Raw genomic sequence first — 55,902 nt, 5'->3', positions numbered from 1 at the left:
TGTGGTTGATCATTTCCACCATGGCGTGGTCTATCGGGTCCGTCGCCATCTCGCGGACGAAGCTGCCGTCGATTTTCAGGAAATCCACCGGCAAGTGTTTCAGGTAGGCGAAGGAGGACATGCCGGTGCCGAAGTCGTCCAGCGAGAACAGACAGCCGATCCGGCGCAGTTCGTGGATCAGCCGCTGCGCGGCCTCCAGGTTGGCGATGGCGTTGGTCTCGGTGATTTCGAAGCAGATCAGCTCCGGCGGCACGCCGCTGCGCTGGAACTGCTGCTGCACGAAGGCGAGGAAGCCGTCGTCGCACAAGGTGGAACCGGACAGATTGATCGCGCAGTGCCGGATGTCCTGATTACCGGCGCGGCGCAGCAGCGCCAGCTCCTGGAACACCTTCTCCACCACGATGCGGTCGATTTCCGTCATCAGTCCGTAGCGCTCCGCGATCGGCACGAACAAGCCCGGAGGCACCTGGCTGCCGTCGTCGGCGTTGAGGCGCAGCAAGACCTCGACATAGCGGCCGCGTTCAGGGTGGGCGGCCAGAGGGACGATGTCCTGGGCGTACAGGGTGAAGCTGTCGTCGCGCAGCGCCTGGCGCAGCCGCTGCACCCAGTCCATCTCGTGGAAGCGCGCCGACACTTCTGAATTGTGCGGGATGTGCAATTGGATGCGATTGCGGCCTTTTTCCTTGGCCATATAGCAGGCGATGTCGGCGGAACGCATCACCTCGGCCAGCGAGGTGTCGGCGTCGGACACGCAGACCAGGCCGATGCTGGCGCTGATGGAGAAGTGGTTGCCCTCCCATTGGAAGCTGCATTCCATGATGGCCTGGCGCAGATTGTTGGCCTTGGCGATGGCGGATTCGACCGAGCTGTTGCCGAGCAGCACGCCGAATTCGTCGCCGCCCAGCCGCGCCAGCGTGTCCGAGGCGCGCAGGCGCCGCGCCACCGAGCGGCTGATCTGGCACAGCAGTTCGTCGCCGGCGGCGTGGCCGTAGGTGTCGTTGATCAGCTTGAACTGGTCCAGGTCGATGAACATCAGCGCCAGCGACGTCTCGGCCTGGCCCAGCTGCTTGATCGCCTTGATGGCGCGGGTTTCGAACTCCCGGCGGTTGACCAGGCCGGTCAGCGCGTCGTGGCTGGCCTGCCAGGACAGCTCGTTGATGTATTGCTGTTCCGCGGTGTTGTCGTGCAGCACCAGCACGATGCCGTACTGCTCGCCGTGGCGGTCGCGTATCGGCGCGGCCACCAGGCTGACCTGCAGCGGAATCGCGTTGTGGCGCAGCATGTTCAGCTTGGGATAGGTGCGGCGGCTGTCGTCCTGGCGGCACAGTTCGGCGAAGCTCAGCGCGCAGTCGGTTTCCTGGCCCTGTTTGATCAGGCTGAGCAGTTCGTCGAAGTGCAGGCCCAGGCTTTCCGTTTCCAGATGGCTCAGCAGGTGCTTGGCGCTGTGGTTCAGATAAATCACCGCGCCCTGCATGTTCAGGGTGATCACCGCGTCGCCTATCGATTGCAGCGTGATCTCGGCGCGCTGCTGTTCCGCCTGCAAGGCGGCCTTGTAATTGTCCGAGGCCTGGATCAGCCGGCGGATCTGCAAAATGGTCAGCAGCACCAGCAGCATCCCGGCGATCAGGTTGGCGCTCCACACCGCCTGGCTCACCTCGCGGGAGGCGTTGCCCAGCACGCGGGAAAAGCCCTGGGCCGGCGCCTTCACCGCCTCGTTGATCTCGGCGATCTGCGAGGTGAGGGCGGTCTTCTCGGCCTGGCTCAGCGAGCCGTCGGCGTACCCCTGGCGCAACTGCTCGCCTATGGTCTGAATTTCCTGCAGGTAGTAATCGCCGATTTTCCAGTAGCGAATGGCCTCGGCCAGATAGCTGACGCGGTGGAACCACAGATAGGCGCGGATGATGTTTTCAATGTCGTCGGGGTGGTTGCCACCGTCCAGAAAGCCTTGGCGCGCGGTGTCCAGGTCCGGCGGCTTGCGGTCCAGCGCCAGCCGGGCCCGGTGGTCGCCCAGCTGGATGGAGATCGCCAGCCGGTAGCGTTGGAAATCGTGGTCGGAGCCGGTCTGGGCGTAGCGGGTCAGGTGGTAGATGGAGTCCTTCTGCGCTTTCGACCACAAGCCTTCGCCCGCCACGTAAGCGCGGGCGGTGGACACCACGTAGAGGCTGAACGCGCTTAGCGCCACCTGCATGACGACAATGAGCAGGAAGGGCAGCACGACAAAGAGCAACTGTCGGTTGGCGGTATTCGACCTCATGGCGGTTCCGGCTGATGAATATGGTAACTATGCGGCTAATGGTCCCCATCAAGCGCCGTCGACGACATCGCCGGCCTGTGCGTCGGGCCGGCGTCGCGGTTGATTCCGGAGCCTGCCTGTCGCGGCGCGCCCGCCGACGGGCGGAAGTTCACCGGTCTATGTGCTGGTGTATGGCGTTTTTATCATCCCATTCGAAATTATTCAATGTTTTTGACAACTATATCGAATGTTTATTTTAGATGGGAAGGTTTGATAATAAATGAATAGCCTAATTTCCCTGGACTTGCCGTTGGCGTGACGGCGCCGCGGGGAGGGCTGCGCGCGTTTGCGGGCGGCCGCGTCGCGTCTTGTCGACGCGCAGCGGGCATGGAAGCGCCGCTTTGAACAGGCTCTTACATCGAGGCGGCGTCGCGCGAGGCCTGATCGTAGAGGCCGGCCAGCATGCGCAGCAGTTGGGCGTTGTCGCCGATGTCGGCCTGCTGGCCGCCGTTGTCGATCAGCGCGTTGATCAGGCATTGCTCGCGCACGTCGCGGTAGCGCTGGCACAGTTCGACGCCGGCGGGGGTGGTGGCGAACAAGGCCTCCTTGCCCACCTTTTCGCTGCCGACATAGCCCATCTTCACCAGCTTCTTCAAGGCGTAGGACACCACGTGGGTGTCTTCGATGTTCAGCACGAAACAGATGTCCGCCAGTTTCTTGCTGCGGCCGCGGTGGTTGACGTGATGCAGCAGCGACACCTCCATCGCGGTCATGTCGGTTTCTCCCGCGGCCGCCATGCAGCGGATCATCCAACGGTTGAAAGCGTTGTTGGCCACGATCAGGCCGAATTCGAACTCGGACAATTCGGCGCAACGCTCGGAAACCAGGTGCGAGGAGGAGACGATGTTGCGTTGAGAGCTCATGGGAGGGCCTGGAGACGGGGTGGCTGGCCGGCCAGTATAGCAAAACGTCATTTGCGCTGGACATCGCCAACAAATGCAAATAATTTATATATGTTTTATCTGCAAAATAATAACCGAGCGCCGCGAGGCGGACGGCTGCAAAGGGAGGATGGCTTGGCATCGAACTCAACGCGCTATTACCTGCTGGGCGAGCGCGCCGCCGTGCTGGAGAGCGTCAGGCCGGCCGATCTGGCGTGCCAGCGCCGCATCTGGTGGCTGGCGCAGACGCTGACGGGCGCGGCCGGGCTGATCGACGTGGTGCCCGGCATGAACAACCTCACCTTGATCTTCGATCCGGACGCCGACGACGGCGAGGCTTGGCTGGAGCGCCTGCGCCGCGGCTGGACGCAGGCGGAGGAGGCCGAGCCGCGTGTGCGGCGGGTGGAGGTGCCGGTGCGCTACGGCGGCCGCCACGGGCCGGACCTGGCCGCGGTGGCGGCGCACGCCGGCCTGAGCGAAGAGGCCGTCGTCGCCGCGCATGCCTCGGTCGACTACGTGGTGTATTTCCTCGGTTTTCAGCCCGGCTTCGCCTATCTGGGCGGCCTGCCGGAACGTCTGGCCACGCCGCGGCGCGCCGAGCCCAGGCTGGCGGTGCCGGCCGGCTCGGTGGGCATAGGCGGCGCTCAGACCGGCATTTATCCGGCGGTCAGCCCCGGCGGCTGGCAGATCATCGGCCGCACCGAACTGACGTTGTTCGATCCGCGCCGCGAGCAACCGTCCTTGCTGCTGCCTGGCGACAGCGTGCGCTTCGCGCCGCGGGAGAGCGGCGATGATTGAAATCACGCAGCCGGGCATTCAGAGCACGGTGCAGGACCTGGGCCGGCATGGCTTGCGCCACCTCGGCGTGGCGCAGTGCGGCGCGCTGGACGCGCCGGCGCTGATCATGGCCAACCGTTTGTTGGGCAATGCCGCGGACGCGGCCGGCATCGAAGTGGCTCTGGGGCCGTTTGGCGCGCGCTTTCTGCGCGATGGCTGGTTCGCGCTGATGGGCGCGGATTTCGGCGCGGAGCTGGACGGCGAGCCGGTGTGGAGCGGCTGGCGGTATCCGGCGCGCGCGGGCCAGCAATTGCTGCTGCGCGGCTGCCGCCACGGCATGCGCGCCTATCTCGCCCTGGCCGGCGGCATCGACGCGCCCCTGGTGCTGGGCGCGCGCGCCACCGATCTGCAAGCGGGCCTGGGCGGCTGGATGGGGCGGGCGCTGGAGGCCGGCGACCGCTTGCCGCTGGGGCCGGCGGCGCCGCTGTCCGGCCGGCTGGGCCGGCGCAATCTCGGCTGGTCGCCGCTGGTGCGCGCGCTGCCGGGGCCGGAGTGGCCGCAGTTCGCCCGGGCGGCGCGGCAGGCGTTCAGCGAGGGCGAGTGGACGGTGTCCGCGCAGAGCAACCGCATGGGCTACCGCTTGCAGGGCGAGGCGCTGACGCGCGAGGCCGCCGGCGATTTGCCTTCCCACGGGGTCTTGCCCGGCGTGGTGCAGGCGCCGCCGGGCGGCCAGCCCATCGTATTGCTGGCGGACGCGCAGGCGACCGGCGGTTATCCGCGCATCGCCTGCGTGATCGAGGCGGATTTGTGGAAGCTGGCTCAGGCGCGGCCGGGCGCCAAGCTGCGTTTCAAGATGGTGGACGCGCAACAGACAGCGGCGGCGCGCTTAAGCCTGCGCCGGCACTTGCAGGGACAGGATTGGAGCCAGACATGCAGATCGATTTGAACGCCGACATCGGCGAGGGCTGCGGCGACGACGCCGCGATCATGGATCAGGTCAGCTCGGTCAACATCGCCTGCGGCTGGCACGCGGGCGACGCCGAAACCATGTGGCGGGCGCTGCGGGACGCGATGCGGCGCGGAGTGGCGCCGGGCGCCCACCCCAGCTTTCCCGACCGCGAGCATTTCGGCCGCCGGTCGATGCCGCGCGCGCCGGAGCTGGTGTATCAGGACACTCTGTATCAGGTGGGCGCGCTGGCGGGCATGGCGCGCGCCGCCGGGACGCGGCTGCGCCATGTCAAGCCGCACGGCGCGCTGTACAACCAGGCGGCGCGCGATCCGGCGCTGGCCGACGCCGTTGCCCGCGCGGTGAGGGATTTCGATCCCGAACTGCGGCTGGTCGGCCTGGCCGGCGGCGAATCCGGCCGCGCCGCGCGGCGTCACGGTCTGCAAGCGATAGAAGAAGTGTTCGCCGATCGCGCCTATCTGGCCGACGGCAGCCTGGCGCCGCGCGGAACGCCGGGCGCGGTGATCGAAGACGCGGAGCAGGCTTTGCGCCAGACGCTGGATCTGGTGTTGCGCGGGCGCGTGGCTTGCCTGGACGGCGGCGAGCTGGAGATTCGCGCCGACAGCGTTTGCCTGCACGGAGACGGCGCGCACGCGCTGCAATTCGCGCGGCTGCTGCGCCGGCGCCTGGAACAGGAGGGCGTGAGCATCGTCGCCTTGTGAGTTTTACCCGGAAACGAGAGCCGCCCGCAGGCGGCCATTTCCATCATACAAAGGAGAAACTGCATGGATCTTGCATCCTATCTGCCCCTGGTGGGCATTCCCGTCGTGGTGGCGGGCTTCGCCTTGCGCTTCAATCCGCTGCTGGTGGTCACCGCCGCCGGCCTGGCGACCGGTTTGGCGGTCGGCATGGATGTGGGCGCGCTGCTGGAAACCTTCGGCGAGAAATTCCTCAATAGTCGCCAATTGGCCACCTTCATCCTGATTCTGCCGGTGATAGGCCTGCTGGAGCGCTACGGCCTGAAAGAACGCGCCCAGCAATGGATAGCCGGCATCCGGAGCGCCACCACCGCGCGCATTCTGATGCTGTACTTCGTGGTGCGCGAGCTGACCGCGGCGCTGGGCCTGATCAATCTGGGCGGCCATGCTCAAACCGTGCGCCCCTTGCTGGCGCCGATGGCCGAGGGCGCCGCCGCCAACCAGCTGGGTGAGTTGCCGCCGGTCTTGCGCGACCGCATTCGCGCCCATGCCGCCGCCTGCGACAATATCGCGGTGTTTTTCGGCGAGGACATCTTCATCGCCTTCGGCGCGGTGTTGTTGATGGACGCCTTCCTCAAGGAAAACGGCATCGCCAATATCGAACCGCTGCACATCGGCCTGTGGGCGATTCCCACCGCCGTCTGCGCGCTGATCATCCACATGGCGCGGCTGGCGCGGCTTGACGCCCGGCTGCAACGCGATGTCGCCGCCTGGCGCGCGCAACAGGAGGCTGCGGCATGAAGACGTGGTTCAGCATTCATGATGTTTATTATCTGATCGGCATCGTGGTGATGTTGCTGGTGGGCATGACGCTGCGCGACCGCGGCAACCCCAAGCGCTACACCACCGCGCTGTTCTGGTTTCTGTTCGGCGCCACCTTCTTGTTCGGCGACTTGATGACGGCGGCCCTGGGCAAGGCGATGGCTTATCGTCTGGTGGGGCTGATCGTGATCGCGCTCGCCCTGCTGGCCGGCGCCGGCCTGCTGGCTCCGGGCAGCTATGCCCAAAGCGGCGAGCAGCAGCGGCGGGACGCCGCCAGCCGCCTGGGCAACAAGATCTTCCTGCCCGCCTTGCTGATTCCGTTGTTGACCGTGGCCTGCACCTTGTCGCTGAAAGGCGTCGAGATCGGCGGCGGCGCCGTGCTGGATCAGAAGCATCTGACTCTGGCCGCCCTGGCGGTGGCCTGCGTCTGCGCGGTGCTGCTGGGCTGGAAGCTGACCGGCGGCACTCCGCTGCAGGCGGTGCGCGAATCGCGCCGCCTGGTGGACGCCATCGGCTGGGCCGCCATTCTGCCGCAGATGCTGGCGATGCTGGGCGGGGTGTTCGTCGCCGCCAAGACCGGACAGGCGGTGCAGGAAGCGGTCAGCCTGTTCGTCGACCCGGGCAATCGTTTTCTGCTGGTGGCGATCTACTGTATCGGCATGGCCTTGTTCACCATGATCATGGGCAACGCCTTCGCCGCTTTTCCGGTGATGACCGCCGGCATCGCGCTGCCTTTCCTGATCGTCGGCCAGCACGCCGACGCGGCGCCGCTGGTGGCGATAGGCATGTATTCCGGTTACTGCGGCACCTTGATGACGCCGATGGCGGCCAATTTCAACATCGTGCCGGCGGCCTTGCTGGAGCTAAAGGACCGATATCTGGTGATCAAGACCCAGATTCCCACCGCGCTGGCCTTGCTGGGCGTGAACATCCTGTTGATGTATTTCATCGTGTTCCGTTGAGGAGACAGCATGAATCCGCAACAAGCCTCCGCGCTGGCGGCGTTGCCGCTGGCCGGCCTGGTTCGGGAATACCCGAACCTGCTGAGCCATTTGTTGAACGGGCCGGACGACGCGCGCGCGCCGCGCGACTTGCATCCGGTGTTTTACGGCTGCTACGACTGGCACTCCGCCGTGCACGGCTTCTGGTTGCTGGCGCGGCTGGCTCGCCGTTTCCCGGCCTTGCCGCAGCAGCGCCAGATCGCCGATTTGTTCGCCAGCCATTTCTCGCCGCCGGCCCTCCAGGAAGAGGCGGATTATTTCGCCGCGCCGGGGCGCGCCAGCTTTGAGCGGCCCTATGGCTGGGCCTGGCTGCTGGCTTTGGCGCAAGAGCTGGAGGCCTGGGATCTGCCGCAAGCCGGGCACTGGCGCGCGGCGATGCGGCCCTTGCTGGACTTGATCCGCCAGCGCTGGCTGTCGTTTCTGCCTGCGCAGGATTATCCGATCCGCAGCGGCGGGCACGCCAATACCTCTTTCGCTCTGCTGTTGAGCCTGGACTACGCCCGCGCCGCCGGCGACGCCGAGCTGGCGCGGGCGCTGGAGACGGCGGCCCGGCGTTATTTCCTGAGCGATGCGGATTATCCGGCGCGGCTGGAGCCGAGCGGCGACGATTTCCTGTCGCCCTGCCTATGCCAGGCCTTGTTGCTAAGCCGGCTGTTGCCGGCGCGGGCGTTCAGGGATTGGCTGCGCGCCTTCTTGCCGGATTTGCCGCGGAGCGGCCTCTTGCTGAGTCCGGCCCGGGTCAGCGACGGCGCGGACCCCAAGATCGGCCACCTGATCGGGTTGAATCTGAGCCGCGCCTGGTGTTTGCGCCAGTTGACGACGGCCTTGCCGCCGGACGACGCTTGGCGGCCTCTGCTGGAGCAGGGCGCGCGGGCGCATCTGGACGCCGGCCTGCCGTATGTGGTCAGCGGTCATTACACCGGCGAGCATTGGCTGGGGACTTTCGCCTTGCTGGCCTTGGACGAGGGAGAGCGTGAATGAGCAAGATCGTGTTGTTGACGGGCTTCGAGCCGTTTGGCGGCGAGAGCGTGAATCCGTCGTGGGAGGCCGCGAGCCGGCTGGACGGCGAGTCTCTGGCGGGCGCGGTGGTGGCCGCGCGGCGGCTGCCCTGCGTGTTCGGCGAGGCCTTGCACGTTTTGCGCGGCGAGATGGCGGCGTTGCGGCCGGCGCTGATCGTGGCGGTGGGGCAGGCGGGAGGACGCCCCGAGCTGTCGCTGGAGCGGGTGGCGATCAATGTCGACGACGCTCGCATCGCGGACAACGCCGGCCGGCGGCCGATAGACCGTCCGGTGGTGCCGGGCGGGCCGGCCGCTTATTTCTCCACCTTGCCTATCAAGGCGCAGGCGGCGGCGCTGCGCGAAGCCGGCATTCCGGCGGCGGTGTCGCAAAGCGCCGGCACCTTTGTCTGCAATCATGTGTTCTACGGCCTGATGCACGCCTTGGCCGGCGCGCCGGCGCGCGGCGGCTTCATCCACATTCCCTATTTGCCGGAGCAGGCCGCCGCGCATCCCGGCGCGCCCAGCATGAGCCTGGAGACGATAGTCGCCGGTCTGCGGCTGGCGCTGGAGACGGCCCTGACGGCGACGACGGACATTGTCGAGACCGGCGGGGCCACGCATTAAACAGCGTTCAGCTCTTGAGCCAGCGCAGCCATTGCCAGCTGGCGATGCCGGCCAGCGTGGCCAGCAAAGAGCCGCAGACGTGGACGGCGACGGCGGTCAGCGCCGGCAGCAGCCGTTGCTGCTGCAGCAAGGCGACGACTTCGGCGGAAAAGGTGGAGAAGGTGGTCAGGCCGCCGCAGAAGCCGGTGATCACCAGCAGCCGCCACAGCGGCGACACGCCAGGCGCGCTGGCGAAGAAGGCGACGGCCAGGCCGATGATGTAGCCGCCGATCAGATTGGCGGCCAGGGTTCCCGGCGGCAGGCTGGGCCACAGGCTGTTCAGTTTGACGCCCAGCGCCCAGCGAAGCAGCGCGCCCAGCGCGGCGCCGACGGAGATGGCGAGTAGGGTTTTCCACATGGAGCGGGTCTTGCGCGTAAGCAAAACCGTATTGTGCCGGCCATGCGCCGCCAAGTATAGGCCGGCTTTCTAGAGGATTTCGGCGATGCTGCGCGCCGCGCGCTTGGCGTCCAGGAAAATCAGGCCCAGCTTGGCTTCGCGCCGCGCGATCACGGTCAGCACCGCGTCCGGGCTGGCGTGGCTCATCAGGATGTAGCCGTGCTCGCCCTTGACCATCACTTGTTCCAGGCCGCCGCGCGCCAGCTCGCGGGCGGTGCGTTCGCCCAGCGACAGCATCGCCGCCGCCATCGCACCAACGCGGTCTTCGTCCACTTCCTGCGGCAGCAGGGCCGCCATGGTCAGGCCGTCGGCGGAAATGATGGCGGATGCTTCAATGTCGGCGGACGCGCCGTTGAGGTCGCTCAGAATGGATTTGAGCATCTGTTCACGCATGGGGTTCTCCAGGTTTGTTCAATGCGCCGGCCGCCGCGCGGCCGGGGTTCAGGCGTAGCGGCGCACCAGCAGTTCCACCAGGCCGACGAAGGCTTCGCTTTGCAGCCGCGGCTCGCCGCCTATGATCAGCGCGAAGGCCTGCTGCGCCACGTGCAAGGGGTAAAAAGCCAGTTGGCTGCGGCCGGCCGGGTCCACCGCGGCCCAGGCGGCGCTGCCCAGGTTGAGGTGGTTTTTCAGCAGCAAATGGTGTCGGCGGCTCAAGGACATCAAGTCGCCGGCCAGCGCGGCGATTTCCTCGGCGGTTTCGTGGCGGAAGCCGGCGGTGGCGTAATACAGGCCGTTGTCGTCGGCCAGCAGCGCCTGGCCGCTGCCGGACAGCGCCGCCAGCAGCTCCGGCAACTGGCTTTCCAGGTTGCCGGCGGCGGCCGGCCGCGGCTCGGCGGTGCCGTGGACGAACTCCAGCCGCTGCAAGCGGTAAAGGGTGGCCAGCGCCTGTTCCAGCTCGTCGTCGCACCACTCGCTGAGCAAGGGCTCGCTGAGCGGCACCGCATGGCCCAGCCGCAGGATGTTGAGCAGCAGGCGGCGGGTCAGGTCGGCTTCCGCTCCGGCGACGGCGTAAAAGGCGCCGGCCGGGGTGGCCATCGGATAGAGCGGCCCGCTCAGGCGCAGTTCATCGTTCATTGCGGCTCTCCCAGGCCCGGGTCTATCGAGTACAGCAGCGCCAGCAGCAGCTGCTTGATGTCTTCGCGGCGACGGCAGTCCACTTCGAACACCGGCGCGCTGAGCCCGCGCGCGGCCAGCGCCTCGGCGTAGACGGCGGTGGCGGACAGCGGCGCGAGGTCGGTCTTGCTGACGCCCAGCGCCAGCGGCGCGCGGCGCAGCAGCGGTTCGAAGGCGCGCAGGAAGAAGCCCAGGTCCTGCAGCGGGTTGGCGCGGCTGTGGTCCAGCAGCAGGATCAGGCCGATGCTGCCGCGGCTGACGATGTCCCACATGAAGTCGAAGCGCTCCTGGCCGGGGGTGCCGTAGAGGTGGACCTTGGTGTCGGCGTCCAGGCGCAGCATGCCGTAGTCCAGCGCCACCGTGGTGTGGTCTTTGCGATGCAAGGTCATGTCGCTGGCCTTGGCGTCGGTGCGGATAGGCGCGATGTCGCTGATGGCGGCGATGGCGGTGGTTTTGCCTGCGCCCACCGGGCCGGCGAAGAGGATTTTGTTATCGGGGCTGCGCATGATGGAAGGTGGTGAGGCTCACAAGCGGCTCACTCTTTGCAAGAGTCGGGACAGGAAGCCGGCGCGCTCGGGCGCGACGGTTCCGGGCTGTGTCGGGTCGGGGCGCACCGGCGCGCTGGAGATCACTTTCAGCGCCGGCGCCTCGCTGTTCCAGTCCAGCAGGCCGAGGGCGTGGGCGGCGGCCAGGAAGGTGCAGGCGTGTTCGGGGTCGACGCGCAGCAGCCGGACGATGATGCGCAGCGTGGCCGGCGTCTTGGTCAGCAGCGCGCTCAGGCGCGTGGCGTCCGGCAGCGCCGCCAGCCGGGTCAGGTTGGGCCATTGTCGCAGCCGCAGCGGGGTGTCCGCGCCGATGCCGGCCGGCAGCCGGCCCTGGCTGCTCCAGATCGCCAACTGCCACAGCAGCGCCGGCAACGGCTGGTTGAGGCCGCCGGCGCTGGCGTCGGCGGCTTGCGCTTGCAGCGCGGGCGCGTCTTGCCGGCACAGCTCGCGCAATTGTTCCGCCGGCTGCAGGCATTGCGCCAGCGCGCGGTCCGGCCGCAGCCACAGCAAGGGCCGGCCGTCGGCCAGCAACAGCGCCGGCCGCGCTTGGCGGGCCAGCCGCGTCGTCGCGCCGAGCAGGCCGCGGCGCGGGTCGAAGCGGGCGATGGAGATAGACGGGGCGGCCGGCGGCGGAGCCGGCGCGGCGGTCGGTTCGGGCCGGGGTGCGGGGGCCGTCGCCGGAGTCGGTTCCGCGACGGGAACGGACCGCAGCGCCGCTTGCAGTTGGAGGAACAAGGATTCCACCCGCAGCGGTTTGGCCAGCGTGACGGCGGGCGGGCGCTCCGGCGGCGTCGCGGCGACGATCAAGGCCGGCAAGGTCGGATGACGGATGCGGAAATCCTCCCAGGCTTGCCAGCCGACGGGACTGTCCACATCGACGATGGCCAGGTCCGGCGCGTGTTCGCCGGACGGGGACTCCAGCAAGCGGTAGCGCATGCTGTGGTGCAGGCGGAAGGCCATGCGTAGCAGGGCCAGCTTGCGATTGTCCATGCCGACGGCGAGCACGGCGATGTCGGAGGCGGGAGAGACGGGGCGCGGCATGGGCGTGCTCAGGCGGCCAGCATGCGCCGACGGGCGGAGCCCGCGTCGATGTCGAAACCGGCCAGTTGCGCGCTGACCTCCAGCGGCAGCCGCGCGACATGGCCGCGCAGCTGCTGCAATAGCCATTGGAAGCGCGCCCGGTCGTCCTGGCGGCGGTAAAGCTGCAGCAAAGGCGGATAGTTGGCGGCGTCTTCCGGCCGGCTCAACACCGCTTGCTCCAGGGTGTGGATCGCCATGTCGACCTGGCCTTCGTTGAGGTAGGCGTCGGCCTCGCCGCGCGCGTCGACGATTTCGGCCGCCTCCGCCGCGGCTTGCCGCGTCACCAGCGGCCGGCGCAGAGGCGCGGCGGCCGGCGGGACGCCGCTGAAACCGAAGCTGCGGCCGATGCGTTCCAGCTCCGGCCGCTCCGGGCGCCGCGCCAGCAGGTCCAGCACCGGGTGGGCGCCGAGCAGCCAGCCGGCGTGGGTCAATTGCTCCTTGAGGCCGGCGCCGTGTTCGCCCAGCGCCAGATGGAAGCGCCACAGCGTCCGCGCATAGCGCGGCAGTTGCCGTTGCCGGTAATGCACGTGCAGCAGGTCCAGCAGATGCGTCAGCGAGTGGGGCCGCAAAGCCAGCGTCCGCTCCAGCGCCGTCGTCGCCGCCGCGTATTCTTGCCAGCGCAGCCAGACCCTGGCCTGGCGTTCGGCCGGCAGCAGCGCGGCGATGGCGTCCTTCTCCCTTTCATTCAGCGGAAACAGCGGGGCGCAGCCATGCAGCAAGGCTTGCGGCCGCGCGGCGGCGATGGAGGGCGACGATGGGGAGGGGAGGATGGCTTCTGTCGTCTCCGCCGCGTCATCGCCGGGCGCCGCCACGGCGAGGCCCGGCGCGTCGTCGCCCAGGCGCAGGCCGACCGCCTCCGGGTCCCAGCCCAGTCTTTGCTCGGCCAGCACGCGCAGGGCCAGGTGGTTGCGTTCGGCGCGCAGCCCGGCCTCCACCGCCTGTTCCAAGGCCTCCCGCCCGATCAGCGCCAGGTCGTGCTGTCGTTCCAGCATCGCGGCGTAGTCGTCCAGCGCGCCGGTTTGCAGGTAGAGGCCGGCCAGCCTTTGCAGCTGCTTGGCGGAGTGCGGCGCCAGCCGGTCCACGTAATGGCGCAGCGCTTGCGCCGCCTGTTCCAGATAGCCGAACTCGATGAAGATGTCGACCTCGGCGAGCGAATCCAGCTCGTCCACCTGATAAGGCTGCTCGGCGTCGCCGGCGTCGCTTGGGTCCGGCTCGCTCAAGGAAATGCCCTCGTCCCGCGCTTGCGCGGCGCGGTCGCGGCGCGCTTGCCAGCGCAGCGCGGCCAGCAAGGTCAGCAGGCCCATGGCCAGCGCCAGGCCGACGACCAGATCGACATGGTTCTGCGGCAGCCAGTCAGTCATGGCGCGGCACCTCGCGCGGCGGCGGCGTGAAATCGGCGGGGCCGATCAGGTCGGTGCCGCACTCCAGGGTTTCGAACCAGTCCAGGAAGCGTTTCACCATGGCCTTGCCCTGGAAGGAGCCGCCGTGTTGCGGCACGATCCATTCGATGTCCAGCCGGCGAACCATGTCCACCCACAGCCGGCAGGCCTTGTTGTTGGACATATAGCGGCGATGGAAGGCGAGCATGTGGCTGTCGTGCAGGTGGGCGTCGAAATCGCTGACCGGCAGGCCGGCCGCGTGGCCGTCCATCAAGGAGGCGCCGATGTCGCCGGAGAACAGGATTTTGCTGATCGGGTCGTAGATCTGGAAAAAGCCGACGGTGTGCAGGTAATGGGCCGGAACGATTTGCAGGTCCGCGCCGCCCAGCCGCAGCCACATGCCGCGCGGCGGAATCGCCACCAGCCGCCCGGCGGTGGCGCCGCGCATGCAGAAGTGGGGCAGGAAACGAGTCCATTCTTCGGCGATGATCACCTGGGCGTCGGTGATCAGCAGCCAGCCGCCCACCGAGGCGATGATGTCCGGGTCCTGGTGCGAGGCGAAGATGTAGCGGGTGTGCGAGGGCAGGAAATAGTCGGCCAGCTCCGCGATCAAATGCTTGTAGGTCAGATTGCCGCCGGGGTCCAGCAGAATGCCTTCGCCCTGGTCGATGATGGCGAACTGGTTGGATTGTATGCCTTCGCCTTGCACCAGTTCGGTGAAGGCGACGCATTTGTGATTGCCGTCGTCGTAAAGCACCAATGCCATGAGCCGCCCCGTCTGGCCGGCGGCGCCATGGGCGCGGCGCGGCCGTCTTATGCCGTAAGAATGTGACGATCTTATGCAATCGGTATTCCGGCGGTGTTGACTTGGGTCAAGCTTGCCAGGCGCGGCTGTTTTTACGCGGCGGTGACAATGCGGCGATAAAGATGTATTATTTTTACATCTTTAAGGCCGCCGGCGATCAACCGGCATTTTTTACCCACAATAAAATGTATAAAACACACATCTTTAGGAGCCCGCCATGTTGAGCCTCGAAGTCCGCGCCCTGGTCAAAGCCACTGTTCCGGTGTTGCAGCAACACGGTCTGGCGTTGACCAGCCATTTCTATCGCCGCATGTTCAGTCACAACCCCGAGTTGAAAAATGTCTTCAACCAGGGGCATCAGCACTCCGGTCAGCAACAGCAGGCGCTGGCGATGGCGGTGCTGGCCTACGCCCAGCACATCGACGATCCGTCGCCGCTGGCGCCGGTGCTGACCCGGGTGGCGCACAAGCACGTCAGCCTGGGCATTCGCGCCGAGCACTATCCCATCGTCGGCAAGCACTTGCTGGCGTCCATCCAGGAGGTGTTGGGCGAGGCGGCGACGCCGGAGCTGATCGATGCCTGGGCCGCCGCCTACGGCCAGCTGGCGGACATCTTGATCGCCGAGGAGCGCGAACTGTACCGCGCCGCCGCCAACGCCGACGGCGGCTGGGCCGGCTGGCGGCCGTTCCGCATCGCGCGCAAGGTGGTGGAGAGCGAGGAAATCACCTCCTTCTATCTGGTGCCGGCCGACAGCGGCGCGGTGCCGGGATTCCGGCCAGGCCAATACGTGTCGGTCAAATGCTTCGTCGAGGAATGGGGCCTGGCCCAGCCGCGCCAGTACAGCCTGTCGGACGCGCCCAACGGCGAACATTTGCGGATTTCGGTCAAGCGCGAGGCCGGCGGCGAAGGCAAGCCGGCCGGCCGGGTATCCAATCTGCTGCACGCGGAAAAGCGGGAGGGCGACATTCTGGAGCTGAGCGCGCCGCAGGGCGATTTCTTCCTGCACGAAGAGCGCAGCGGCCCGGTGGTGCTGATCAGCGCCGGCGTCGGCCAGACGCCCATGCTGTCCATGCTGCGCCATTTGCTGAAAACCGGCAGCCGCCGCGAAATCCGCTATCTGCACGCGGCGCGCCACGGCGGCGCGCATGCGATGCGCGACGGCTTGCGGCAATTGCAGGATCGTCACGCGCAGCTGCGTGCCCATGTCTGCTATGAGGCGCCGCGCGCGGAGGATGCGCTGGGCCGCGACTACCAGCAGCAGGGCCGTCTGCAGCTGAGCCAGTTGCGCGAGATGACGCTGCTGCCGGACGCCGACTACTATCTGTGCGGCCCGGTGGGCTTCATGCTGGCGCAGCGCGCCAGCCTGCTGGACCTGGGCGTGGCGGCGGAGCGGGTGCATTTCGAAGTGTTCGGCTCCAACGCCGTCGGCGCTTAAGCCGCGTCGCCGCCCGCGCCCCATTGAGTCGGCGGCGCAGGCGGCGTATGCTGCCGCGGTTTCCCTCTAGGTCCCGGACCATGCAACTGACCCGTTTCACCGATCTCGGCCTGCGCGTGCTGATGTATCTGACCTGGCAGGACGAAGGCCAATTGGCCACCATCCCGGAAATCGCCGCCCGTTTCGAGGTGTCGCGCAACCATCTGGTCAAAGTCGTCCATTTCATGGCGCAGCAGGGCTGGCTGCAGACCAGCCGCGGCAAGGGCGGCGGTCTGGCGCTAGCGCGGGCGCCTGAGCAGTATCGCGTCGGCGAAGTGGTGCGCGCGTTGGAAGGTTTGTCGCAGCTGATAGATTGCGCGGACCCGCCGTGCGCGCTGCGGCCGGGCTGCAGGCTCAAGGGCGCGCTGGACGAGGCGCTGGCTGCGTTTTTCAAGACGCTGGATCAATACACGCTGCGCGACATGATGGCCGCGCCCACCGGCGAAGCCATCGTCCGGCTGCATAAGCAGCCTTTGCGCGCCACGCAATGACATTGTAATTTTTATTAAAATTCACCCGTATTATCATTTGTAATATTTTTTGCATCTTATTGTCGTGAACGCGGCGGGTACTTACACTGCCCGCCATGCGTTATCCCATCTTCCTCCCCGTTATTTTGTTGTTGGCCGGCTGCGACGCGGCCGAATTTTCCAAAATCAGCCAATCCGCGGAAGTCAAAACCCTGGCCAAGGCCGGCGCCGCCGTGGTGCGCCAGCTGGAGCAGGCGACGCGGCCCGCGGCCGACGCCGGCGCGCCGGGCCAGGTTCAGGCGGCGCAGTTGGTCAGCGGCGTCAAGCAAGTGGGACACCGCGACTTTTCCAACGCCAAGAAGGTGCTGCCGCGGGTGTTCGCCGGCATGGAGCAGGACTTCTATTGCGGTTGCGATTACCGCGGCAAGGCGGTGGACTGGGCGTCCTGCGGCTATGTGCCGCGCAAATCGGAAACCCGCGCCAGCCGCATCGAGTGGGAGCACGTGGTGCCGGCCTGGAACCTGGGCCACCAGCGCCAGTGCTGGCAGCAAGGTGGCCGCAAGAACTGCGCGTCCAGCGATCCGGTGTTCCGCATGGCCGAAGGCGATCTGAACAATCTGGTGCCGGCGGTGGGCGAGGTCAACGGCGACCGCGCCAACTTCGCCTACGGCGCGTGGAGCCGCAAGCCGACGACCATGTACGGCCAATGCCAATCGGTGACGGATTTCGGCAATAAGCGCTTCCAGCCGCGCGAGGAAGTGCGCGGCGCGGCGGCGCGCATCACCTTGTACATGCACGCGCGCTACCAATTGCGCATGAGCCGGCAGGACCGGCAACTGATGTGCGCCTGGGCGCGCCAGTACCCGGTCAACGCCTGGGAGCGCCGCCGCGACGCGCGCATCGTCCAATTGCAGGGCGAGGGCAATTTCCTGGTGGCGGAGCCGCAGCGGCTGGCCGAGCTGTGCGGCGCTTGAGCGCGCCGGCGGGACGGCCTTATTTGACAGCGCCGTCCATGCCGCGCATGAAATAGCGCTGGCAAAACAGGAAGACCAGCAGCACCGGCGCGATGGTCAGCACCGCGCCGGCGGCCACCATCCGCGTGGAGGTGGCGAAGGCGCCCTTCAGATATTGCACCCCGACGGACAGCGGGTAGAGGTCCGGGTTCTTCAGCACCACGCTGGGCCAGACATAGCCGTTCCACGACCATACCAGGGTGAAAATGGCCAGGGTGGCCAGATAGGGCCGGCTCAGCGGCAGGCAGATGCGCCAGAACAGCTGCCAGTCGTCGGCGCCGTCCATGCGCGCGGCGGCGACGATTTCCTCGGGAATCTCCTCGAAGGCGTGCTTCATCAGGAAGATGCCGAAAGCGCCGGCCAGCGTCGGCAGCGCCACCCCGACGCGGCTGTCGTCCAGACCCAGCCAGGACAGGGTCACGTAGTTGCTGAGCACATTGGTTTCGCTGGGCAGCAGCAGGGTGGCGATGATGGCGTAAAACACCCACTGCCGGCCGCGAAAGCGCAACTGCGCCAGCGCGAAGCCGGCGCAGCTGGAAACCAGCAAGGTGCCGGCGGTGGTCAGGCCGGAAATCAAGACCGAATTCCATAAAAACCGCCCCATCGGGATCTGGTTCCAGACCTCGCGAAAGTGGGCCAGCGACAAGGGGTCCGGCAGGCGGGGCGGGAAGTCGAACACCTGCTCGCCGTCGCCCAGCGCAATCATCAGCGTCCACCAAAACGGATAGCAGGCGGCGCAGGCCAGCGCCAGCAACAGCAGGTAGTCCGGCAGGCGCCGCAGCGCGCGCGAACGGGTTCGCCGGGCGGGGCGGGCAAGCAGGCTTGGGGCGGCGGTCATGGCGGGCGTCCTGGAAGCTAGCGGTGGGCGGGGCGCAGCAGGCGGAAGTTGAGGCCGGCCAGCAACAAGCACACAAGGGTCAACAACAGGCCGGCGGCGGCGCCGCGGCCGAAGTCCAGCTGATCGAAGCCCTGATGGAACATGTAATACAACACGGTGTAGGTGGAGTTCAGCGGGCCGCCGCGGGTCATCACCAGCACTTCCTCGAAGGCTTTCAAGGCGTCCAGCGTGGAAATCAGGCTGCAGAACAGGATGGTGGGCTTCAGCATCGGCAGGGTGATGCGCCAGAAGCGCTGCCAGGCGTTGGCGCCGTCCAGCAGCGCCGCCTCCTGCATCTCCGCCGGAATCGCCTGCAGGCCGGCCAGGTAGAGCACCATGTAGTAGCCGACGCCGCGCCAGAAGGTGACGAACATCACCGAAAACAGCGCGATGTCCTCGTCGCTGAGAAAGCCGATCTCCTGATGAGCGGCCAATAGCCGCAGCCAGCGCAGCGCGCTGTTGAACACGCCGTAGTCGGCGTACATCCAGTTCCAGATGATGCCGACCACGGCGACGGTGGTGATCACCGGCAGGTAAAGGGCGGCGCGGAACAGCTTGACGCCGCGCAGCGGCCGGTTGGCGAGCAGGGCCAGCGCGATGGCGACCAGCTGGATCGCCGGCACCACCAGCAGATAGAGCAGGGAATTGCGCAGTGCGCGCCAGAACACCTCGTCCTGCAGCAGATAATCGAAATTCTCCAGGCCCACCCACTGCGGCGGCGACAGCAGGTCGTAGCGGGTGAAGGCCAGATAGGCGCCGAACAACAGCGGCCAGAAGGTGAACGCCGCCATCAGCAGCAGGGCCGGGGCCAGAAACAGCCAGGCGTTGCGGGCGCTGGATTTCATCGCCGCGCGCTTATTTCAGCTGCCGGTTCCAGAACGCGACTGCTTCGTCCAGCGCCAGCTGAGCGTCCTTGCGGCCAGTGACCGCGGCCTCCACGCTGTCCACCAGCTTCTTCTTCAGGTCCGCCAGCCGCGGCACGCCGCCGAGGCTGAAGGTGCGGATGTCCGGCGCCGCCTTGGCTCCCTGGGCGCGGGCGACGTCCACCAGGCTGCCGCCGGCCTGAGTGAAGTAAGGGTCGCGCAGCGCGGCGCGGGTGGACGGGAAGGTGGCGCCGGTCACCTTGGAGAAAGCCAGTTGCTGCGCGTCGCTGGTCAGAAAGCGGGCGAACTTGATCGCTTCGGCTTGAGTGGCCGCGGGCAGGCCCTTGGACACCGCCCAGCCGAACTGATAGCCGCCCTGGACCACGCCGGTGGGCCCCAAGGGCGCCGGCTGCACCCGGCTGACCGCGAACACGGCGCGCGCGTCGGTCTGGGTGCGGCGCACTGCGGTGGGCGCGGTTTCCATCATCGCCAGCCGGCCGCTGTTGTAGAGCTTGACGCTGGCCTGGTAGTTGTCGTCGGCGAACAGGTTTTCCTTGGCCAGCGCGCCGGCCTTGTAGGCGTCGGCGTATTGGCGTAGCAAGGCCACGTGCGCCGGGCCGTTGAAGACCGCCTTGCCGTTTTGCAGCAAGGGCAGGCCGCGCCCCAGCATGATGCCGTCGATTTGTCCCAGCTGCGGCAGCAGGCCGGGCACGCCGGTCTTGGCGCGGATGGCCTTGGCCGCGGCCAGCTGTTGTTCCAGGCTGTCCAGTTTGCGCGCCGGATCCAGTCCGGCCTTGCGGAACAGCTCGCCGTTTAGCACCAGCACATTGACGTTGTTGTACCAGGGGTAGGCGTAGAGCTTGCCGCCCACGCTGAGATCGGCCAGCGCATTGGGCAGATAGCCGGCCTTGTCGGCCGGCAAGGAGGCGTCCAGCGGCAGGAGGGCGCCTTTTTGCGCGTATTTGTACAGCCGCGGCACATCGTGGTTGATCAGCGCCGGCGGCCGGCCGGCGGCGATGGCGGCGTTGAGCTTGGTTTCGAAGCCCTCGTTGAATACATCCACCCAGCGCAGCTCGACATTGGGGTTTTGCGCCTCGTACTGCTTCTTCGCGGCGGCGAAGTAGGCGTCGAACTGCGGCTTGAGCGAATCGGTCCAGTATTCGACCACGATTTTGTCGGCGCGGGCCGGGCCGGCCAGGGCCAGCAAGCCGGCGAGCAGCAGCGGGGAGAGACGCATGGAGAATCCTTTGCGGTGAGGGGGAGAGTCAGGCGGCCAGCAGGAGCAGCGCGCCGGCGCAGGCGTCGCCGCGCGGCGCGCTGAGACGGGCGGCGAATTCCGGCGGCAGCCAATCGCGCAGCGCCTGGCCAAGGCCGCCGCACAGGGCGGTCGGCAAGCTCTCGTCCGGGTCCAGCGCCTTGGCGATGGACCAGGCGTCGCGGCCGGCCTGGCGCAGCAGCTCGGCGGCCAGCGAGTCGCGACGGCCGTTGGCCACCACCAGCGGCGCCAGCTGCGCGAACAGCGTCGGCGTGGCGCGGCCGTTCCAGGCCATCATCGCCTGCCAGTCGCCGCCGACATGCTTCAGCACCGCCCGCGTCAGCGGCGTGGCGGCCAGGCGGCCGTCCAGCGCCATCTGCGCGTATTGGGCGGCGCGCTGGCCCAGCCAGGCGCCGCTGGCTTCGTCGCCGCTGGGATAGCCCCAGCCGCCGGCTTCGCGATGGCTGCCGTCCGGGTACAGCGCTTCGCCTATGCTGCCGGTGCCCAGCGCCACGATCACGCCGGGGAGGCCGCCGTGGGCGCCCAGCAAGGTGGTGTAGCCGTCGGTGGCCAGGCGCAGGCGGGCGTAGCCGGGGTCGGCGGCGCGGAAGGCTTCGGCCCAATCGGCGTTGTGCACGCCGGACAGGCCGAGCCCGATCGCGCATCGCGCCGGCGGGACTGGCGGCAGGCCGGCTTGGGCGAAGGCGCTGGCGACGACTTGGTTCACGGCGCTCCAGGCCTGCGGCACGCCGCGAGACAAGGCGGAGGGGCCGCCTTCGGCGCGGGCGAGCGGGCGACCGTCGGCGTCGCTCAGGCAGACGCGGGTGCCGCTGCCGCCGCCGTCGACGCCCAGGCGGTATTCAAAAGCTTCAGTCACGATGCTGTCCTGGATCCAGTGCGGGTTTTCACGCAAAGCTCAGCAATATCATCGGCTTGCATGGATGTTTCGCGATGCCACATTAGAATTTTCAGAAATTCAATCATTACGATGGCATTTCGTCAAGTTGATTTATTTAATTGTGGCGATAATGCCGTCCGCTTGTCGCCGTCGCCGCAACAGGCCCGGCCGGCGCGCTTGTCCGCCCGGGGCCGGCTCGCCATACTGCCGGCATGAAATCCATTCCTGCAGGCCAGGACCCGCGCACGGTGGCGGGGACCAATCTGGAGCACGCCCGCGCGCACAACCGCCGCGCGGTGATCGAGACCATACGCCTGAACGGGCAGCTGACCCGCGCCGAAATCGCCCGCCTGACCGCGCTGACGCCGCAGACGGTGTCCAATATCGCGGCTGAGTTGCTGGACGGCGGCATGCTGTTGGCAGGCGAGCCGATGCGCGAGGGCGCGCGCGGCCAGCCGGCGATACCGCTGAGCATCAATCCCGACGGCGCCTACTCGCTGGGCATCCAGCTGGACACCCAGTCCTTGATCGCGGTGGCGGTGGACCTGGCCGGCCAATGCCGCGCGCGAGTGGAGGCGCCGGTGCGGCGACCGGATCCGCAATTGGCCCTGCCCCTGATCGAAGAGGTGGTGGGCCGGCTGCGCGCCGAATCCGGCATAGACTGGAACCGGGTGCTGGGCCTGGGCCTGGTGATGCCGGGTCCGTTCGGGGTCGAGGGCATGAGCTCGGTGGGGCCCACCACCTTGCCGGGTTGGGAGGAGGTGGACGCTGCGGCCCAGCTGGAGCGCAGGCTGGACCTGCCGGTCCTGCTGGAAAAGGACGCCACCGCGGCCGCCGTCGGCGAGCGGCTGTACGGCCGCGCCGCCGCGCTGCGCAACTTCGTCTATCTGTTCATCGGCGCCGGCCTGGGCGCTGGGCTGTTCCTGGACGGGCGGCTGTACGCCGGCGTCCGCCACAACGCGGGCGAAATCGGCCACATGATCGTGATGCCGGACGGACGGCCCTGCGATTGCGGCAACCATGGCTGTCTGGAGCGCTATGTGTCGCTGCGCGCGCTGTACGAAACGCTGGGCCTGGCCGACGACGCCGAGCTGGCGGCCCGCAGCCTGCAGCGGCCGACGCCCGAGATCTGCTACGGCATCGAGCGCTGGCTGGCCACCGCCGCGCCGCCGCTGCGCCAGGCGATCAATATCCTGGAGAGCCTGCTGGACATCGAGGCGGTAGTGATAGGCGGCTTTCTGCCGCCGGCCTTGCTGGAGCAGCTGGAGCAGCGGCTGCATCCGCTGCCGGTGTCTATCCGGCAAAGCTGCGGCCCGCGGGTGCTGCTGGGCGGCGCCGGCCGCGATACGGTGGCGCTGGGCGCGGCGGCGTTGCCCATCTTCGACGAGTTCAATCCGCAGTACGAAGTGCTGCTCAAGGCCTGATGCGGCGACTTTTTATGTCAATGGCTTGACCTGGCCGTCGCGGCGCGTAAATATTGCCCGTCATTAAGGCAAAACGATTTACTTATTAGCGGGAGCCGCGCGATGAAGATTCTGCTGAACCACATCGGTTTTGAACCGCAAGCGCCCAAGCTGGCCTTGCTGCAAGCGCCGGCCGCGGCCGCGCCGGCGGCGCTGGTCTTGCTGGATGGCGGCGGGCGGCTCGCGGCCGAAATTCCTTTGCGGCCGCAGGGCATGGCGGAGGGGTGGCCGGAATGGCATTACTGGCAGGCCGATTTCAGCGACTGGACGCGGCCGGGTCGATACCGACTGTGGCTGCGGGACAGCGCGCCGCCGGTGATCAGTCACGAGTTCGAGGTGGGGCCGGATTGCCTGGGCGGCCAGATGTTGTCCGATCTGCTGCATTACTTCAAGTCGCAGCGTTGCACCGGTCTTTACGACCAGGCCGACCGCGCGGCGCCGGAGTGGGGCGAAGAGACGCGGCGGGACGTGCGCGGAGGCTGGTTCGACGCTTCCGGCGACTGCTCGAAATACCTGTCCCATCTGTCTTACGCCAACTTCATGAATCCCCAGCAGACGCCATTGCTGGCCTGGGGCCTGATGGCGGGGCGAGCCGCCTTGCCGCCGCAGCCGCGCTGGTTCGACGAGCGCATGGTGGACGAGGCCTTGCACGGCGCCGATTTTCTATTGCGGATGCAGCACCCGTCCGGCTTCTTCTACATGACGCTGTTCGATGGCTGGAGCAAGGCGCCGGAACAGCGAGAACTGTGCGCCTACTCCACCCAGCGCGGGCTCAAGTCTTCCGGTTTTCAAGCCGGTTTTCGCCAAGGCGGCGGTCTGGCGATCGCCGCGCTGGCGCGCGCGGCGGAGTTGCCGCGCGACGGCGAATTCGGCCGCGGCGAGTATCTGGCCGCCGCGCGGCGCGGCTTCGCCCATCTGCAGCAGTACAACGCGCGTTACCTGGACGACGGTTGCGAAAATTTCATCGACGATTATTGCGCGCTGCTGGCCGCCTGCGAGCTGTACGCCGCCAGCGGCGAGCCGGTGTTCGCCGACGCCGCCGACCGGCGCGCGCGGCGGATGCTGGCGCAGCAGGACGAGGCCGGCCGCTTCTGGATGGACGCGGAGCGCCGGCGCAGCTTCTTTCACGGCGTCGACGCCGGCTTGCCTTATCTGGCCTTGCTGCGTTTCGCCGCGGTATTGCCGGCTTCGCCGCTGGCGGACGCTGCGCGACGGGCGGTCCGGCGCGGGCTGGATGCGGAGATGGCGCTGACGGCGGCGGCGGGCAACCCTTTCGCCTATCCGCGGCAGTGGGTGGCCCGCGACGGTGAGGAGGGCGCGGCGCGCTTTTTCATGCCGCAAGCCAATGAGAGCGCTTATTGGTGGCAGGGGGAGAACGCGCGGCTGGGGGGCTTGGCCGCGGCGGGCTGCGCTTTGGCGGAGCATGAGGAGGGCGCGGCGCGTGAAGCGCTGCTGAAGTACGCGCAGGGCGCGCTGGACTGGATTTTGGGGCGCAACCCCTTCGATGTCTGCATGCTGCAGGGCTGGGGGCGCAACAATCCGCGTTACGAGCCCGGCTATTACAACGCCTGCGGCGGAGTCTGCAACGGGATCACCGCCGCGCCGGGGGCGGACGACGGCGTTGCCTTTCTGAGCCCGGAACAGACCGATATCAGCCAGTCCTGGCGCTGGACCGAGCAGTGGCTGCCGCATGGCGCCTGGCTGTTCCTGGCTCTGGCCTTGCGCGGACGGGCGAGCCGTGCTTGAAATGCGAAACGCCATCGGCGAGCCGATGGCGTTCTGTTTCAGCGGCCCCCGCTGCCGGGGGCGTCTGAGATTTACTGCTGTTGGGTGCTGCGCGGACCGCGGTTGCCCTGATAGCCGCCTTCGCGACGCTGGCCCTGGTAACCGCCTTCGCGACGATTGCCGTAGCTGCCGCGGCCGCCGCTGCCCGGACGACGATCGCCGTAGCCGCCTTTGCCGTTGTTGTTGCGGCGCGGGCCTTTCGGCGGGCGACGGGTCGGTTCCATGCCTTCGATCACGCCTTCGGTGATCTGACGCTTCAGATACTGCTCGATGCGGCGCACTTTGTGGAATTCCTTGGACTCCGCCAGGGTGATGGCGGTGCCGTCGCGACCGGCGCGGCCGGTGCGGCCGATGCGGTGCACGTAGTCTTCAGCCTGCTTCGGCAGGTCGAAGTTCACCACGTGGGTGATGGTCGGCACGTCGATGCCGCGGGCGGCCACGTCGGTGGCCACCAGGATTTTGATGCGGCCGCGACGCAGGTCGTTCAGCGTGCGGTTGCGCCAGCTTTGCGGCATGTCGCCGTGCAGGCAGGCGGCGGAGTAGCCCTGGTCGGACAGCTTGTCGGCCAGTTCTTCGGAGTAAGCCTTGGTGGCGGAGAAAATCACGCACTGGTCAAAGCCGGACTCTTTCAGGATGTGATCCAGCAGACGATGCTTGTGGTTCAGGTCGTCCGCGTACAGCAGGTGCTCTTCGATGGTGCCGCCCGAAGTTTCGGTGCGGGCGATCTCGATGCGCTGCGGATCGCGGGTCATCTTCTCGGCCATGCGGCCCACGGTGCCGTCCAGCGTGGCGGAGAACAGCACGGTCTGACGGGTTTCCGGAGTGGCTTTGACGATGGTTTCGATGTCTTCGATGAAACCCATGTCCAGCATGCGGTCGGCTTCATCCAGCACCAGCATTTCCAGGCGGGAGAAGTCGATGCGGCCGGAGCGCATGTGGTCCATCAGACGGCCCGGGGTGGCCACGATCAGGTCTACCGGACGCGACAGCGCGCGGGTTTGGTAGCCGAAGGAGGAGCCGCCCACCAGACAGACGGTTTTCATCCAGCGCAGATCCTTGCCGTATTCCAGCGCGTTCTTTTCAACTTGCTGAGCCAGTTCGCGGGTCGGGCACAATACCAGTACGCGCGGGCCTTGGCCTTTGCCGGTGGAGCGCTCGGACAGCTTGGTCAGCGCCGGCAGCAGGAAGGCGGCGGTCTTGCCGCTACCGGTTTGGGCGGAAACCAGCAGGTCGCGGCCTGCGATGGCGGCGGGCACGGCTTGGGCCTGTACTTCGGTAGGGGAGGAATAGCCGGCGGCTTCCAGAGCGCGCAGGATGGTCGGGGCGATGCCCAGATCGGAAAAATGCATGATGTCCTTTCAAGCCGGATACTGCCGGCGTCACTTGTAGCCAGGTTGGTGGCGGTCGGTTATACGGCGCCTTTAAGCCGTAAATCATCGGCACTAACCTGACAAGCGGCGAACAGCGGTCCAGTCTGATGCGACATTATAAGCGTGGACGAAGCCTGGAAATGGTCAGGGACGATGAAGCAATCTCACTCGGGCTGAGGCGTGGTTTGGAATGCCCGGTGGAAACACAAGAGGCCGGACTATACGGTAAATCAGACGGGTTTACAACTGTTTTTTCAAAACATGCCGGCTAAGTATTTGATTGTTTGCCGCTTGCGGCGGCGATTTTCCAAAACAACTGTCGCGGACCCATGGCGTAGCCCATGGACTCGGCTTTCGTCGCGCGGCGTCGGCTTGTGGAGATTTGCGCGCTTCTAACTACACTTCAACGATGACGGGCCATGCGTGAAACCTTCGTTGAGGGCAGGCAATGAGTGGAAAAAACAGATTCGCAAGCACGGACCGGGCTCATTCCTGGTTGATGTCCTGCTCCCCTGGCGCGGCCTATGCCGTTTGCGTCGGTTTGGCCCTGGCCTTGGCGCTGGGCCTGGCGCTGGCGCTGACCGCGTGGCGGATGCAGTCGCTGGCCGGGGAAAAGGCCGAGCTGGTCGCCGGACAACTGACCTGGCAATTGTCGCCGGCTTTCGCCGCGCTGACGCGGCTGGACACGCTGCCACCGCCGGAGCCGGATTGCCGAGCCCAGACCCAGGCTTTGGCGGAATTGGTTCAGCGCACGTCGCTGGTGCGCTTCGCCCAGGCGCGCGGCGCCGGCGGCGCGCTGTGCGCGTCGCGTCGCGGCGTGCCGGCGGAGGCGGGCGGGCTGGAAAGCGGAGCGAGCCTGTTGCCCGCCGGCAACGGCCAGCTGCTGCCGGGCTTGCGGCTGGCGCACTCCGCCGGGGTGCTGGAGTTGGACGCCGGGCCGCTGGTGGCGCAACTGGCGCTGGCCGAGCGCGAAGGCGTGAAAGTGAGCCTGCTAGCTGGCGGGCGGGCGCTGGCCGCCAACGGCGAAGTCAGGGATCAAGGCGCGGACGCGGCCGGCGAGGTGGCCTGGGTGCCGTCCGCGCCGGCGCGCATCGGCGTGCTGGCGGCGCCGCAGTGGGCGGCGGCGCCCTTGCTGGCGCTGAAGACCCAATGGCTGGCCTTGTTATTGGCGGCGGCCTTGGGCTGCGGCGTCGCCTGGGGCGCGCGTCGCGGTTCCGGCGGGCGCAAGGCGACGGGTTGGGAGATCTCCGAGGGAATTCGGCAAAAAGAGTTTTTCGCTCACTACCAGCCCATCGTCACCGCGGCCAGCGGCGAATGCGTCGGGGTGGAGGTGCTGGCGCGCTGGCGGCACCCGGTGCAAGGCAATGTGCGCTCAGAACTGTTCATCCAGACCGCGATCGAGGCCGGCTTGATCGTGTCGCTGACGCGCTACATGCTGCGGCGGGTGGCCGAGGAGCTGAAGCAGATCGTGCTGCCTCCCGGCTTCATGGTCGGGGTCAATATCTCCACCGAGCATCTGGCTTTGCCCGAGCTGCTGGAGGATTGCCGTCCGCTGGTCAATCTATTGCGCGAAAAGCAGGCGCAACTGGTGCTGGAGGTATCGGAGCGGGCGCCGCTGCAGGAGGCGTCCGGCGCGCAGAAAGTGATCAACGGCTTGCGGCAGATGGGGGTGAGGCTGGCGCTGGACGACTTCGGCGCGGGCTATGCCGACAAGACCTATCTGAGCCGCTGGGGCTTCGACTATCTGAAGGTTGAGAAGGGCTATGTGTCGGCCTTGGGCCAGGACAGCCTGAAGGGCAATATTCTGGACGGCCTGCTCTTGTCCTCCAACGAGATGGGGGTGCAGGTGATCGTGAAAGGGGTGGAGACCCAGGGTCAGCAAAGCTATCTGAATGTGAAGGGCTTCGAGTATTTGCAGGGTTTTTATTTCGGCAAGCCGATGACCTTGAATCATTTCCGGCAGTGGCTGTATTCCGGCATCGCCGAAAGCCGGGTCCGCCCCTCCGGCAAGAGGGAGGGCGGCGTCTGAAGCCGGATCGCAGCTTGGGGCCGCGGGGGCGCTTTGTTACAATGCGCCCTTTTTTGTTTCAGGAAAGGGGTAGGGAATGGTGTATGCCGTGCAGCGTTATGCGGCCTCCCGTCCTTGGGCCAAGCGCGTCAGCCAGCTGTATGTCCAGGCTTTGCAGCCGTCCGCGGCGCGCAAGGAAATGAAGGAAGTGATCAAGCGCGAACTGGAGCGCGCCGCCCAGGTGTTCGCCGTGGAGCAGCGGACCATCGTCGCCGAATTGGCCTTGGCCGAGTCCTGGGGCTGTTTCGCCCGCCATGGCCGCGTGATTTCCCATCTGGACGACGGTCTGGCGCAGGCTCTGGCCCACACCCGGCTGCCCTCGCAGTTGCCGGACACGCTGAGTTTGCCGGCCGACGCCTTCTTTCTGCACGTGCCGGGCGGCGGCGGGGCCTTCGTCTCGCATCAGCCGGAGCGCAGGGCCTTGCTGCTGACGCTGGTGGAAGAGGGGTTTTCGCGCGACGCCGCGCAATGGCTGCATGAGTCCGACGGGGTGGAGGCCTTGCTGGTCACGTATCCGGGCGAGCTGGCGCCGCAGATCGAGGCGGTGGCGGAGCGTTGGCAGGCCTTGCTGGCCTCGGTGCTCAACGGCCTGGCGATGATGACCCAACCCAAGCTGGAACGAGAGCTGGCCTGGCAGCAGGGCGCGCCGCAACCTTGGGTGGAGCAGGCTTGCGCGCCGACTTGCGCCAAGACCCGTCAGCGTGGCCGCAGCCAATTGCTGAAGGCGGGCTTCAGCGAGGTGAACTTCTGCCGCATCTCCGAACTGGACGCCGCGCGGGCTTACGCGACCCAGGGGTACTGGCGGCGGCAGGCGTTTGGCGAAGCCAAGGCGAATTCGCGCCTGGTGTGGGTGGCGCCCAAATAAGCGGGAAGGGCCGCTCAGCGTCTGTTCAAGGTCTTGCGAGCCAGGGCGAGACAAGGCGAAAACTGCTGAGAAAGCGGAATGCGCGCGTTGCACCCCGCAAGGCGCAGCGGACTTTGAGCGGATTCTCAGTATTCCTGCAGCAGTTCGCGGATGGTGTCTCTGAGCTTGTTGGTGGAAAAGGGCTTGTCGCAGCAGGCCGAGACGCCGGCCGCTTCCACCTCGGCCAGCCGGTCGTGGTCGGTCTCGCTGGTGATCATCAGGATGGGAGTGCGCCCCTGGGCGCTGTTCTGGCGGATGTGGCGCGCCAGTTCGCAGCCGTCCATGCCGGGCATGTGGTAATCGACGATGATCAGCTGAAAGCTTTCGCTCTCCAGCAGCGGCAGCGCGTCGGCGCCGCTGGCGGCCTCGGTGAAGTGTTCGAAGCCCAGGCGTTCCAGCACGGCGCGAACGTGGCGGCGCGAGGTCTGGCTGTCGTCCACGATCAACACCTGGACGTTGGCCAGATCGGTGTCCACCTCCATGGCCAGGCTCTCGGTGTTGATGAAGTCCAGCGCGTTGGCCAGCGCTTCGTCCAGCTGGCCGCTGGTGAAGGGTTTGGGCAGGATGCCCAGGCTGCCGGCCTGGCGAATGGGCTCCAGCCGCTCCGGATTGGTTTCGCTGGAGACCAGAATGAAGGGCATGCCGCTGAGGTCGGCGCTTTCGCGCATCTGCTGCAGCAATTGCTGGCCGGTCATGTCGGGCAGATAGTAAGCGCTGATCACCAGGTCGGGGCGCGACTCGCGCGCGCGGCTGAGCAGCGCTTCGCCATTGGGGTGGGTCTCCACCTTGGAGATGCCCATCTCGCCCAGCGCCTTGCTGATGATCTGCGCCTGAACGTGAGACGGTTCCGCCAGCGAGACGATTAAATGTTGTACTTCCAGCATGCCTCTTCCCCCGCCTGTCTTCTCTATTTTCTCAAAGCCGTCCGCCGCCGTCGGCCCATGCATGAGTGTCGGCGATTCCGGACGCGTCTTCAATGGTTCTTATGTTGGTTTGGCACGAATTGCGCGGTGCGGCAAGCAAAATCTGTCGCTTCGGTCGGAGGCGGCAAATCTTGCCGCTCATTGTTGCCGTTTGGCCATCAGTGGTCGGTGGTTTGGCGGATTGCCTAGAAAAATCAATGCGCTGGCGTGTTTGATCGGCTTGGCACGCTTCCTGCTTTAACGTCGCCTCAAGGAGGCTGACATGCTAGACAAAATCGCCAAACATTTCGACTTTCAGCAGCGAGCGCTGAATTTGCGGGCTTATCGCACCGAGGTGCTGGCCAGCAATATCGCCAATGACGAAACCCCCAATTACAAAGCGGTGGATTTCGACTTCGGCAAGGCCTTGCAGGCGCAAACCGATGCGCAGGGTCGTTTGGCGATGAATCTGACCGATGCCCGCCATCTCGCCGGCGCAGGCGGCGCGGGCAACGGCGCCGCGCTGCAGTACCGCGCGGCGGTGCAGCCCAGCGTGGACGGCAACACCGTGGACATGGACGTGGAGCGCGCGGCTTTCGCCGAGAACGCGGTCCGCTTCCAGTCGACGCTGACTTTTTTGAACAAGCGGATCAGCGGCCTGAGTTCGGCGATCCAGGGCCAGGGAGGCAATAGCTGATGTCTTTGTCCAATGTGTTTTCCATTTCCGGGTCGGCGATGTCGGCGCAGTCGATGCGTCTCAGCCTGGTGGCGAGCAATATCGCCAACGCGGAAAGCTCGACCAGCTCCACCGGCGAGCCCTACAAAGGGCGCCACGCGGTGTTCACCGCGATTCCGGTGACCGCGGCGCAGCCGCAGGTGGCGGGCGTGCGCGTGACCGCGGTGGTGGAGGATCAGACCCCGCCGCGGCTCAAGTACGATCCGGGCAATCCGCTGGCCGACCAGCGCGGCTACGTGACGCTGCCGAACGTGAATCCGGTGGAGGAGATGGCCGACATGATCGCCGCCTCCCGCGCCTATCAGAACAATGTCGAAATCATGAATACGGCCAAGACGCTGCAGCAGAAAGTGCTGCAGCTGGGCCAGTGAGGCGAGAGGAGTAACGGCGATGGCTAGCGCAAATCCTTATGACGTACTGAATAGTCAGACTCAGACCAATCCGAACAGCAGCGTCAACGGCAGCAAGAGCAATTCCGGCGTGGTGGGCTCCAGCGCCAGCGACATTCAGAGCACTTTTCTGAAACTGTTCGTGGCTCAGATGCGTTCCCAAGACCCGATGAACCCGATGGACAACAGCCAGATGACGGCCCAGATGGCGCAGATCAGCCAGGTGGGCGGCATTCAGCAGCTGAACCAGTCCATGCAGGCGCTGATCGGCGCGCAGGCGGCCTCCCAGTCGCTGATGGCGTCCAGCATGATAGGCAAGAAGGTGCTGGTGGCCGGCAGCGATTTGCCCAAGCCGCCTGATGGCGGCACCTCCCCGGCCGGCGTGTTGCTGAACGGTCCGGCGCAGACTGTGAAAGTCAGCGTCAAGGACGCCAACGGCAATGTGGTCCGCACCATGACCATCGACAAGCCGGTGGCCGGCGTCAACACCTTTAGCTGGGACGGCAAGAACGACAAGGGCGAAGTGGTGCCGGCCGGCAAATACAGCTTCAGCGCCGACGTGACCCAGGCCAGCGCCAACGGCAGCACCACGGCCGTGGCCTACAACACGCAGACGGTGACCGCGGTGGCCTGGGACCAGGGCGTCCCCGAGCTGGTGCTGCCGGACGGCAGCCGCGCCCAACTGGGCGACGTGGCGCAGATGACCGCCTAATCCCACCGACCTCATTCGACTTCAAGGACTGACATCATGGGCTTTCAACAAGGCTTGAGCGGCTTGAACGCCGCCTCCACCCAGCTGGACACCATCGGCAACAACGTGGCCAACGCCAATACCGTCGGCTTCAAGAGCTCGCGCACCGAGTTCGCCGACATGTACGGCAACACCTTGTACGGCATCGCCACCACCACGCCGGGCATCGGCGTCAAGGTGGCTGCGGTGACGCAGAACATGAGCAACGGCAACGTGACCACCACGGGCCGCAGCCTGGACCTGGCGATCAACAACGGCGGCTTCTTCACCGTGGCCCAGCCGGACGGCACCTTGTCCTACACCCGCAACGGCCAGTTCCAGATCAACAACCAGGGCTACGTGGTCAACAACGGCAACTTCCTGCAGGGCTGGCAGGCCGACGCCGCCGGCAACATCTCCCAGGGGCAGGTCAGCAAAATACAGCTGAACTCCAACCTGGTGTCGCCGCAAGCCACCACCAAGGCCACTCTCGGCGTCAATTTGGACTCGCGCAGCACGGTGCCGACCGTCGCGCCGCTGGATCCGACCAATTCGTCTTCCTACAACTGGTCGAACACCAATACGGTTTACGACTCGCTGGGCAACCCGCACCAGGTGACCATGTACTATGTCGCCGGCGCGCCCACCGCCGCCGGCCGGACCTGGACCGCGACCGCCTATGTGGACGGCAATCCGGCCAATAACACGCCGCCCAACAGCAATAATTTTTCGCTGACCTTCAATACCTCCGGCGTGCTGACCACGCCCGGACCGTTCAACATCAACTTCACCCCCAGCCCGCTCAACGGCTCGGCGGTGCCGCAGACCGTGGCCTTCAGCTTCACCGGCTCCACCCAGGTGGGGCAGAACTTCGGCGTGACCACGCCGCCGACCATAGACGGCTCCGCGCCCGGCAACCTGAAGGGCATCAATATTTCGTCCTCCGGCATCATCCAGGCGACGTTCACCAACGGCCAGACCAAGACCATAGGCCAGGTCGCGCTGGCCAACTTCATCAATCCGCAAGGCTTGCAGTCCAAGGGCAATAATCTGTGGGCGCAGACCTACGATTCCGGCATCGCCTCCTACAACGCGCCCGGCGCAGGCAATACCGGCACCATCCAGGCCGGCGCGGTGGAGGACTCCAACGTCGACCTGACCGCGGAGCTGGTCAATATGATTACCGCGCAGCGTTATTACCAGGCCAATGCGCAGACCATCAAGACCCAGGACACCCTGGTGCAGACCCTGCTGAACATCTGATGAGCTGAGCGCGCGCGATGGATAGAATGCTTTACCTGGCGATGAACGGCGCCAAGCACGTGATGTGGCAGCAGGCCACCACCGCCAACAATCTGGCCAATGTGCACACCAACGGCTTCAAGGCCGACGTGGTGGCCTTCCGCGCCTTGCCGGTGGTGGGCGAGGGCGCGCCGACGCGGACCTATGTGGTGGACAACACCGTGGGCCACGATCTGAGCCAGGGCAGCCTGATGCACACCGGCAACGTCAGCGACTTCGCCATCGGTTCCAAAGGCTTCTTCGCGGTGCAGGCGCCGGACGGCAACGAGGCCTATACCCGCGACGGCGGCTATGTGCTGGACGCCACCGGCATGATGCGCACCCGCTCTGGCCTGCCCATCATGGGCGACGGCGGTCCCATCGTGGTGCCCACCGGTTCCCGCATTCAATTGGGCGAAGACGGCTCGGTGGTGGCGATTCCGCTGTCCGGCGCGGTGCGCACCCCGCAGCTGGTCGGGCAGATCAAGATGGTCAACCCCGGCCCCAAGGACGTGTACAAGGGCGAGGACGGCCTGTTCCGCGTCAACGGCGGCGGCAACGCGGCCGCCGACGCCAATGTCAAGCTGGTGCCGGAAATGCTGGAGGCCAGCAATGTCAACTCGGTGGAAAGCCTGGTGCAGATGATCTCCCATGCCCGCCAGTACGACCTCAACGTCCGCCTGATGCAGACCGCCCAGCAGGGCGATCAGCAGGCGGCTCAGCTGTTGTCCACCAACGGCTAAACCATAATATAAGATTTCGCCGCGGCGGCCCGACAGGGGCGGCGCGGTTCTGGAGACGAGGTAAACAAGCCATGATGCGCGCACTGTACATCGCCAAGACCGGCATGGATTCCAGCCAGTTTCAACTGGACGTGGTGTCCAACAACCTGGCCAACGTCAACACCGTGGGTTTCAAGCGCAGCCGCGGCATTTTCGAGGACTTGTATTACCAGACCCTGCGCCAGCCCGGCGCGCAGTTGGCCAACGGCAACACCACGCCCACCGGCCTGCAGGTGGGCACCGGTTCGGCGGCGGTGGCCACCGCCCGCATCCACTCCCAGGGCAATATGACCCAGACCACGCAACCGCTGGACATGGCGATTGGCGGCGAGGGCTTCTTCCGCATCCAGTTGCCGGACGGCACCACCGCCTATACCCGCAACGGCGAGTTCAAGCGCAACTCCAACGGCGACGTGGTGAACCCGGACGGCTATCCGCTGAACCCCAATATCAATATTCCCGGCACCGCCAACCAGATTACGGTGTCCACCGCCGGCGTGGTGCAGTACTTTTTGCCCAACAACCCGGCGGCGCAAACCGCGGGCACCATTCAGCTGACCACCTTTATCAACCCGCAGGGCCTGGAGAGCGTGGGCAATAATCTGTATTTGCAGTCCGCGTCTTCCGGCGATCCGCAGGACGGCGATCCGCAGACCGACACCCGCGGCGCGGTGCGTTCCGGTTTCCTGGAAGCGTCCAACGTCAACGTCACCGAAGAACTGGTGAACATGATCACCGCGCAGCGCGCGTTTGAAATGAACTCGCGGGCGATCACCACCGCGGACCAGATGCTGCAGAAGCTGAGCCAGTTGTAATGTAGCGTGGCGGCCGTCGCCGATGGCCGCCGATTGAAATGAATAAACGAGGTGTTTCATGAAAGCGATGGCGATGGCGGCCTTGCTGGCCGCGCTCTTGAGCGCTTGCGTGACCCAGGAACCGCCGCTGGTGCAGCAGCCCACCAGCGCGCGGCCGCAGCCGCAGCCGGTCAGCATGCCCAGCAACGGCTCGATTTTCCAGACGGCCAGCTACCGGCCCTTGTTCCAGGACCGGATGCCGGGCTATGTCGGCGACACCCTGACGGTGAACATCCAGGAAAACTCGTCGACGTCGGCGTCGGAGCAGACCACCAACACCCGCACCTCGGGCCTGAACAGCAGCATCAACGCCGGCATCAAGATTCCCTTCCTGCCCAGCGGCGCCGCCGGCGGTTTGGCCGGCGCCAATTTTGGCGGTACGGGTTCGGCCAACAATACCGGCAAGGGCGACAACAAGGTGGCCACCTCCTTCGTCAGCTCCATCACCGTCACGGTGCTGGAGGTGTTGCCCAACGGCAATCTGTCGATCAGCGGCGAGAAAGTCGTGCGGGTGAACAGCGACACCGAGTCCATCCGCCTGTCCGGCGTGGTCAACCCCCGCGACATCAGCGCGGATCGCAGCGTGTCTTCGCTCAAGGTGGCGGACGCGCGCATCGAGCAGCAGACCAAGGGCACGCACCGGCTGTACAATGAGCCGGGCTGGTTGACCAAGTTTTTCATGAGCATATTGCCGATTTAACGAATTAGCGGCCCGGGCGCGGCCATCTGGCGGGCGCGGCGGGCTGAAAGCGGGCGAGATAATGAAGCGATTGATGTTAGCGATGCTGCTGGCGCTGGCCCTGTTCCCGGCCATGGCGGCGCAGCGTTTGAAGGATCTGACCAATGTCGGCGGGGTGCGTCCCAACCAGCTGATAGGCTACGGCCTGGTGGTGGGCCTGGACGGCAGCGGCGACAAAGTCACGTCTTCGCCGTTCACCGGCCAGGCAATGTCCAATATGCTGAACCAGCTGGGCGTGCAAGTGCCGCCTGGCACCAAGCTCGACCCCAAAAACATCGCCGCGGTCACGCTGACCGCGACCTTGCCGCCGTTCGCGCGGCAGGGGCAGACCATAGACGTGACGGCTTCGTCGATCGGCGACGCCAAGAGCCTGCGCGGCGGCACCTTGCTGCTGTCGCCGCTGAAGGGCGCGGACGGACAGATCTACGCGATGGCGCAGGGCAATGTGGTTGTCGGCGGCGCCGGCGCCTCGGCGGGCGGCAGCTCCGCCCAGATCAATCAGCTCAGCGTGGGCCGCATTCCGGCCGGCGCCACGGTGGAGCGCGAAGTGCCCACCGCGCTGGGTTCCGGCGAATTCATCAATCTGGAGTTGCGCGAGTCCGATTTCACCACCGCCAACCGCGTGGTGCAGGCGATCAACAAATCGTTCGGCCAGGGCACCGCGCGCGCGGTGGACGGCCGGCTGATCGAAGTGCGCGCGCCGTTCGACCCGGACCAGCGCGTGCAGTTTCTGGCCAAAATGGAAAATATTGCCGTCGACCCGGCAGATGTTTCCCCCACCGTCATCATCAACGCCCGCACCGGCTCCATCGTGATGAATCAGGCGGTGACCCTGGCGCCGTGCGCGGTGTCGCACGGCAATCTGACGGTGACGGTCAGCAACACGCCGCAAGTGAGCCAGCCCAACCCGCTGTCCGGCGGCAAGACCACGGTGACCAATCAGGCCGACATCAGCATCAACACCCCGGGCAGCAAGCTGATCAGCGTGCCCAACGGCGCCAATCTGTCGCGAGTGGTGGCGGCGCTGAACGCGCTGGGCGCGAACGCCCAGGATCTGATTTCCATTCTGCAGGCGATGAAGTCCGCCGGCGCGCTGAAAGCGGATCTGCAGATCATCTGACGCGCCGCGAGAACGGCAAGGAAAAAGACGGCCGGGCGGCCGTCTTTTTTTTCTGGCCCGAATCTTGCTTTTAGCTGGATTCCAGGAGCGAGAAATGACGATTCAGTCCATCAATGCCGGCGCCGTGAGCGCCAACGATTTGCTAAACCGGCAGCTGGCCGTGGATCCGAACCAGCTGAACGAGTTGCGAGCGCAGGCGATCAAGGATCCCAAGGGCGCGGCGCGGCAGGCGGCGTCGCAGTTCGAGGCCTTGTTGATGAACACCTTGCTCAAGAGCATGCGCGAGACCAAGTTCGACCCGGAAGGCGAATCCAACGATTTGAGCACCTACCAGGGCCTGTACGATCAGCAGCTGACTCAGGCCTTGAGCTCCAACGGCGGCCTGGGCCTGGGCGACATGCTGTATCGCCAGATCGCCAAGCAATCGAATTTCGATCCGGACGACAAGAGCGCGCGCACGATTTACGCCGCTCCAGGGCCGCAACTGGCTGCGCGGCCGGCCGGCGGCGCCAAGGCTCTGCAGGCCTACCAGGAAGCGCAGCAAACCGCCAGCGCGGCGCTGACCTTGGCGGCTCCGGCCGGTCAGGCCAAGGCCGAGGCGGCCGGCAAGGGCGGCAGCCGCGACTTCGCCGCCGAAATGTTGCCGCACGCCCGCACGGCGGCGGCCCAGTTGGGCGTGGCGCCGGAAGCCGTGGTCGCGCACGCGGCGCTGGAAAGCGGCTGGGGCAAGCGGGCGATCCGCCACCCGGACGGCAGCAACAGCCATAATCTGTTCGGCATCAAGGCCAGCGGGGATTGGCAGGGGCGCACGGTCAGCGTGATGACCACTGAATACGAGGGCGGAGTCGCGCAGAAGCGGGTGGAAAAATTCCGCGCCTACGGCTCTTACGCCGAGGCCTTCGGCGACTACGCCCGGCTGTTGAAGGATTCGCCGCGCTACAAGAGCGCGCTGAACCAGGGGCAGAACATGTACGGCTTCGCGCATGCGCTGCAATCCGGCGGCTACGCCACCGATCCGCGCTACGCGCGCAAGCTGGTGGACGTGGCGGCGACGTTGGCGCAGCAAACCACGCGCAGTTAAGAACAAGGCTGCGGCGGCCGAGCTTGCGCTTCAGGGTCAAGTTTCGGCGCGCCGGGCCGATAAAGCAAACAGAGGTAAATCATGAGCTCCAATATTTTCTCGATCGGCGTGAGCGGACTGAATGCGGCTCAAACGGCTTTGTCGGTAACCGGCAACAACATCGCCAACGTCTCCACGCCGGGATACAACGTTCAATACATCACCCAGGCCGGCCGCACGCCGCAATACCAGGGCTTCGGTTTCCTGGGGCAGGGCGTGGACGTCACCAATGTGCTGCGCACCTATGACAAATTCTTGTCCGGTCAGGTGCAAACCGCGCAGACCAACAGCAGCTATTACAGCACCCAGGTCAAGCAGCTGAATCAGATCAACAATCTGATGGCGTCGACCGACGTTTCCATCCTTCCCGCTTTGCAGGATTTCTTCGGCGCGATGCAGACACTGTCGCAGCAGCCGGACGCCATTCCCAGCCGGCAGACCGTGCTGAACATGGCCCAGGCGCTGAGCACCAAGTTCGCCACCATCGACGGACAGCTGCAACAGCTGCAGTCCGGCGCCAACGGCCAGATCAAGACCACGGTGGACAGCATCAACGCGCTGGCTTCGCAGATCGCCAGTCTCAACACCGAAATCGCCGCATTGACTGGCGGCAATCAGTTGAGTGCGCAGCCCAACACGCTGATGGACCAGCGCGATCAGGCGATGCTGGAATTGAACAAGCTGGTCAGCGCCAAGGCGGTGCCGCAGGCGGACGGCACTTACTCCGTCTACATCGGCAACGGTCAGACCCTGGTGACCGGCGGTCAGACCAACACCCTGGCCACGCAGCCCTTGGCCAGCGATCCCACCACCTTGCAGCTGGTGTTCAACAATCCCAACGGCACGGTGACGGCGATTCCGAACAATCTGGTTTCCGGCGGCCAGTTGGGAGGTTTGCTGAACTTCCGCGACGGTCCCTTGCTGCAGGCGCGGCAGCAGCTGGGCACGATGGCGATCAACTTTTCCGCTTCGATCAATTATCAGAACCAGCTGGGCGTCGACAACACCGGCGCCGCCGGTCAGCCCATTTTCAACGATCTGAGCAGCTACGCCTCCAATCCGCAGAACGCGGCCGGCAATCTGCAAGTGCTAATGGGCGACCCCAATAAACTGGCCACCGCGTCCAATATGGTGTCCACCGGCGGAGCAGGCGGCAACGGCGTCACCATGAGCGGTGTGTGGGCCACGTTGCCGGGCGGTTACGCGGGCAGCATCAACAGCGTGCCGCCGGTCTTTCCCAGCACCACGACGCACCCGTCCATCGGCATGACCGGGATGACCATTACCGCCACCGGCAGTCCGGCGACGATGACCGCCACCATCGCCGGCCCCAACGGCGGCGGCCCTTACAATGTGGTGCCGGCGGGCGGCGGCGCCAGCAACAGCTTCAAGCTGCAGACCACGGCGGTGCCGCCGGTGGACGTAGGCGTCAGCTTTCAGCTGTCCGGCGCGCCGGTCAACGGCCAGACCTTCACCGTGGGCCCAGCCCCGGCCGGCACCAAGCCGCCGCCGGGCGACAACACCAATTTGCGCGAGCTGCTGGCGCAGCAGAACCTCAAGCTGGTGGGCAATCAGTCCTACGGTTCTTATTATTCGACGCTGGTGGCCTCGGTGGGCAACCAGACCAATACCGCGCAGCTACAGTCCGCGGCGATGTTGAATACTTTGAAGCAAACCACGGAAAGCCTGTCCAACGTCACCGGGGTGAGCCTGGATCAGGAGGCGGCCAATCTGATCAAGTATCAACAGTCTTATCAGGCATGCAGCAAGGTGATACAGGTGGCGCAAACCACCTTCTCCAGCATTCTGAACCTGATGGGCTAAGGAGAGACCGATGCGTATCAGCTCCAACAACATTTATCAGTCCGGCCTGAACAATATGCAGAGCTTGCAGGCCAGCATCTACAAGCTCACCATGCAGATCGACAATCAGCAGCGGGTAGTGACGCCGGCCGACGATCCGGTCGCCGCGGCGCGCATTCTGCTGATCAGCCAGTCGCAGGGTCAGAACAGCCAGTACATCAGCAATACCCAGGCGGTCAGTTCCTGGCTGTCGCTGTCCGAAACCGCGATCAAGAGTTCGTCGGATTTGATGGCCAGCATGAAGAGTCTGGCGATTTCCGCCGGCAGCGGCGCCTTGAGCCCAACCGAGCTGCAGGCGATCCAGAAGCAGCTGCAGGAGGGCATCACCGAGTTGACGACTTACGCCAACTCCACCGACGGCCGCGGCAACTATCTGTTCAGTGGCAACAAGACCGATACGCTGCCCTTCACCGTCAGCCTGTCGGCGGTGCCGCCGGCGACGTATCAAGGCGATACCGGCCAGCGCAGCGTGCAGATCAGCGCCTCGCAGCAGATGACGATTTCCGATCCGGGCAGCACGGTGTTCGGCACGCCCGGCGGCAGCGCCACCGCGGCCTTCGACGGCCTGATCCAGTTGAACACCCTGCTGGGCCAGAATCCCAAACCCGCCAACTTCGGTACCCAGCTGAACAGCGCGATCAACGCCATCGACTCGGCTCAGCAGCAGATGTCGCTGTCTTTGGCGTCCATCGGCGCCCGGGGTCAGCAGAACGACAATATGCAGAATGTCGGGGGCAGCCTGAAACTGCAGTACGCCAGCAGCATCGGCGATTTGCAGGATCTGGACATGCCGCAGGCGATCTCTGATTTCACCCTGGCGCAGACTTCCTTGAAGTACAGCCAGCTGACCTACAACAAGGTGACCCAGCTCTCGCTGTTCAACTATATTTCCTGACCGGCGTTAGCCGGACACGACAAAGGCCGCGTAAGCGGCCTTTGTCGTTGGCGCGGGGCCGATTCAGCCGTAGATGTCCACCTGGCTGATGCGGCCGGCGCGACCGTCTTCGGTCAGATAGACGCCGGAACGGCGGATGTCGGCCTGGGACTGGTTGTCGGCGTTCTTGATGCTGAACGGGCTGTCCACGCTGGGCAGCAGGATGGCGCCGATGCCCAACTCCTTCAGACCCATCAGCTGGTCCTTGTCGCCGTCGCGGCCGGACCAGAGTTTCAGCTGCGCGAACGCGGCGTCGCCGTCATCCAGCACGCCGTCGCCATTGCCGTCCAGCTTGGCCAGATCGGCGAAGCCGTTGCCCGACTGGATGCCGAACAGTTCATTGCCGTCGTTGACCTTGCCGTCGCCGTTGCGATCCAGAGCCAGCCAGCCGCCGTTGTTGACGAAGGGCAACTGGGTCTGCTTGCCCGCGCCTTGCAGGTCGAAGCTGACGCTGGCGCCGCTGAAGCTGCCGGCGTCGTTGCCCAGGGTCAGCATCAGGGGGTCGGTGGCGTTGCCGTTGCCGAACTGGATAGTGTTGCTGCTGTGGTATTCGAAGCTGCGGCTCATTTGCACGTCCAGCGCGAAGTTGAATTCGCGGCCGTCCTGGGTCTTGATCGAGCCCTTGGCTGAAAACGCCAGGCTTTCGCTTTCCTGATAGTCGACGGTCTGCTTGAGCTCGCCGCCGACGAGCAGTTGCTGCGGCGCCGAAGACTGGCCGGAGCGCGCGGGGCGCGAGTCGGCGGATGGCTGCTCCTTGCCGTCGTCTCTTTGCAAAGTGCCGTCAACCACTTTGAATTTGACGCCCAGCACTTTTTCCAGAATGTCCTTGATCAGCCCCAGCATCGGCGTCATGCCATCGGAGAATTCCTTGTCCTTGGCGCTGGCGTTGACGCCGTCGGGACTCAGGCTGACGTCGGAGGAGGATTTCGCAGGGGCGGAGGCGGGAGGGAGTTGTACCCAGGCGCGGCTTAGTTGTTGAACGGTGAGGCTTTGACTGAAACTGTATTGGCTGCTCATCGACAGCGCCATGGACGCGACTCGCATTGCAGGCTCCGGAACAGGAAGTGTAGGTGAACAGATATCGTCAATCCGGAGGGAAACTTGATGGCGTGGAAACACCTAGCCGGCGGAGGCCGGTCAGGCCGGAGCCTCAGTTGCGCGCAGGCTGGATGCTGAGGGTTTCGATATGGTCGATCTGCATGATCTCGCGCGACAGGTCGACGACATTGATCAGGTCGCGCCGGTTTTGCGCGGAGACCAGAAAGCTCCATTCGGTGGCGTCCGGACCGGCGTTCAGCGCGATGCTATCCTCGTGCAGACGCACGCCGAAGCGAAGCAGGCCTGCGCTCAGCGTTTGCACCGTCCACTGGTATTCCGGCTTGAAGCGGATGACGATGAACAGGCTGAAGCGGCGCGGCAGCCGGTTCTCCATTTGATTGATGGAGAGCATGCACAGCACGCACAGCAGGGTGATGGCGATGGCGGCGGCGTAGAAGCCGACGCCGACCAGAATGCCTATCACCGAGGACATCCAGATCGAGGCGGCCGAGGTCAGGCCGCTGATGGTCAGGCCCTCCTTCATGATCATGCCGGCGCCAAGGAAACCGACGCCGGTCAAGACGCCCTGGGCCACCCGCGTCATGTCGCCGTGGGTCATGTCGGGATAAAGGCCGCCGTACCAGTAGCCGGAATAACCGACGATGCTGATGGCCGCGGCCGAGGCCATCGACACCAGGCCGTAAGTGCGCATGCCGGCGGCGCGGCCGTTGAACCAGCGCTCGTAGCCCACCAGACAGCCCAGCAGCAGGCCGCCCAACAGGTTCAGCGTGATCAGCAAATTGATTTCCCACTTGGGGGTGGACCAGTACTGACTGATCAGTTCGGCGAAGGAGATATCCATGCATGCTCCGTTGGCGCTTGGGCCGGAGTGCCGACGATAGCAAGTTGCGCCGGCGCGCGCCACTGTCGGTTCAGCGCGGCAGCCATTCGGCGGCGTGGCTGCCCAGCGGCATCGAGGGCAGCGCCCAGTGCGCCGGCGTCAGGGAAAGCCGGGCCGCGTGGCGGACGGCGCGCAAGCTTCCAAAGCCCGACGCGTAGTCGTCCAGCCAGGGCGCGACCTGTTCCAGGCCGGGGTCCGCCGCCGCGCAAGCGGCTTGGTCGGCGCCGAGCTGGCGCAAGCAGAGCCCGGTTCGCGCCAGCGAAACCTGCACCTGCCAGCTGCCGCCTTCCCGCATCTGACGGGCGAGCGCGGCGACGACGCCGAAGGCGAGCAGGTAGCCGGCGGCGTGGTCCAGCGCCTGGGCCGGCAAGGCGCGCGGTTGCTCGCCGCCGAATGCCGCGGCTTCCGCATGATTGAAGCCGCTGGCGGTCTGCACCAGCGAGTCGAAGCCGCGTCGTTCGGCCCAGGGACCGGCATGGCCGTAGGCGGACAGCGAAGCGTAGACGATGCCGGGCCGCAGGCGCGCGGCTTGTTCCGGGCCGAAGCCGAGCGCGTCGAGAGCACCGGGCCGGTAGCCCTGAACGAAGACGTCGGCCTCGGCCAGCAGGCGCCGCAGTCGCTCGCCGTCGGCGGCCTGGCGCAGATCAAGCTCGGCGTTGCGCTTGCCGCGGCCGGTATCGATGTCCAGCGGCAGGATGGACGGCAGCCGCGGCGAAGTGATGCGCAACACGTCGGCGCCGTGCGCGGCTAGGGTGCGTCCGCCCACCGGGCCGGCGATGATGCGGGTCAGATCCAGAACGCGTATGTCTTGCAAGGGGCGGGGCGCAAAGGGGCGGGCCAGCGGCGGCGCATCGCCTATCCGCCTTATGTCGAGCAAGGGCAGGGCGGCGACGGCCTGGCCCTGCGGATGCCGGTCCCACTCATCGAAGCTGCGCAGCGCCGTCGCCACCAGGCCGCGGTCGGCGGCGGCCTGCTCGAAACCGAAAGCTTGCCAGCCTTGCAAGGCGGCGGCCACGCTGTCCTTGTCGTGGCGACAGTTCAGCAGCCGCAGGATGCCGTCGCGATGGTGGGGGAAGTTGGTGTGGATGCGCACCCAGCGGCCGTCGCCGCAGCGATAAGGGCCGGCGATGGCGTCCCATAATTCGGGGGCCGGCGCGCCATCCACGCGCAAATAGCGCTCGCTGCGGAATTCGGCGGCGGCGTGGGCCAGATCGACGGCGACGCTCTGCGTCTCGCCGCCGCGCAGGCGCCAGAGTTCGGTCGCCATCAGCGCGCTGGCGGCGATGCTGGCCTGGGCCAGAGAGCCGACGGCAAAGGACGAAGGCAGTGGCGCGGCGCCTGCCGGCAGCTGCGCGCGCTCCAGCGCGGAGGGATCGAGGGCTGCGGCGGCCCAGAGCTGGGCCAGGGCCTGTTGGCCGTTCAGTGCGGGCATGGGGACAGGGCGGCGGTGGCTATTAGCTTGATCTTTCAACAGTCGGCGGGGCGCGTCAAGCAATGTGATTTTTCACATCGACCGCGATTTAAGTTTGTCGCGCGGCGGCCGCCTTGTGAGGGTAACGGCAGCGATGCCGGACCAACCAACCTGACTTCTGGAGCACATAGACATGCTGAGCCTGCACACCAATATCGCCGCACTGAACACCAAGTCCAACCTGACCGGCACCCAAACCGCGCTGTCCACCTCGATGACCCGTCTGGGCACCGGCCTGCGCATCAACTCCGCGATGGACGACGCCGCCGGCCTGCAGATCGCCACCCGTCTGGACGCGCAAAGCCGCGGCATGCAAGTGGCGATGAAGAACGCGCAGAACGGCATCTCCATGCTGCAAACCGCCGAAGGCGCGCTGAACGAAGTAACCAACATCCTGCAGCGCATGAAGGACCTGTCCACCGAAGGCGCCAACGCCACCTCCACCAAGGCCGACAAGAGCGCGATGCAGTCCGAATTCGCCGAACTGGGCAAGGAACTGACCAACATCATGAAGAACACCTCCTTCGGCGGCGAGAAACTGCTGCAAGGCGGCAAGCTGACCGATGAGATGAAGTTCCAGATCGGCGCATCGGCCGACGAATCCATGACGGTGAACATGAAGGATGGCATGACCGCGTTGAACAATGCGCTGGGCAGCGTTTCCAAGACCTTCTTCAAGGATGATGCCGCCGGCACCGCCTACGCCACCGCAGTGAAAACCGCTACCGATGCGATGCCGGCTCTGGTTACCGCGACCGACACCGCTAAAACCGCTTATGATGCCGATCCGACCGATGGCGCCAAGAAAACCGCTTACGAAACCGCGCTGAAAGCTCAGCAAGACGGCCAAGCCGCACTGGACAAAGCCGCCAAGGGCGACGAAATCGGTAAAACCGACACCATCAACACCATCCAGGCCGCTCTGGATTCGGTCGGCTCGGTTCGCTCCTCCCTGGGCGCCAACGCCAACCGTCTGGACCACGTGAACAACAACCTGGCCAACGTCAACAACAACACCCTGGCCGCCAAGGGTCGTATCATGGACACTGACTACGCCAACGAAAGCGCCAGCATGACTTCCAAGCAAATGCTGATGCAAGCCGGCACTTCCATGCTGAAGCAAAGCGGCAGCATGAGCAGCCTGGCCATGTCCCTGCTGCAGTAATCAAGATTCCGCGCCGATGCGGCGCGAGTTCGAAGCCAGCTGCGCATGCGGCTGGCTTTTTTGCGTCATGCGCGCGGACCTTGCTGAAGGAGCAAACCCATTTCAATCCGAGCGATCACGGCGGCGACTCCGGTCACGCCGAGCGCGCCGATCTCGAACGGCGCGCAGCCGGGCGCGGAGCTGACGCCGGGCCTGCAGTGGCGGGCGGTGTTGAGCCGAGGCGCGGACGGCCGGCCGCTATTGAGCGGCGACGGCATCCAGCTGGCCTTGCCGTCCTGGCCGCAAGGCGCGGCGGAGTTGACGCCCGGGACAGTGTTGAAAGTGCTGGTGCTGGCCACCCAACCGCGGCTGGAGCTGTCGCTGTTGGCGGAGAGACCGGACAGAGACGGCGACGGCGAAGCGCCGGCGCGGGCTTGGCAATTGGAGCAGGCGGCGATGCCGAAGCTGGCGAAGCCTTTGCCGACGGCGGCCGAGCTGGCGCAATCCTGGCGGCAGGCTTTGCTGGGGCGCCTGACTCAGGCCGCGACGCAGTTTCAGCAAGCGGGCGGCAGCCATCTGCCCGGCGCCTTGTTGCAGCAGCTGCCCGAGCTGGCCTTGGCCGGCGTTCGGCAGACCGCCGGCGAGCCGCCCTTGCCGCTGACTCTGCCGTTCTGGCTATGGGGCGGTCCGGCGCTGGCGCTGAGCGTAGAGGACGCGCTGGAGCGCGAGTCCGAGCCGGAACTGGACGAACTGGACTTGCTGCTGTGGCTGACGGCGCCGGGAATCGGCGCGTTCTGCCTGCGCATCCGCCGCGTGGCGGACGGGGTGGCCTTGGCCTTTGTCGCGGAAGCCGAGGCGTGCCGCGCCTTGCGGCGGCGTCTGCCGGAGATTGAAGCCGCGGCGGAACGAGGCGGCGGCAAGCTCGCCGTCTGCCTGATCGGCGAGCGCATGCCGTGGCTCGGCCTGGCGATCAGTAGGCATGGCGCCACCGGCTTGCAGGCGCAGCGTCTGTCGCCGCTGTTGTTCGCCGTGGCGGCGGAAGTGGCCGGCCAATTGTTGGCGAGGGACGGTGCGTCGCTTTGAGCCGGTGGTGGTCTATAGTGGGTCCATGTTGCGCCTTCTCGTACTGCTGCTGTGTCTGCTGAGCGTGGAGCCTGTCGCCGCCGGCTCCGCGGCCGCGGGCGTTGACGCGCCGCAAGCCCGGGACAACAACCCGGCGCGGGAGTGGACCGAGTGGGACGGCCCCGTCAGCGGCCCCGCGGCGCAGCCTGGCCGCAGCGTCTGGTTTTTGGCGTCGGACCTGCGCAACGGCGGCGTGGTCGGGGTCTATCGGGGCCTGGCCGAGGCGGGGCGTTTGCTGGGCTGGCGCTTGACGCTGTTGGACGGCCAGGGGCAAGGGAGCTCCTTGCTCCGGTTTCTGGAGAGCGCGCAGCGGGAACGGCCGGCCGCGGTGGCCTTGGGGGGCTTCGACGCTCAGGAATTCCGGCCGCAGATTGAACGCTTGCGCGCGCTCGGCGTGACCGTGCTTGGCTGGCATGCCGGCGACAAGCCCGGCCCCTTGCCCGGCCTGCTGTTCACCAATATCTCCACCAGCCCTTTGGCCGCGGCGCAAGCGGCCGCCGATTACATCGTGGCCAGCAGCCACGGTCCGGTGGGCGTGGTGCTGTTCACCGACAGCCGCTTCGCCATCGCCACCGCCAAAACCCGGCAGGCGGTGCGGCAGCTGCAGGCCTGCCGGCGCTGCAAGGTGCTGGCGGTGGAAGACCTGTCGCTGGCCCTGGTCCAGCAGCAACTGCCGGACAAGGTGACGGAGCTGTATCGGCGACACGGCAGGGCCTGGACCCACAGCATAGGCATCAACGACCTGTATTACGATTCCATCGGCCATCCGCTGGGGAAATTGAACGCCTTCGTGGCCAATATTTCGCTGGGCGACGGCTCGCTCAGCGCGATGAGGCGGATTCGGGCGGGCCTGATGCAGGAAGCGACCATAGCCGAACCCTTGCACCTGCACGGCTGGCAGATGGCGGACGAACTGAACCGCGCCTTTGCCGGCCAGCCGCCCAGCCTGTACGTGACCCAGCCGCATTTGCTGGTCAGGCAGACGATACGCGACAGTTATCTGAGCATAGGCTACGACCCGGACAACGGTTACCGTCGCGCCTACGCCGCCATCTGGTTCCCGCGGCATTGATTTGACGGCTGCCGCGTGCTTAACTGGCGCCACGTCAACGCATCGTCATTTTCCATGGTTTCCACAATTTCCACGCAAGTGTTGGTCCACTTGGTACTGGGCGCCTTGTTGCTGCCGCCGCTGAACATGTTGTTGCTGATGTTGCTGGGCTTGGGGTTGCGTCGCCGTTGGCGGCGCTTGGGCGCCGGCCTCTTGGTGCTGGGCATGGCGGGTCTGTACGCATTGAGCACGCCGCTGACGGCGATGTGGCTGAACCGGGGTCTGGAGCGCTACCCGGTGATAGACGCCGAGCAACTGGGCCGGGTGGAAGCCATCGTGGTCTTGTCCGGCGGCAAGAAGCCGGCGCCCGAGTACGGCCGCATGGAGCCGGCGGCGGATTCACTGGCGCGGCTGCGCTACGCCGCGCGGCTGGCGCGTCAAAGCGGCAAGCCCATGTTGTTGACCGGCGGCGCGCCGATGGGAGGGGAAGCGGAGGCCGCGTTGATGGCGCGGGTTCTGAGCGAGGACTACGGCATTGTTCCGCGTTGGGTGGAGACGCGTTCCAACACCACGCTGGAAAACGCGCGCTATTCCGCCGAGCTGCTGCGCTCGGCCGGGATCAAGCGGATTGCGCTGGTCAGCCAGGGCTGGCATCTGCGCCGGGCCTTGCCGTTTTTCGAGCGCCAGGGCCTGGAGGTGACGGCCGCGCCAACCGCCTTTATCCGTTACGGCGGCGGCGGCGTGGCCTGGTGGCTGCCCAGCGGACGGGCGATGCAGGAGTGCCACGCCGCTTTGCGGGAATGGCTGGGCATGCTGTTTTACCGGATGAAAGGAGAATAAGCGATGCCGGAGCAAGCCGCCGAGTCCTCGTTTCCGGCCGCGAGGCCAAAGGTCGATCACCGTTTCTGGCGAGACGCGGCCTTGCCGCAGTTCGAGGCCCGCTCGGTGGCCGACGGACGCCGCGTCTGTTACGCCAAGCACGCTCACGAGACCTTCTCCCTCGGCGTCATCACCGCCGGCGCTTGCGACTACTTCAACGGCAAGGTGCGCCGCAGCGAGCAGGGTTCCATGGTGTTGATGAACCCGGGCGACACGCATGCCTGCAATCCCGTGGCGGGGCAGGCCTGGTCCTATCGCATGCTGTATGTGGACGTCGCCTGGCTCGGCGGTTTGCAGCAGACGCTGGGCCTGGGCCAAGCCGGCGGCTTTCGTCCCTTTGGCGACGCGGCGAGCCGGGACCCGCGTTTGTTCGCCGGCTTCAACGCCCTGTTCAAGGTGCTGTGCGCGGAGGGGCGGGGGCTCTTGGAGAAAGACGAGGCCGCTACGGCCTTTTTCGGCGACGCTCACCGTATCTTGGGCTTGGGCGTCGAGCCGGCGGCGGAGTCGAACCAGCGTTTGGCGCGCGCGGCGGAGTACATCGCCGCGCATTGCGACCAGGCCTTGCGCCTGGAGGACATCTGCGCGGCGGCGGACTTGTCGGCTTCCTATCTGATTCGCGCGTTCAAACGGCGTTACGGGGTCACGCCGCATGATTTTCTGCTGAATCAGCGGGTGCAACTGGCGCGGCGCCTGGTGCGCGGCGGGCTGCCCTTGGCGCAAGTGGCGCAGGACGCCGGTTTTTCCGACCAGGCCCATCTGCAGAGAATCTTCAAACAGTACGTCGCCGCGACGCCGGGCCAGTACCGCGCCGGCTCAGCTCAGCAAGCCCAGCGCGCTTAGTCCCAGCAACAAGGCCATGGCCTGGTTGAAGCGGCGCAGCCGCCTGGGCGAGCCCAGCTTTTGTCCAAGCCAGGCGCCGGCCAGCACCCAGCAGGCGATCGAGGCGTAGCAGATCAGAAAGTAAAGCGCGGCGAAACGCCATAGCGCCGTCGCGTCTTGGCCGGAGGTGAACGCCGCGCAGCCCGCCAGCGCCGCGATCCAGGCCTTGGGATTCAGCCATTGAATCGCCGCGCCGCGCCACCAGCTTGGCCGGGCGCCGTTCTTGTCCAAATCCAGCGAACCGTCGCTGCGAGCCAATTGATACGCCATATAGAGCAAGAACGCCACGCCGCCCCATTGCAAGCCCTGGGTCAAGGCCGGCCACTGCCGCAAGGTCTGCTCCAGGCCCAGGCCGGTCAGCAGCAGCAGCAAGGTGAAGCCGGCGGTGGCGCCGCCGACATGGCGCATGCCGGCGCGCGCGCCGTAACGAGCGCCGCAGCTGAGCGCGACGATGTTGACCGGGCCCGGCGTGATGGAGGCGGCCAACGCAAAGCCGGCCATGGCGAGGGTCTGATTCATGAGGTCTCCTGTCGGTGGGCAGCGTGGCGGTCCGATGTCCGTCCTTGGCTGATGCGGACAAAGTAGCCGGACCGGGAGGGGGCGTATTGTAGAAAAATGACCAGGTTGTCGGTGCGGCATTCAAAAATGCCTTTGACATTACGTGTTTGATGTAATACCAATTAAATACCAGATGGCGTTCGATCCGGCACTCCGCCGGCCGCGCGCGCTGTCGTACCGCAAAGGAGGGTGCCGCATGTACTTGAAGGGGAAAGCCAAGTTGTGGGCGTCGGTATGCGTCATGGCCTTGGGCGCCGGCCCGGTTTTGGCCGCCGCGTGTCCGGATTGGCGAGAGGGGGCGACTTATCAGGCGGGCGATGTGGTGGCCTATTCCGCGGCCAATTACACTGCGCGCGCGGCGCATACCGCCTATGCGGGCGCCAATTGGAACCCGCCTGCCACGCCCACGCTGTGGCAGGCAGGAGGAAGCTGCGGCGCGGCGCCGGAGCCGACGCCGACCCCGGGACCATCGCCGACTCCGGGGCCGTCCGCGCCGTTCGCCAAGCATGCGCTGATCGGATATTGGCATAATTTCGCCAATCCCAGCGGCGACGCCTACCCGCTAAGCCAAGTCAGCGACGATTGGGATGTGATCGTCGTCGCCTTCGCCGACGATGCCGGCAACGGCAATCTCAGCTTCTCGCTGGATCCCAAGGCCGGCTCCGAGGCGCAGTTCATTCAGGATGTCCGGGCCAAGCAGGCCAAGGGCAAGAAGGTGGTGTTGTCGCTGGGCGGGCAGAACGGCTCGGTCACGTTGAATACTCCGGCGCAGACCCAGAATTTCGTCAACAGCCTCCACGCCATCATCGTCAAATACGGTTTCGACGGCATCGATCTGGACCTGGAAAGCGGGGTGTCGCAGGGCGCGCCCATCATCGGCAACCTGATCAGCGCGGTGAAGCAGTTGAAAACCAAGGTTGGCGCGGGTTTCTACCTGTCGATGGCGCCGGAGCATCCCTATGTTCAGGGAGGCTATGTCGCCTACGGCAGCATCTGGGGCGCTTATCTGCCCATCATCGACGCCTTGCGCGACGATTTGAGCGTCATCCATGTCCAGTACTACAACAATGGCGGGCTGAACACGCCGTATTCCAACGCGGCCTTGGCGGAGGGCAGCGTGGACATGCTGGTGGGCGGCAGCAAGATGCTGATCGAAGGCTTTCCGCTGGCTTACGGCGCCTCGGGCAGCTTCAAGGGTTTGCGGCCGGAGCAGGTGGCCTTCGGCGTGCCTTCCGGACGCAGCTCCGCCAATTCCGGCTTCGTCAGCGCGGACACGGTGATCAAGTCGCTGGATTGTCTGATGGCCTTGAGGAACTGCGGCGCCGTCAAGCCGGCTCAGGCCTATCCGACGTTCCGCGGCGTGATGAGCTGGTCCATCAATTGGGATAGGAAGGATGGTTTCCCGCTCTCGCGGCCGGTGGGCGCATCGCTGCGCGCCCGCAACTGAGGCGCGCAAAAAAACCGAGGCGCGGATGCGCCTCGGTTTTCAACGCCGCGCCGCCTAAGCGCGGCGGACGGTGAGCGGGCGCTTACAGCGCCGGCATCGCGTAGCCTTCGATCTGGGCGGCGGCGACCAGTTGGCCCAGGTAAGCCTGCATCGCCTTGTTGCCGGCCATATCGTTCAGGTATTGCTGCAGGCGGTCCTTGATCTCCTCAAAGCTCACTTTGCCGCCTTCGTGGCGCTCCTGCACCTGGATGATGTGGTAGCCGAACTGGGTCTGGACCAGTTCCGGCGCGATCTGGCCGGCGTCGGTGCTGAATACCGCCTGTTCGAATTCCGGCACCATTTGGCCGCGGCCGAACTGGCCCAGGCTGCCGCCTTGCTGGCCGGACGGGCAGGTGGAGTGTTCGCGGGCCAGATCGGCGAAGCGGGCCGGGTTGGCCTTGATGTCTTCCAGCACGCCTTCCGCCTTGGCTTTGGCCAGGCTGCCGGCCAGGCCTTCGCCCAGCGGGAACAGGATGTGGCTGGCCACGGCGGATTCGCCGCTGCTGAAACGCTCGGGGTATTGATTGTAGAACGCGAGGCAGGCGGCTTCGTCCACGGCGTCGACCTGCAGTTCCTGTTCCAGCAAGGCGCCGATGGCGGCGCCTTGGTCGGCGGTGTCGATGCCGATGGATTTGGCTTTCTGCAGCAGCAGCTCGCGCAGGACCAGCTCCTGAACGGCGGCATCGCGCGGGTTCGGCGCGTCAGCGTAGTGGGCTTGTTCCGCTTGCACCATGTCTTCGGTGATTTCGATGCCGTTGACTCGAATGGTCATGGAGATTTCCTGTGATGGTAAATGAGGGATGCGCCAAAGGGCGGAAACTGGCGATTAGAAAAGCGATCGCCGCGCTTGTCAAGAAAGGCGACGGGCGGTCCGCGGCGCTTTGGAGTAAACCACGAAAATTTTAAGAATAATCTTATATTTGTCCGGCTGCTTCGTCGCTAGTATACGAGTCATGCAGCTTCAGGGCTTGCAAGAAAACCCGGCCGGCCCTGCTCATTGTTTTACGCCGGTTGCCGCGTTTTCTGTGTTCATGCGTTATGTAGACGTCGTTCGTCTGTACTTTGTTTTGACGTGCCAAGCCTGCATTTGGACACTTGGTGAATTGAGATCCCCGTTTGGGCCGCGTTCGCGCGGCCTCTTTTTTTGCCCAGTCTGCCGAGTGTAACACGAAAGCAAGAGGGCTTGGCCCGCGTCCCCGCCGGCCGGCGCATAAAAAAAGAGCCCCGATCAGGGGGCTCTGAATTGCACCTTCGCTCAGGTGATCGACGCAACCCCCGGAGGGCGTGTATCCACAGCCGGCAGCGCTTCGATCGCATCGAATCCGCTCTCGGGGGAGGGCTGATTCGATGGACGCAGTATGCGCCTGCCGGCGCGGGCCAAATAGAGTGATTATTGGGGGCTTGTGTGACGGGCTGTGATGAAATCGGGGCGGGCTTAACATTTGCGCAATGAATTCGCGTTTTGGTCCTGGGCCAGGGCGGCGAGCATAAAAAAAGAGCCCCAGATGGGGCCCCCAATTTGCACCTTCGCTCAGGAGACCAACGCGCAGGCCAGAAGGGGTAGGTAATTTCCAACAGAACCCGCGCGCTGATCATGCCAGATCAGGACTCTTGCGAGCCCTGGCTGCTGACGGAAACCAGTATGCCGTTTTGTTTCGGGGCCGGATATTTGGATTTGTTGTGTTTTATGTGACGCTATGTGACCCGGACGGGATTGGCCGTTATCATGACGCAGTGCAAACAATCATGGCGCGCCGGCCGTGAACGGCGATCGATGGACGCCGCGCCGGCCCGTCTTTCAAGGGGAACAGCGTGGACAAGCATTACCCGGTGATCGATACCCGCAGCATTGTGATGCGTTGGGGCGATATGGATGCCGTCGGGCATTTGAACAATACCTATTATTTCCGCTATCTGGAGCAGATCCGCCTGGATTGGCTGGAAAGCCTGGGGCACGGCATCGACCCTAACGGTTGCGGCCCGGTGCTGGCGGGCACCGCCTGCGTGTTTCGCAAAGAGATCACCTATCCCGCCACGCTGGACATTACCATCGAACTGGAAAAACTGGGACGCAGCAGCCTGAAGCTGCGGCATCATTTTTATCGGCGCGACGATCCCGGCGTGGTCTACGCCAGCGGCGAGGTGACGCTGGTGTGGGTGGACTACCAGGCGGGCAAGTCGGTATCCATTCCCGAGGACATCCGCGAGGCGGTGGAGACGGCGGCACAGTCCGCCGCCTGAGGCGACCGCCTCTGTTTTCGCCCCCGTCGCCTTGGCGCGGCGGGGGCTTTTTCGCGGCCGGCGCAAGCCGGGCCGTCTGCTCGCCTCAGTTTCGCTGCGGCAGTTTGTTGCGCATCAGGTCGCGCATCAGAAAGCGGCTGGGGTGGGTGGCTTGCATCAGGCTGCGGGCTACCGGGGCCGGCTCGTCCTCCAGCAGGGCCGCGAGGATTTCGCCCGACAGCGGCGCGGTGATCATGCCGCGCGAGCCATGGGCGGTGTTGACGTAGAGGCCGTCTATCCAGGGCGAGGCGGCGCTCAGCTTCAGCGAGGCGTCCTTGCTCAGCGGCAAATAGGCGTCGATCAGGCTTTGGACGTGGGCGACCGGCCCGACGATGGGCAGGTAGTCCGGGCTGGTGCAGCGCAGCGCGGCGCGCCCGGCCAGGGCTTTGTCCAGCAGGCCTTCGCCGCCCAAGGCCTGGTACAGGCTGGGCGCGAGTCCCGCCAGCATCTGCAGGTTTTCCTGATGCTCGAACAGATTGACGCCGAGGTCTTCGGTGTTGAATTTGAAAGTGGCGCCCAGGCAGTGTTCGCCGAAGCGGGCCGGGGAGATGTAGCCCTCGCCGCACAGCACGGTGCGCAGCGCTTCGCTGCTCGCGGTGGCGCGCGCCACGGTGACCTGGCCGCGAATCTTTTTCAAGGGCAGGTGCTGGGTGGCGTCGAACGCGCCGGTTTCCGCGGCTCCGGCCAGAATGACCACGGAACCGATGGCCACCGATCCTTCATCGCCGATGGCGACCCAGCTTTTGTCCAGCGGGTTGTAGTCCAGCTCCACGATGGTGCGGCTGGTGCGGACTTGGATATTGGGATGCTCCACCAATTTGCGCACCAGCGCGGGCGGGTTGACCCAGCCGCCCTGAGGGAAGAACAGCCCGCCGTGTTGCAGTTCCATGCCGGCCAGCTCGCTGGCTTCCCGAGCGTCGACCGGACGCAGGAAGTCGGCGCCGAAACCGGCCGCGGCCAGCCCTTGCTGGCGTTCCGCCTCGGCCGCGTCGTAGGCCAGTTGCAGCACGCCGCAGCCGCGCCAGTGCGCGTCGTCTTCCGGCAATTGGGTTTTCAAGGTGCGCAGGCTGTAGCCGTAACCGGACAGGATCAAACGGGTCAGCGGGGTGAAGTGCGGCGACAGCTTGGTGTACAACACGCCCTGCGGGTTGCCGGAGGCGCCGCGGGCCAGCTCGGGCAGGCGCTCCACCACGGTTACCTGCCAGCCGCGGCAGGCCAGGCTGTAGGCGCTGGCGGCGCCGGCGATGCCGCCGCCGATGACGATGGCGCTGCGTTCCCCGTGCCGCCGCGCCGGACGGGCAAACCAAGGCGGCGACCACTCGCCGGCGGGCGGAGTTTGCAAATGGCCGTGGCTCATTTCCCGCTTATGGCCGAAGCCGGCGGTCTTGCCGACGGCGAAGCCGGCCTCGCTCAAGCCGCGGCGCACGAAGCCGGCGCTGGTGAAGGTGGCGAAGGTGGCGCCGGGCGCGGAAAGCCGCGCCATGGTCTGGAACAGTTCCGGCCGCCACATGTCCGGGTTCTTGGACGGGGCGAAGCCGTCGAGAAACCAGGCGTCGACGCGCGCGTCCACTTCCGGCAGCACCTCCAGCACGTCGCCGATCAACAAGGTCAGCGTGACGCGGCCCTGGCTCAGCAGCAGCCGGTGCCAGCCCGGGGGCAGGGCCTGGTATTGGGCCAGCAGTTGCCGAGCCAGTCCGGCGAGCTGGGGCCAGAGCGCCAGCGCCTGGGTCAGATCGCGCGGGGTCAGCGGAAATTTCTCCGCGCTGATGAAGTGCAGCCGCGTATCGGCCGGCGCGTATTGCAGGAAGCACTCCCACGCGCACAGGAAGTTCAGACCGGTGCCGAAGCCGGTTTCGGCGATGGTGAAGTGGCCGCCGGCGGACAGCTCGGCGAAGCGTTCGGCCAAGCGGTTGTGCCGCAGGAAGACATGGCGGGTTTCGTCCAGGCCGGAAGCGCGGGAAAAGTAGACGTCGCCGAATGCGAGGGAAACCGGTTGACCGTCTTGCCAGTCAAGTTGAGCGTGTGGGGTCATGCGCGCGGAGTCGGGGCGCGGCGCGGCGCCGCGGATGAATTAGGATGTTCTGATGATACCGCAGTTTTGCGCCGCGATCAGCGCCGCTCCGCGCGGCGGGCTTCGAATCGGTTCTCAGGCGATCTGCGCGGCGGCAAGGTCCAGTCGTTCCGGGGCCAGGCTGTCCAGCCGCAGGGGCATGGCCTCGGCCAGTTGCGGATAGTGCGTGCCCAGCGAGCGGTAATAGAGCGGATCGTAGTGCTTGGCCAGCAACTCCGCCACCAGGGCGTCGAAGCGCCCGGCCCGGATCATCTGGTTCCAGGCGTCCAGCTGTTCGCCGGAGTGCAGCCCTTTCAGGAAGCCCAGCTGGCGGATCAAGGCCTCCGGGTCTTGCAGGTAGAAGGCGTAATCTTCCAGCAGGAAGCGCACGCGCTCCGCCAAGGGCACGTCGATCAGCAGGCAGTCTCCTTGGTGCATCTGGCGGTAGAGCGCGTCGGGCAGGCTGACGAAGCCCACTTTCTTGCTTTCCGCCTCGATGAATACCGGGCGGTTGGGGTCCAGGGCGCGAATCTGTTGCAGCAGCAAGGTGTCGAACCATTTTTGCGGCGGCTGGGGCTGGTCCGGCAGCCGGCCCAATACCGAGCCGCGGTGATTGGCCAGTTGCTCCAGATCCAGCACCTGGTGGCCGGCGCGCGCCAGCGCCTGCAGCAAGCGGCTCTTGCCGGAGCCGGTGGGGCCGCAGATCACGCGCAGCCTGAGCCGGCCGGGCAGCTCTTCCAGCCATTGCAGCGCCT

Annotated in this window: 54 protein-coding genes (2 of these 54 running past the window's edge); 32 read left to right on the top strand and 22 right to left on the bottom strand. The window is 66.0% G+C overall.

Translation table 11 applies throughout. The features are described from left to right. Together VK98_RS10490 and VK98_RS10485 are read right to left on the bottom strand one after the other, a co-directional pair. Positions 1-2,254: the 5' portion of a bifunctional diguanylate cyclase/phosphodiesterase gene (locus tag VK98_RS10490; RefSeq protein WP_048413971.1), read on the bottom strand. The gene continues 170 nt to the left of window position 1, outside the view; the window shows 2,254 of its 2,424 coding nt (coding positions 1-2,254); it begins with the start codon at positions 2,252-2,254; its stop codon lies off the left edge, out of view. Between the two features lie 392 nt (positions 2,255-2,646). After that, complete coding sequence (locus VK98_RS10485; protein ID WP_048413970.1) at positions 2,647-3,156, bottom strand: winged helix DNA-binding protein; 510 nt, start codon at positions 3,154-3,156, stop codon at positions 2,647-2,649. Between the two features lie 153 nt (positions 3,157-3,309). On the opposite strand from VK98_RS10485, the gene pxpB reads away from it, so the two are divergent. From pxpB to pcp, 7 genes are all read left to right on the top strand, one after another. Beyond that, entirely contained in the window at positions 3,310-3,972 is a 663-nt protein-coding gene (gene pxpB / locus VK98_RS10480) for a 5-oxoprolinase subunit PxpB (protein WP_048414030.1), read from the top strand. Then, complete coding sequence (locus VK98_RS10475; protein WP_048413969.1) at positions 3,965-4,897, top strand: biotin-dependent carboxyltransferase family protein; 933 nt, start codon at positions 3,965-3,967, stop codon at positions 4,895-4,897. The genes pxpB and VK98_RS10475 overlap by 8 nt, the downstream gene beginning before the upstream one ends. Further along, on the top strand, positions 4,882-5,619 hold the full coding sequence (gene pxpA / locus VK98_RS10470; protein WP_048413968.1) for a 5-oxoprolinase subunit PxpA: 738 nt from the start codon (positions 4,882-4,884) through the stop codon (positions 5,617-5,619). The genes VK98_RS10475 and pxpA overlap by 16 nt, the downstream gene beginning before the upstream one ends. Positions 5,620-5,682: 63 nt before the next feature. Beyond that, positions 5,683-6,396: a DUF969 domain-containing protein gene (locus tag VK98_RS10465; protein ID WP_048413967.1), complete on the top strand. Its 714-nt coding sequence runs from the start codon at positions 5,683-5,685 to the stop codon at positions 6,394-6,396. Further along, the gene (locus VK98_RS10460) at positions 6,393-7,379 is read left to right on the top strand and encodes a DUF979 domain-containing protein (RefSeq protein WP_048413966.1); all 987 of its coding nucleotides are present in this window, start codon (positions 6,393-6,395) and stop codon (positions 7,377-7,379) included. Before VK98_RS10465 ends, VK98_RS10460 begins: the two co-directional genes overlap by 4 nt. Before the next feature lie 9 nt (positions 7,380-7,388). Next, positions 7,389-8,399 (top strand): DUF2891 domain-containing protein, encoded by a 1,011-nt coding sequence (locus tag VK98_RS10455; protein ID WP_048413965.1) that lies wholly within the window; start codon positions 7,389-7,391, stop codon positions 8,397-8,399. Further along, entirely contained in the window at positions 8,396-9,040 is a 645-nt protein-coding gene (pcp, locus tag VK98_RS10450; RefSeq protein WP_048413964.1) for a pyroglutamyl-peptidase I, read from the top strand. The genes VK98_RS10455 and pcp overlap by 4 nt, the downstream gene beginning before the upstream one ends. Positions 9,041-9,047: 7 nt before the next feature. Here pcp and crcB read toward each other — a convergent pair whose 3' ends face one another. From crcB to VK98_RS10415, 7 genes are all read right to left on the bottom strand, one after another. Next, positions 9,048-9,437: a fluoride efflux transporter CrcB gene (gene crcB, locus VK98_RS10445; RefSeq protein ID WP_048413963.1), complete on the bottom strand. Its 390-nt coding sequence runs from the start codon at positions 9,435-9,437 to the stop codon at positions 9,048-9,050. A gap of 69 nt (positions 9,438-9,506) precedes the next feature. Continuing rightward, positions 9,507-9,869, bottom strand: a complete 363-nt coding sequence (locus VK98_RS10440; RefSeq protein ID WP_048410238.1) for a roadblock/LC7 domain-containing protein — start codon at positions 9,867-9,869, stop codon at positions 9,507-9,509. Between the two features lie 48 nt (positions 9,870-9,917). After that, entirely contained in the window at positions 9,918-10,550 is a 633-nt protein-coding gene (locus VK98_RS10435; RefSeq protein WP_048413962.1) for a hypothetical protein, read from the bottom strand. Next, positions 10,547-11,095: an ATP/GTP-binding protein gene (locus tag VK98_RS10430; protein WP_048413961.1), complete on the bottom strand. Its 549-nt coding sequence runs from the start codon at positions 11,093-11,095 to the stop codon at positions 10,547-10,549. The genes VK98_RS10435 and VK98_RS10430 overlap by 4 nt, the downstream gene beginning before the upstream one ends. Positions 11,096-11,113: 18 nt before the next feature. Further along, positions 11,114-12,175, bottom strand: coding sequence for a hypothetical protein (locus tag VK98_RS10425; RefSeq protein ID WP_048413960.1), 1,062 nt, complete (start codon positions 12,173-12,175; stop codon positions 11,114-11,116). An 8-nt stretch (positions 12,176-12,183) separates the two neighbouring features. Further along, on the bottom strand, positions 12,184-13,575 hold the full coding sequence (locus VK98_RS10420) for a hypothetical protein (protein WP_048413959.1): 1,392 nt from the start codon (positions 13,573-13,575) through the stop codon (positions 12,184-12,186). Next, positions 13,568-14,359 (bottom strand): MBL fold metallo-hydrolase, encoded by a 792-nt coding sequence (locus VK98_RS10415; protein WP_048413958.1) that lies wholly within the window; start codon positions 14,357-14,359, stop codon positions 13,568-13,570. The genes VK98_RS10420 and VK98_RS10415 overlap by 8 nt, the downstream gene beginning before the upstream one ends. A gap of 256 nt (positions 14,360-14,615) precedes the next feature. Between VK98_RS10415 and hmpA the strand changes: the two genes are divergently transcribed. The 3 genes from hmpA to VK98_RS10400 all read left to right on the top strand — a co-directional run bounded on the left by hmpA (position 14,616) and on the right by VK98_RS10400 (position 17,316). Further along, a complete protein-coding gene (hmpA, locus tag VK98_RS10410; protein WP_048413957.1) occupies positions 14,616-15,833 on the top strand; it encodes an NO-inducible flavohemoprotein in 1,218 nt (405 codons plus the stop codon). An 80-nt stretch (positions 15,834-15,913) separates the two neighbouring features. After that, positions 15,914-16,363 (top strand): Rrf2 family transcriptional regulator, encoded by a 450-nt coding sequence (locus VK98_RS10405; RefSeq protein ID WP_048413956.1) that lies wholly within the window; start codon positions 15,914-15,916, stop codon positions 16,361-16,363. 95 nt (positions 16,364-16,458) lie between these two features. Continuing rightward, on the top strand, positions 16,459-17,316 hold the full coding sequence (locus tag VK98_RS10400; RefSeq protein ID WP_082158892.1) for an endonuclease: 858 nt from the start codon (positions 16,459-16,461) through the stop codon (positions 17,314-17,316). A 19-nt stretch (positions 17,317-17,335) separates the two neighbouring features. Here VK98_RS10400 and VK98_RS10395 read toward each other — a convergent pair whose 3' ends face one another. Genes VK98_RS10395 through VK98_RS10380 form a run of 4 tightly spaced genes read right to left on the bottom strand, consistent with a single transcriptional unit; the run spans position 17,336 to position 21,227 of the window. After that, positions 17,336-18,193: a carbohydrate ABC transporter permease gene (locus VK98_RS10395; RefSeq protein WP_048413955.1), complete on the bottom strand. Its 858-nt coding sequence runs from the start codon at positions 18,191-18,193 to the stop codon at positions 17,336-17,338. A 17-nt stretch (positions 18,194-18,210) separates the two neighbouring features. Then, on the bottom strand, positions 18,211-19,077 hold the full coding sequence (locus VK98_RS10390; RefSeq protein WP_048413954.1) for a carbohydrate ABC transporter permease: 867 nt from the start codon (positions 19,075-19,077) through the stop codon (positions 18,211-18,213). Between the two features lie 10 nt (positions 19,078-19,087). Next, entirely contained in the window at positions 19,088-20,332 is a 1,245-nt protein-coding gene (locus VK98_RS10385) for an ABC transporter substrate-binding protein (protein WP_048413953.1), read from the bottom strand. 28 nt (positions 20,333-20,360) lie between these two features. Beyond that, positions 20,361-21,227 (bottom strand): BadF/BadG/BcrA/BcrD ATPase family protein, encoded by an 867-nt coding sequence (locus VK98_RS10380; RefSeq protein ID WP_048414028.1) that lies wholly within the window; start codon positions 21,225-21,227, stop codon positions 20,361-20,363. A 233-nt stretch (positions 21,228-21,460) separates the two neighbouring features. Here VK98_RS10380 and VK98_RS10375 point away from each other — a divergent pair, with 233 nt between their 5' ends. After that, positions 21,461-22,672, top strand: a complete 1,212-nt coding sequence (locus VK98_RS10375) for an ROK family transcriptional regulator (protein WP_048413952.1) — start codon at positions 21,461-21,463, stop codon at positions 22,670-22,672. Between the two features lie 102 nt (positions 22,673-22,774). Further along, positions 22,775-24,457 (top strand): glycoside hydrolase family 9 protein, encoded by a 1,683-nt coding sequence (locus VK98_RS10370; protein ID WP_048413951.1) that lies wholly within the window; start codon positions 22,775-22,777, stop codon positions 24,455-24,457. Between the two features lie 71 nt (positions 24,458-24,528). Here the strand turns inward: VK98_RS10370 and VK98_RS10365 are convergent, their stop codons facing one another. Then, the gene (locus VK98_RS10365; RefSeq protein ID WP_048413950.1) at positions 24,529-25,845 is read right to left on the bottom strand and encodes a DEAD/DEAH box helicase; all 1,317 of its coding nucleotides are present in this window, start codon (positions 25,843-25,845) and stop codon (positions 24,529-24,531) included. A 520-nt stretch (positions 25,846-26,365) separates the two neighbouring features. Between VK98_RS10365 and VK98_RS23315 the strand changes: the two genes are divergently transcribed. Both VK98_RS23315 and VK98_RS10355 read left to right on the top strand, forming a co-directional pair. Next, entirely contained in the window at positions 26,366-27,895 is a 1,530-nt protein-coding gene (locus tag VK98_RS23315) for an EAL domain-containing protein (protein ID WP_231589246.1), read from the top strand. A gap of 76 nt (positions 27,896-27,971) precedes the next feature. After that, positions 27,972-28,799 carry a hypothetical protein gene (locus VK98_RS10355; protein ID WP_048413949.1) on the top strand — a complete coding sequence of 276 codons (828 nt, stop codon included), beginning with the start codon at positions 27,972-27,974 and terminating at the stop codon, positions 28,797-28,799. Between the two features lie 125 nt (positions 28,800-28,924). Here VK98_RS10355 and VK98_RS10350 read toward each other — a convergent pair whose 3' ends face one another. Further along, positions 28,925-29,722, bottom strand: coding sequence for a response regulator (locus VK98_RS10350; RefSeq protein ID WP_048413948.1), 798 nt, complete (start codon positions 29,720-29,722; stop codon positions 28,925-28,927). 301 nt (positions 29,723-30,023) lie between these two features. Between VK98_RS10350 and flgB the strand changes: the two genes are divergently transcribed. The 11 genes from flgB (at position 30,024) to flgL (ending at position 40,249) form a co-directional block, all read left to right on the top strand. Then, on the top strand, positions 30,024-30,437 hold the full coding sequence (gene flgB, locus VK98_RS10345) for a flagellar basal body rod protein FlgB (RefSeq protein ID WP_048413947.1): 414 nt from the start codon (positions 30,024-30,026) through the stop codon (positions 30,435-30,437). After that, complete coding sequence (flgC, locus tag VK98_RS10340; RefSeq protein ID WP_048413946.1) at positions 30,437-30,847, top strand: flagellar basal body rod protein FlgC; 411 nt, start codon at positions 30,437-30,439, stop codon at positions 30,845-30,847. The genes flgB and flgC overlap by 1 nt, the downstream gene beginning before the upstream one ends. 19 nt (positions 30,848-30,866) lie before the next feature. Beyond that, on the top strand, positions 30,867-31,577 hold the full coding sequence (locus VK98_RS10335) for a flagellar hook assembly protein FlgD (RefSeq protein ID WP_053077327.1): 711 nt from the start codon (positions 30,867-30,869) through the stop codon (positions 31,575-31,577). 36 nt (positions 31,578-31,613) lie between these two features. Then, a complete protein-coding gene (gene flgE / locus VK98_RS10330; protein WP_048413945.1) occupies positions 31,614-32,858 on the top strand; it encodes a flagellar hook protein FlgE in 1,245 nt (414 codons plus the stop codon). A 17-nt stretch (positions 32,859-32,875) separates the two neighbouring features. After that, complete coding sequence (locus VK98_RS10325) at positions 32,876-33,619, top strand: flagellar basal body rod protein FlgF (protein WP_048413944.1); 744 nt, start codon at positions 32,876-32,878, stop codon at positions 33,617-33,619. 71 nt (positions 33,620-33,690) lie between these two features. Beyond that, a complete protein-coding gene (flgG, locus tag VK98_RS10320; RefSeq protein ID WP_048413943.1) occupies positions 33,691-34,473 on the top strand; it encodes a flagellar basal-body rod protein FlgG in 783 nt (260 codons plus the stop codon). A gap of 58 nt (positions 34,474-34,531) precedes the next feature. Continuing rightward, entirely contained in the window at positions 34,532-35,212 is a 681-nt protein-coding gene (locus tag VK98_RS10315) for a flagellar basal body L-ring protein FlgH (RefSeq protein ID WP_048413942.1), read from the top strand. Between the two features lie 73 nt (positions 35,213-35,285). Continuing rightward, positions 35,286-36,371, top strand: a complete 1,086-nt coding sequence (locus VK98_RS10310) for a flagellar basal body P-ring protein FlgI (RefSeq protein WP_275899837.1) — start codon at positions 35,286-35,288, stop codon at positions 36,369-36,371. Positions 36,372-36,465: 94 nt separating this feature from the next. Beyond that, positions 36,466-37,452 (top strand): flagellar assembly peptidoglycan hydrolase FlgJ, encoded by a 987-nt coding sequence (flgJ, locus tag VK98_RS10305; RefSeq protein WP_048413940.1) that lies wholly within the window; start codon positions 36,466-36,468, stop codon positions 37,450-37,452. 81 nt (positions 37,453-37,533) lie between these two features. Then, positions 37,534-39,315 (top strand): flagellar hook-associated protein FlgK, encoded by a 1,782-nt coding sequence (flgK, locus tag VK98_RS10300; RefSeq protein ID WP_048413939.1) that lies wholly within the window; start codon positions 37,534-37,536, stop codon positions 39,313-39,315. A 10-nt stretch (positions 39,316-39,325) separates the two neighbouring features. Beyond that, on the top strand, positions 39,326-40,249 hold the full coding sequence (flgL, locus tag VK98_RS10295; RefSeq protein WP_048413938.1) for a flagellar hook-associated protein FlgL: 924 nt from the start codon (positions 39,326-39,328) through the stop codon (positions 40,247-40,249). 63 nt (positions 40,250-40,312) lie between these two features. Here flgL and VK98_RS10290 read toward each other — a convergent pair whose 3' ends face one another. From VK98_RS10290 to VK98_RS10280, 3 genes are all read right to left on the bottom strand, one after another. Next, complete coding sequence (locus VK98_RS10290) at positions 40,313-41,332, bottom strand: hypothetical protein (RefSeq protein WP_156187818.1); 1,020 nt, start codon at positions 41,330-41,332, stop codon at positions 40,313-40,315. A gap of 106 nt (positions 41,333-41,438) precedes the next feature. Next, positions 41,439-42,188: an MgtC/SapB family protein gene (locus VK98_RS10285; protein ID WP_043593006.1), complete on the bottom strand. Its 750-nt coding sequence runs from the start codon at positions 42,186-42,188 to the stop codon at positions 41,439-41,441. A gap of 70 nt (positions 42,189-42,258) precedes the next feature. After that, positions 42,259-43,659: a CoA transferase gene (locus VK98_RS10280; RefSeq protein ID WP_048413937.1), complete on the bottom strand. Its 1,401-nt coding sequence runs from the start codon at positions 43,657-43,659 to the stop codon at positions 42,259-42,261. Positions 43,660-43,831: 172 nt separating this feature from the next. Here VK98_RS10280 and VK98_RS10275 point away from each other — a divergent pair, with 172 nt between their 5' ends. From VK98_RS10275 to VK98_RS10255, 5 genes are all read left to right on the top strand, one after another. After that, positions 43,832-44,863, top strand: a complete 1,032-nt coding sequence (locus VK98_RS10275; RefSeq protein WP_048413936.1) for a flagellin — start codon at positions 43,832-43,834, stop codon at positions 44,861-44,863. 207 nt (positions 44,864-45,070) lie between these two features. Further along, complete coding sequence (locus VK98_RS10270; RefSeq protein WP_156187817.1) at positions 45,071-45,925, top strand: hypothetical protein; 855 nt, start codon at positions 45,071-45,073, stop codon at positions 45,923-45,925. A 25-nt stretch (positions 45,926-45,950) separates the two neighbouring features. Beyond that, complete coding sequence (locus tag VK98_RS10265; protein ID WP_048413934.1) at positions 45,951-47,036, top strand: hypothetical protein; 1,086 nt, start codon at positions 45,951-45,953, stop codon at positions 47,034-47,036. A gap of 54 nt (positions 47,037-47,090) precedes the next feature. Next, positions 47,091-47,855, top strand: coding sequence for a YdcF family protein (locus VK98_RS10260; RefSeq protein WP_048413933.1), 765 nt, complete (start codon positions 47,091-47,093; stop codon positions 47,853-47,855). Positions 47,856-47,858: 3 nt separating this feature from the next. Continuing rightward, positions 47,859-48,734, top strand: a complete 876-nt coding sequence (locus tag VK98_RS10255; protein WP_048413932.1) for an AraC family transcriptional regulator — start codon at positions 47,859-47,861, stop codon at positions 48,732-48,734. Here VK98_RS10255 and VK98_RS10250 read toward each other — a convergent pair. After that, positions 48,708-49,292, bottom strand: coding sequence for a LysE family translocator (locus VK98_RS10250; protein ID WP_048413931.1), 585 nt, complete (start codon positions 49,290-49,292; stop codon positions 48,708-48,710). The two genes, VK98_RS10255 and VK98_RS10250, sit on opposite strands and share 27 nt — an antisense overlap. 235 nt (positions 49,293-49,527) lie before the next feature. Here VK98_RS10250 and VK98_RS10245 point away from each other — a divergent pair, with 235 nt between their 5' ends. Beyond that, a complete protein-coding gene (locus VK98_RS10245; RefSeq protein ID WP_082158890.1) occupies positions 49,528-50,778 on the top strand; it encodes a chitinase in 1,251 nt (416 codons plus the stop codon). A gap of 82 nt (positions 50,779-50,860) precedes the next feature. Here the strand turns inward: VK98_RS10245 and VK98_RS10240 are convergent, their stop codons facing one another. Beyond that, a complete protein-coding gene (locus VK98_RS10240; protein WP_048413930.1) occupies positions 50,861-51,589 on the bottom strand; it encodes a peptidylprolyl isomerase in 729 nt (242 codons plus the stop codon). Between the two features lie 1,040 nt (positions 51,590-52,629). Between VK98_RS10240 and VK98_RS10235 the strand changes: the two genes are divergently transcribed. Next, on the top strand, positions 52,630-53,058 hold the full coding sequence (locus VK98_RS10235; RefSeq protein WP_048413929.1) for a thioesterase family protein: 429 nt from the start codon (positions 52,630-52,632) through the stop codon (positions 53,056-53,058). Positions 53,059-53,143: 85 nt separating this feature from the next. Here the strand turns inward: VK98_RS10235 and mnmC are convergent, their stop codons facing one another. Together mnmC and mnmH are read right to left on the bottom strand one after the other, a co-directional pair. Continuing rightward, on the bottom strand, positions 53,144-55,129 hold the full coding sequence (gene mnmC, locus VK98_RS10230; protein ID WP_048413928.1) for a bifunctional tRNA (5-methylaminomethyl-2-thiouridine)(34)-methyltransferase MnmD/FAD-dependent 5-carboxymethylaminomethyl-2-thiouridine(34) oxidoreductase MnmC: 1,986 nt from the start codon (positions 55,127-55,129) through the stop codon (positions 53,144-53,146). Between the two features lie 114 nt (positions 55,130-55,243). Further along, positions 55,244-55,902, bottom strand: partial view of a tRNA 2-selenouridine(34) synthase MnmH gene (gene mnmH, locus VK98_RS10225; RefSeq protein ID WP_048413927.1) — the 3' portion only. Its footprint extends 379 nt past the window's final position; the window shows 659 of its 1,038 coding nt (coding positions 380-1,038); its start codon lies off the right edge, out of view; its stop codon occupies positions 55,244-55,246.

The sequence above is a fragment of the Chromobacterium sp. LK11 genome (assembly GCF_001043705.1).
Taxonomy (GTDB): Bacteria; Pseudomonadota; Gammaproteobacteria; order Burkholderiales; family Chromobacteriaceae; genus Chromobacterium; species Chromobacterium alkanivorans.
Note: the sequence above shows the minus strand (reverse complement) of the source record. Positions and strands in the feature narration are given on the sequence as shown.

Coding starts and splice junctions, on each gene's coding strand:
- VK98_RS10425 (WP_048413960.1), bottom strand. CDS start 12,175: ATGCCGCGCCCCGTCTCTCCCGCCTCCGACATCGCCGTGCTCGCCGTC.
- VK98_RS10370 (WP_048413951.1), top strand. CDS start 22,775: ATGAAGATTCTGCTGAACCACATCGGTTTTGAACCGCAAGCGCCCAAG.
- VK98_RS10405 (WP_048413956.1), top strand. CDS start 15,914: ATGCAACTGACCCGTTTCACCGATCTCGGCCTGCGCGTGCTGATGTAT.
- flgL (WP_048413938.1), top strand. CDS start 39,326: ATGCGTATCAGCTCCAACAACATTTATCAGTCCGGCCTGAACAATATG.
- VK98_RS10255 (WP_048413932.1), top strand. CDS start 47,859: ATGCCGGAGCAAGCCGCCGAGTCCTCGTTTCCGGCCGCGAGGCCAAAG.
- pxpA (WP_048413968.1), top strand. CDS start 4,882: ATGCAGATCGATTTGAACGCCGACATCGGCGAGGGCTGCGGCGACGAC.
- VK98_RS10310 (WP_275899837.1), top strand. CDS start 35,286: ATGTTAGCGATGCTGCTGGCGCTGGCCCTGTTCCCGGCCATGGCGGCG.
- VK98_RS10440 (WP_048410238.1), bottom strand. CDS start 9,869: ATGCGTGAACAGATGCTCAAATCCATTCTGAGCGACCTCAACGGCGCG.
- VK98_RS10475 (WP_048413969.1), top strand. CDS start 3,965: ATGATTGAAATCACGCAGCCGGGCATTCAGAGCACGGTGCAGGACCTG.
- VK98_RS10455 (WP_048413965.1), top strand. CDS start 7,389: ATGAATCCGCAACAAGCCTCCGCGCTGGCGGCGTTGCCGCTGGCCGGC.
- flgB (WP_048413947.1), top strand. CDS start 30,024: ATGCTAGACAAAATCGCCAAACATTTCGACTTTCAGCAGCGAGCGCTG.
- flgJ (WP_048413940.1), top strand. CDS start 36,466: ATGACGATTCAGTCCATCAATGCCGGCGCCGTGAGCGCCAACGATTTG.
- VK98_RS10390 (WP_048413954.1), bottom strand. CDS start 19,077: ATGAAATCCAGCGCCCGCAACGCCTGGCTGTTTCTGGCCCCGGCCCTG.
- VK98_RS10275 (WP_048413936.1), top strand. CDS start 43,832: ATGCTGAGCCTGCACACCAATATCGCCGCACTGAACACCAAGTCCAAC.
- VK98_RS10250 (WP_048413931.1), bottom strand. CDS start 49,292: ATGAATCAGACCCTCGCCATGGCCGGCTTTGCGTTGGCCGCCTCCATC.
- VK98_RS10315 (WP_048413942.1), top strand. CDS start 34,532: ATGAAAGCGATGGCGATGGCGGCCTTGCTGGCCGCGCTCTTGAGCGCT.
- VK98_RS10415 (WP_048413958.1), bottom strand. CDS start 14,359: ATGGCATTGGTGCTTTACGACGACGGCAATCACAAATGCGTCGCCTTC.
- flgE (WP_048413945.1), top strand. CDS start 31,614: ATGGGCTTTCAACAAGGCTTGAGCGGCTTGAACGCCGCCTCCACCCAG.
- VK98_RS10375 (WP_048413952.1), top strand. CDS start 21,461: ATGAAATCCATTCCTGCAGGCCAGGACCCGCGCACGGTGGCGGGGACC.
- VK98_RS10285 (WP_043593006.1), bottom strand. CDS start 42,188: ATGGATATCTCCTTCGCCGAACTGATCAGTCAGTACTGGTCCACCCCC.
- VK98_RS10420 (WP_048413959.1), bottom strand. CDS start 13,575: ATGACTGACTGGCTGCCGCAGAACCATGTCGATCTGGTCGTCGGCCTG.
- flgK (WP_048413939.1), top strand. CDS start 37,534: ATGAGCTCCAATATTTTCTCGATCGGCGTGAGCGGACTGAATGCGGCT.
- VK98_RS10485 (WP_048413970.1), bottom strand. CDS start 3,156: ATGAGCTCTCAACGCAACATCGTCTCCTCCTCGCACCTGGTTTCCGAG.
- VK98_RS23315 (WP_231589246.1), top strand. CDS start 26,366: ATGTCCTGCTCCCCTGGCGCGGCCTATGCCGTTTGCGTCGGTTTGGCC.
- VK98_RS10245 (WP_082158890.1), top strand. CDS start 49,528: ATGTACTTGAAGGGGAAAGCCAAGTTGTGGGCGTCGGTATGCGTCATG.
- VK98_RS10400 (WP_082158892.1), top strand. CDS start 16,459: ATGCGTTATCCCATCTTCCTCCCCGTTATTTTGTTGTTGGCCGGCTGC.
- flgC (WP_048413946.1), top strand. CDS start 30,437: ATGTCTTTGTCCAATGTGTTTTCCATTTCCGGGTCGGCGATGTCGGCG.
- VK98_RS10350 (WP_048413948.1), bottom strand. CDS start 29,722: ATGCTGGAAGTACAACATTTAATCGTCTCGCTGGCGGAACCGTCTCAC.
- hmpA (WP_048413957.1), top strand. CDS start 14,616: ATGTTGAGCCTCGAAGTCCGCGCCCTGGTCAAAGCCACTGTTCCGGTG.
- VK98_RS10395 (WP_048413955.1), bottom strand. CDS start 18,193: ATGACCGCCGCCCCAAGCCTGCTTGCCCGCCCCGCCCGGCGAACCCGT.
- mnmC (WP_048413928.1), bottom strand. CDS start 55,129: ATGACCCCACACGCTCAACTTGACTGGCAAGACGGTCAACCGGTTTCC.
- VK98_RS10365 (WP_048413950.1), bottom strand. CDS start 25,845: ATGCATTTTTCCGATCTGGGCATCGCCCCGACCATCCTGCGCGCTCTG.
- VK98_RS10265 (WP_048413934.1), top strand. CDS start 45,951: ATGTTGCGCCTTCTCGTACTGCTGCTGTGTCTGCTGAGCGTGGAGCCT.
- VK98_RS10355 (WP_048413949.1), top strand. CDS start 27,972: ATGGTGTATGCCGTGCAGCGTTATGCGGCCTCCCGTCCTTGGGCCAAG.
- VK98_RS10290 (WP_156187818.1), bottom strand. CDS start 41,332: ATGCGAGTCGCGTCCATGGCGCTGTCGATGAGCAGCCAATACAGTTTC.
- VK98_RS10435 (WP_048413962.1), bottom strand. CDS start 10,550: ATGAACGATGAACTGCGCCTGAGCGGGCCGCTCTATCCGATGGCCACC.
- VK98_RS10240 (WP_048413930.1), bottom strand. CDS start 51,589: ATGACCATTCGAGTCAACGGCATCGAAATCACCGAAGACATGGTGCAA.
- VK98_RS10325 (WP_048413944.1), top strand. CDS start 32,876: ATGGATAGAATGCTTTACCTGGCGATGAACGGCGCCAAGCACGTGATG.
- VK98_RS10260 (WP_048413933.1), top strand. CDS start 47,091: ATGGTTTCCACAATTTCCACGCAAGTGTTGGTCCACTTGGTACTGGGC.
- pcp (WP_048413964.1), top strand. CDS start 8,396: ATGAGCAAGATCGTGTTGTTGACGGGCTTCGAGCCGTTTGGCGGCGAG.
- VK98_RS10335 (WP_053077327.1), top strand. CDS start 30,867: ATGGCTAGCGCAAATCCTTATGACGTACTGAATAGTCAGACTCAGACC.
- VK98_RS10280 (WP_048413937.1), bottom strand. CDS start 43,659: ATGCCCGCACTGAACGGCCAACAGGCCCTGGCCCAGCTCTGGGCCGCC.
- VK98_RS10385 (WP_048413953.1), bottom strand. CDS start 20,332: ATGCGTCTCTCCCCGCTGCTGCTCGCCGGCTTGCTGGCCCTGGCCGGC.
- VK98_RS10430 (WP_048413961.1), bottom strand. CDS start 11,095: ATGCGCAGCCCCGATAACAAAATCCTCTTCGCCGGCCCGGTGGGCGCA.
- VK98_RS10465 (WP_048413967.1), top strand. CDS start 5,683: ATGGATCTTGCATCCTATCTGCCCCTGGTGGGCATTCCCGTCGTGGTG.
- crcB (WP_048413963.1), bottom strand. CDS start 9,437: ATGTGGAAAACCCTACTCGCCATCTCCGTCGGCGCCGCGCTGGGCGCG.
- VK98_RS10460 (WP_048413966.1), top strand. CDS start 6,393: ATGAAGACGTGGTTCAGCATTCATGATGTTTATTATCTGATCGGCATC.
- flgG (WP_048413943.1), top strand. CDS start 33,691: ATGATGCGCGCACTGTACATCGCCAAGACCGGCATGGATTCCAGCCAG.